The organism is Pseudomonas lini, assembly GCF_964063345.1.
Taxonomy (GTDB): Bacteria; Pseudomonadota; Gammaproteobacteria; order Pseudomonadales; family Pseudomonadaceae; genus Aquipseudomonas; species Aquipseudomonas lini_B.
In genome coordinates this window covers 5,732,807-5,790,477 of record NZ_OZ061318.1, presented here as the reverse complement: position 1 = coordinate 5,790,477, position 57,671 = coordinate 5,732,807, and the positions used below count along the sequence as shown (strand labels likewise).

45 protein-coding genes, 1 tRNA gene, 2 pseudogenes and 2 riboswitches (2 of these 50 running past the window's edge) are annotated in these 57,671 nt (G+C 60.1%); of the genes and pseudogenes, 21 read left to right on the top strand and 27 right to left on the bottom strand.

Features of this window, described 5'->3' with window-relative positions; translation table 11 throughout:
* The 4 genes from AB3226_RS26470 to cobW all read right to left on the bottom strand — a co-directional run.
* Nucleotides 1–198, bottom strand: partial view of a VWA domain-containing protein gene (locus AB3226_RS26470; RefSeq protein ID WP_367375269.1) — the start only. Its footprint begins 348 nt before the window's first position; 198 of the gene's 546 nt are visible here — the first part of the coding sequence; the start codon lies at nt 196–198; its stop codon lies beyond the left edge, outside the window.
* A gap of 119 nt (nt 199–317) precedes the next feature.
* On the bottom strand, nt 318–1,325 hold the full coding sequence (locus AB3226_RS26465) for an ATP-binding protein (protein WP_367375268.1): 1,008 nt from the start codon (nt 1,323–1,325) through the stop codon (nt 318–320).
* A 154-nt stretch (nt 1,326–1,479) separates the two neighbouring features.
* Nucleotides 1,480–5,346, bottom strand: coding sequence for a cobaltochelatase subunit CobN (gene cobN / locus AB3226_RS26460; protein ID WP_367375267.1), 3,867 nt, complete (start codon nt 5,344–5,346; stop codon nt 1,480–1,482).
* A gap of 3 nt (nt 5,347–5,349) precedes the next feature.
* The gene (gene cobW / locus AB3226_RS26455; RefSeq protein ID WP_367375266.1) at nt 5,350–6,411 is read right to left on the bottom strand and encodes a cobalamin biosynthesis protein CobW; all 1,062 of its coding nucleotides are present in this window, start codon (nt 6,409–6,411) and stop codon (nt 5,350–5,352) included.
* Nucleotides 6,412–6,510: 99 nt separating this feature from the next.
* A riboswitch (cobalamin riboswitch) is annotated at nt 6,511–6,725 on the bottom strand.
* A 257-nt stretch (nt 6,726–6,982) separates the two neighbouring features.
* A riboswitch (cobalamin riboswitch) is annotated at nt 6,983–7,210 on the top strand.
* Between the two features lie 119 nt (nt 7,211–7,329).
* Here cobW and AB3226_RS26450 point away from each other — a divergent pair.
* From AB3226_RS26450 to cobM, 4 genes are all read left to right on the top strand, one after another.
* Entirely contained in the window at nt 7,330–7,521 is a 192-nt protein-coding gene (locus tag AB3226_RS26450; protein ID WP_367375265.1) for a CbtB-domain containing protein, read from the top strand.
* A gap of 11 nt (nt 7,522–7,532) precedes the next feature.
* Entirely contained in the window at nt 7,533–8,240 is a 708-nt protein-coding gene (locus AB3226_RS26445) for a CbtA family protein (protein ID WP_367375264.1), read from the top strand.
* Nucleotides 8,237–8,650 carry a cobalamin biosynthesis protein gene (locus tag AB3226_RS26440; protein ID WP_367375263.1) on the top strand — a complete coding sequence of 138 codons (414 nt, stop codon included), beginning with the start codon at nt 8,237–8,239 and terminating at the stop codon, nt 8,648–8,650. The genes AB3226_RS26445 and AB3226_RS26440 overlap by 4 nt, the downstream gene beginning before the upstream one ends.
* An 82-nt stretch (nt 8,651–8,732) precedes the next feature.
* A complete protein-coding gene (gene cobM, locus AB3226_RS26435) occupies nt 8,733–9,479 on the top strand; it encodes a precorrin-4 C(11)-methyltransferase (RefSeq protein ID WP_367375262.1) in 747 nt (248 codons plus the stop codon).
* A 165-nt stretch (nt 9,480–9,644) separates the two neighbouring features.
* Here the strand turns inward: cobM and nfuA are convergent, their stop codons facing one another.
* Together nfuA and AB3226_RS26425 are read right to left on the bottom strand one after the other, a co-directional pair.
* A complete protein-coding gene (gene nfuA, locus AB3226_RS26430; RefSeq protein ID WP_028621370.1) occupies nt 9,645–10,229 on the bottom strand; it encodes a Fe-S biogenesis protein NfuA in 585 nt (194 codons plus the stop codon).
* Between the two features lie 245 nt (nt 10,230–10,474).
* Nucleotides 10,475–12,760, bottom strand: a complete 2,286-nt coding sequence (locus AB3226_RS26425; RefSeq protein WP_367375261.1) for a fatty acid cis/trans isomerase — start codon at nt 12,758–12,760, stop codon at nt 10,475–10,477.
* 155 nt (nt 12,761–12,915) lie between these two features.
* Here AB3226_RS26425 and metH point away from each other — a divergent pair, with 155 nt between their 5' ends.
* Together metH and AB3226_RS26415 are read left to right on the top strand one after the other, a co-directional pair.
* A complete protein-coding gene (gene metH / locus AB3226_RS26420; RefSeq protein ID WP_367375260.1) occupies nt 12,916–16,626 on the top strand; it encodes a methionine synthase in 3,711 nt (1,236 codons plus the stop codon).
* Nucleotides 16,627–16,712: 86 nt separating this feature from the next.
* The gene (locus AB3226_RS26415) at nt 16,713–16,934 is read left to right on the top strand and encodes a DUF2970 domain-containing protein (RefSeq protein WP_367375259.1); all 222 of its coding nucleotides are present in this window, start codon (nt 16,713–16,715) and stop codon (nt 16,932–16,934) included.
* A gap of 6 nt (nt 16,935–16,940) precedes the next feature.
* Here the strand turns inward: AB3226_RS26415 and AB3226_RS26410 are convergent, their stop codons facing one another.
* Nucleotides 16,941–18,026, bottom strand: coding sequence for an ABC transporter substrate-binding protein (locus AB3226_RS26410; RefSeq protein ID WP_367375258.1), 1,086 nt, complete (start codon nt 18,024–18,026; stop codon nt 16,941–16,943).
* 524 nt (nt 18,027–18,550) lie between these two features.
* Between AB3226_RS26410 and AB3226_RS26405 the strand changes: the two genes are divergently transcribed.
* Nucleotides 18,551–20,209 carry a nitrite/sulfite reductase gene (locus AB3226_RS26405; protein WP_367375257.1) on the top strand — a complete coding sequence of 553 codons (1,659 nt, stop codon included), beginning with the start codon at nt 18,551–18,553 and terminating at the stop codon, nt 20,207–20,209.
* Nucleotides 20,193–20,687, top strand: a complete 495-nt coding sequence (locus AB3226_RS26400) for a DUF934 domain-containing protein (RefSeq protein ID WP_367375256.1) — start codon at nt 20,193–20,195, stop codon at nt 20,685–20,687. Before AB3226_RS26405 ends, AB3226_RS26400 begins: the two co-directional genes overlap by 17 nt.
* Nucleotides 20,688–20,753: 66 nt before the next feature.
* Here the strand turns inward: AB3226_RS26400 and AB3226_RS26395 are convergent, their stop codons facing one another.
* Both AB3226_RS26395 and sohB read right to left on the bottom strand, forming a co-directional pair.
* The gene (locus AB3226_RS26395; protein ID WP_367375255.1) at nt 20,754–24,638 is read right to left on the bottom strand and encodes a dermonecrotic toxin domain-containing protein; all 3,885 of its coding nucleotides are present in this window, start codon (nt 24,636–24,638) and stop codon (nt 20,754–20,756) included.
* Nucleotides 24,639–24,835: 197 nt separating this feature from the next.
* Nucleotides 24,836–25,858: a protease SohB gene (sohB, locus tag AB3226_RS26390; protein ID WP_367375254.1), complete on the bottom strand. Its 1,023-nt coding sequence runs from the start codon at nt 25,856–25,858 to the stop codon at nt 24,836–24,838.
* 202 nt (nt 25,859–26,060) lie between these two features.
* On the opposite strand from sohB, the gene AB3226_RS26385 reads away from it, so the two are divergent.
* From AB3226_RS26385 to AB3226_RS26360, 6 genes are all read left to right on the top strand, one after another.
* Nucleotides 26,061–26,771 (top strand): histidine phosphatase family protein, encoded by a 711-nt coding sequence (locus tag AB3226_RS26385; RefSeq protein ID WP_367375253.1) that lies wholly within the window; start codon nt 26,061–26,063, stop codon nt 26,769–26,771.
* 64 nt (nt 26,772–26,835) lie between these two features.
* Nucleotides 26,836–27,150, top strand: a complete 315-nt coding sequence (locus AB3226_RS26380) for an SCP2 sterol-binding domain-containing protein (protein WP_123356684.1) — start codon at nt 26,836–26,838, stop codon at nt 27,148–27,150.
* Nucleotides 27,151–27,454: 304 nt separating this feature from the next.
* Entirely contained in the window at nt 27,455–29,302 is a 1,848-nt protein-coding gene (locus AB3226_RS26375; RefSeq protein ID WP_367375856.1) for an amidohydrolase, read from the top strand.
* Between the two features lie 287 nt (nt 29,303–29,589).
* Nucleotides 29,590–30,453, top strand: coding sequence for a LysR family transcriptional regulator (locus AB3226_RS26370; protein ID WP_007898206.1), 864 nt, complete (start codon nt 29,590–29,592; stop codon nt 30,451–30,453).
* Between the two features lie 131 nt (nt 30,454–30,584).
* A complete protein-coding gene (locus AB3226_RS26365) occupies nt 30,585–31,727 on the top strand; it encodes an SRPBCC family protein (RefSeq protein ID WP_367375252.1) in 1,143 nt (380 codons plus the stop codon).
* Nucleotides 31,724–32,812 carry an SMP-30/gluconolactonase/LRE family protein gene (locus tag AB3226_RS26360; protein WP_367375251.1) on the top strand — a complete coding sequence of 363 codons (1,089 nt, stop codon included), beginning with the start codon at nt 31,724–31,726 and terminating at the stop codon, nt 32,810–32,812. Before AB3226_RS26365 ends, AB3226_RS26360 begins: the two co-directional genes overlap by 4 nt.
* 150 nt (nt 32,813–32,962) lie before the next feature.
* Here AB3226_RS26360 and AB3226_RS26355 read toward each other — a convergent pair whose 3' ends face one another.
* Nucleotides 32,963–33,223 (bottom strand): hypothetical protein, encoded by a 261-nt coding sequence (locus AB3226_RS26355; RefSeq protein WP_367375250.1) that lies wholly within the window; start codon nt 33,221–33,223, stop codon nt 32,963–32,965.
* Between the two features lie 108 nt (nt 33,224–33,331).
* Nucleotides 33,332–33,574: a hypothetical protein gene (locus AB3226_RS26350; protein WP_123722362.1), complete on the bottom strand. Its 243-nt coding sequence runs from the start codon at nt 33,572–33,574 to the stop codon at nt 33,332–33,334.
* A 218-nt stretch (nt 33,575–33,792) separates the two neighbouring features.
* Between AB3226_RS26350 and AB3226_RS26345 the strand changes: the two genes are divergently transcribed.
* Both AB3226_RS26345 and AB3226_RS26340 read left to right on the top strand, forming a co-directional pair.
* Nucleotides 33,793–34,314, top strand: coding sequence for a DUF4142 domain-containing protein (locus AB3226_RS26345; protein ID WP_367375249.1), 522 nt, complete (start codon nt 33,793–33,795; stop codon nt 34,312–34,314).
* Between the two features lie 9 nt (nt 34,315–34,323).
* Nucleotides 34,324–34,431, top strand: a pseudogene (locus AB3226_RS26340) (metal ABC transporter ATP-binding protein); the annotation flags it as partial.
* A 25-nt stretch (nt 34,432–34,456) separates the two neighbouring features.
* Here the strand turns inward: AB3226_RS26340 and AB3226_RS26335 are convergent.
* The 6 genes from AB3226_RS26335 to AB3226_RS26310 all read right to left on the bottom strand — a co-directional run bounded on the left by AB3226_RS26335 (nt 34,457) and on the right by AB3226_RS26310 (nt 43,659).
* Nucleotides 34,457–36,568: an ATP-binding protein gene (locus AB3226_RS26335; RefSeq protein ID WP_367375248.1), complete on the bottom strand. Its 2,112-nt coding sequence runs from the start codon at nt 36,566–36,568 to the stop codon at nt 34,457–34,459.
* A 131-nt stretch (nt 36,569–36,699) separates the two neighbouring features.
* Entirely contained in the window at nt 36,700–39,777 is a 3,078-nt protein-coding gene (locus tag AB3226_RS26330; protein ID WP_367375247.1) for an error-prone DNA polymerase, read from the bottom strand.
* Nucleotides 39,774–41,189 carry a DNA polymerase Y family protein gene (locus AB3226_RS26325; RefSeq protein ID WP_367375246.1) on the bottom strand — a complete coding sequence of 472 codons (1,416 nt, stop codon included), beginning with the start codon at nt 41,187–41,189 and terminating at the stop codon, nt 39,774–39,776. The genes AB3226_RS26330 and AB3226_RS26325 overlap by 4 nt, the downstream gene beginning before the upstream one ends.
* A gap of 7 nt (nt 41,190–41,196) precedes the next feature.
* On the bottom strand, nt 41,197–41,814 hold the full coding sequence (gene imuA, locus AB3226_RS26320; protein WP_367375245.1) for a translesion DNA synthesis-associated protein ImuA: 618 nt from the start codon (nt 41,812–41,814) through the stop codon (nt 41,197–41,199).
* Nucleotides 41,814–42,431 (bottom strand): transcriptional repressor LexA, encoded by a 618-nt coding sequence (gene lexA / locus AB3226_RS26315; RefSeq protein WP_367375244.1) that lies wholly within the window; start codon nt 42,429–42,431, stop codon nt 41,814–41,816. Before lexA ends, imuA begins: the two co-directional genes overlap by 1 nt.
* Nucleotides 42,432–42,771: 340 nt before the next feature.
* Entirely contained in the window at nt 42,772–43,659 is an 888-nt protein-coding gene (locus AB3226_RS26310) for a Dyp-type peroxidase (RefSeq protein WP_367375243.1), read from the bottom strand.
* Between the two features lie 215 nt (nt 43,660–43,874).
* Between AB3226_RS26310 and AB3226_RS26305 the strand changes: the two genes are divergently transcribed.
* Nucleotides 43,875–45,500 carry an NADP-dependent glyceraldehyde-3-phosphate dehydrogenase gene (locus AB3226_RS26305; RefSeq protein ID WP_367375242.1) on the top strand — a complete coding sequence of 542 codons (1,626 nt, stop codon included), beginning with the start codon at nt 43,875–43,877 and terminating at the stop codon, nt 45,498–45,500.
* A gap of 44 nt (nt 45,501–45,544) precedes the next feature.
* Nucleotides 45,545–46,588 (top strand): FUSC family protein, encoded by a 1,044-nt coding sequence (locus AB3226_RS26300; RefSeq protein WP_367375855.1) that lies wholly within the window; start codon nt 45,545–45,547, stop codon nt 46,586–46,588.
* 8 nt (nt 46,589–46,596) lie between these two features.
* On the opposite strand, the gene AB3226_RS26295 is transcribed toward AB3226_RS26300, so the two are convergent.
* The gene (locus tag AB3226_RS26295) at nt 46,597–47,490 is read right to left on the bottom strand and encodes a DMT family transporter (RefSeq protein WP_367375241.1); all 894 of its coding nucleotides are present in this window, start codon (nt 47,488–47,490) and stop codon (nt 46,597–46,599) included.
* Between the two features lie 135 nt (nt 47,491–47,625).
* Between AB3226_RS26295 and AB3226_RS26290 the strand changes: the two genes are divergently transcribed.
* The gene (locus AB3226_RS26290; RefSeq protein ID WP_008006559.1) at nt 47,626–48,063 is read left to right on the top strand and encodes an Lrp/AsnC family transcriptional regulator; all 438 of its coding nucleotides are present in this window, start codon (nt 47,626–47,628) and stop codon (nt 48,061–48,063) included.
* Nucleotides 48,064–48,171: 108 nt separating this feature from the next.
* Nucleotides 48,172–48,564, top strand: a complete 393-nt coding sequence (locus AB3226_RS26285) for a VOC family protein (RefSeq protein ID WP_367375240.1) — start codon at nt 48,172–48,174, stop codon at nt 48,562–48,564.
* Nucleotides 48,565–48,637: 73 nt separating this feature from the next.
* On the opposite strand, the gene AB3226_RS26280 is transcribed toward AB3226_RS26285, so the two are convergent.
* Nucleotides 48,638–49,309, bottom strand: coding sequence for a Bax inhibitor-1/YccA family protein (locus AB3226_RS26280; RefSeq protein ID WP_007898177.1), 672 nt, complete (start codon nt 49,307–49,309; stop codon nt 48,638–48,640).
* A gap of 124 nt (nt 49,310–49,433) precedes the next feature.
* Between AB3226_RS26280 and AB3226_RS26275 the strand changes: the two genes are divergently transcribed.
* A tRNA-Ser gene (locus AB3226_RS26275) sits at nt 49,434–49,521 on the top strand.
* 384 nt (nt 49,522–49,905) lie between these two features.
* On the opposite strand, the pseudogene AB3226_RS26270 reads toward AB3226_RS26275, so the two are convergent.
* The 8 genes and pseudogenes from AB3226_RS26270 to AB3226_RS26235 form a co-directional block, all read right to left on the bottom strand.
* A pseudogene (locus AB3226_RS26270) lies at nt 49,906–50,016 on the bottom strand (aldo/keto reductase); the annotation flags it as partial.
* 97 nt (nt 50,017–50,113) lie between these two features.
* Complete coding sequence (locus AB3226_RS26265) at nt 50,114–51,931, bottom strand: glycosyl hydrolase family 28 protein (protein WP_367375239.1); 1,818 nt, start codon at nt 51,929–51,931, stop codon at nt 50,114–50,116.
* A gap of 54 nt (nt 51,932–51,985) precedes the next feature.
* Nucleotides 51,986–52,354 carry a 5-carboxymethyl-2-hydroxymuconate Delta-isomerase gene (locus AB3226_RS26260; RefSeq protein WP_367375238.1) on the bottom strand — a complete coding sequence of 123 codons (369 nt, stop codon included), beginning with the start codon at nt 52,352–52,354 and terminating at the stop codon, nt 51,986–51,988.
* A gap of 26 nt (nt 52,355–52,380) precedes the next feature.
* Nucleotides 52,381–53,157 (bottom strand): ABC transporter ATP-binding protein, encoded by a 777-nt coding sequence (locus AB3226_RS26255; RefSeq protein ID WP_367375237.1) that lies wholly within the window; start codon nt 53,155–53,157, stop codon nt 52,381–52,383.
* A gap of 10 nt (nt 53,158–53,167) precedes the next feature.
* Nucleotides 53,168–54,007, bottom strand: a complete 840-nt coding sequence (locus AB3226_RS26250; RefSeq protein WP_367375236.1) for an ABC transporter ATP-binding protein — start codon at nt 54,005–54,007, stop codon at nt 53,168–53,170.
* Between the two features lie 11 nt (nt 54,008–54,018).
* Nucleotides 54,019–54,936 (bottom strand): ABC transporter permease, encoded by a 918-nt coding sequence (locus AB3226_RS26245; RefSeq protein WP_305426582.1) that lies wholly within the window; start codon nt 54,934–54,936, stop codon nt 54,019–54,021.
* 62 nt (nt 54,937–54,998) lie between these two features.
* On the bottom strand, nt 54,999–56,609 hold the full coding sequence (locus AB3226_RS26240) for an ABC transporter substrate-binding protein (protein ID WP_367375235.1): 1,611 nt from the start codon (nt 56,607–56,609) through the stop codon (nt 54,999–55,001).
* 45 nt (nt 56,610–56,654) lie between these two features.
* Nucleotides 56,655–57,671 carry the 3' portion of an ABC transporter permease gene (locus AB3226_RS26235; RefSeq protein ID WP_367375234.1) on the bottom strand. It continues 21 nt past the right edge of the window, so the window shows 1,017 of its 1,038 coding nt (coding positions 22–1,038); the start codon falls outside the window, past its right edge; its stop codon occupies nt 56,655–56,657.

Here is a 57,671-nt window from a genome sequence, read left to right as displayed (position 1 = left end):
GGTCAGCAAAGCCAAGCGCGCACGCTGTCGATAGGCATCGTCGAACAGTTGCGCCAGCAAACCCTTGGCATCGCTCAACGCGTGATGGCGCCGGGTCGAGGCCGAGGCGTCGACAATCACCAGCCATAATTCATGAGGACTGCGGGTGCGCAGGTGAAACAGCACATCGTCGCGTTGACGCGGTCGGCCATTAAGCAAGGTGCCGGGCCAATTGATCGATCCGCTCAGGGCTGCGTGACGCTTGCCCTGTTTACCGTGATCCAGTCGTCCTGCGCGGGGTCTGGCATTCGCCCCCGCGTCTGATCGAGGGCGAATGCCTAGGGCTTTTTTGGCCAGCTCGGCACTTCACGTCGAGCGCCGACCGGCAGCGCCTGGGCGGGCATTTCGCCCCACTGGCCCTGACCTTCGCTGGGGTTGGGATTCTGGTTAGAGGGCGGCTGTGGGGCCTGGGATTGTTGCGGCATTGGAGGCGAGTGTTCGCGACGACGATGACGCAAGGCAAACTCGGCGACCGCGTCGATATCTTCTTCGCCAATGGCATTCGCTCCGCGCCAGGCCGCATGAGCCCGAGCAGCACGCAACCAGACCAGATCGGCCCGCAGACCATCGACGCCAGCAGCAAAGCAACGCTCGGTGATTTGCGCCAGCGCGGCATCGTCGAGGGGAATGTTCGCCAGTGCCGAGCGCCCCTTTTGACAACGCTCGCGCAGTGCGTGTTGCTGGCTTTCCCACTCGGCGCAGAACCCTTGCGGGTCGCTGTCGAAATCCAGTCGACGACGGATGATCTGACCACGCTCGGCAGGTGCGGTGTGGCCACTGAGGGCGACGTTCAGGCCAAAGCGGTCGAGCAATTGCGGACGCAATTCGCCCTCTTCCGGGTTCATGGTGCCGATCAGCACAAACTTCGCCGAATGCCGATGGGAAATCCCGTCGCGCTCGATCAGGTTGGTGCCACTGGCGGCCACGTCGAGCAGCAAGTCCACGAGGTGATCGGGCAGCAGATTGACTTCATCGACATACAACACGCCGCCGTCGGCCTTGGCCAGTACGCCGGGGGAAAACTGTGCGCGCCCCTCGCTCAGGGCCGCGTCTAGGTCGAGGGTGCCGACCAGCCGTTCTTCGGTGGCGCCTAGCGGTAAGGTGACGAATTGACCGCTGGCCAACAAGTCCGCCAAGCCTCGGGCCAGGGTGGATTTGGCCATGCCGCGCGGGCCCTCGATCAGCACGCCACCGATTTTCGGGTCGATGGCGGTCAGGTACAGCGCGAGCTTCAAGTCATCGGCGCCGACCACGGCGGAGAGCGGGAAATGGGGGGTGTCGGTCATTTACATATCTCAGTCATGGTCGGTGGCAGGCACACCTTGTACCTGTGGGAGCGTGGCTTGCCTGCGAAGGCGCCCGCTCAGTCGAAATCAATGTTGATTGTTAGGGCCTCTTCGCGGGCAAGCCACGCTCCCACAGGTTAGCGGTGCCACAGATTTAGCCGTCTTCTTCTATATCCAGCAACAAATTCTCCAGCGCCTCGCGGTACTCGCCCGGTTCTTTCCACATCCCCCGCTGCTGCGCCTCGAGCATGCGCTCGGTCATGTCGCGCAGGGCATGGGGATTGTGTTCGCGGACAAACTCCCGGGTCGCCGGATCAAGCAAATAGGCGTCCGCCAGCAACGCATACTGGTGGTCGTCGATCAACTGCGTGGTGGCGTCGAACGCAAACAGGTTATCGACCGTTGCCGCCAGTTCGAACGCGCCTTTGTAGCCATGACGCTTGACCCCGTCGATCCATTTCGGATTGGCCGCCCGGGAACGAATCACCCGGTTCAGCTCTTCCTTCAAGGTGCGAATCTTGGGCAAGTCTGGTTGACTGTGGTCGCCGTGATAACTGGCCGCCGCTTCACCACTGAGGCTTTCGACAGCCGCCAGCATGCCACCCTGGAACTGGTAATAATCGTTGGAATCGAGCAAGTCGTGCTCGCGGTTGTCCTGGTTTTGCAGCACTGCCTGCACCTGGCTCAGACGCTGGGCGAATTGTTCGCGGGCGGCGGTGCCTTCGTCGGAGCCACCATAAGCATAGCCACCCCAATTCAGGTAAATCTCGGCCAGGTCTTCGCGGCTTTGCCACAAGCGACCGTCGATGGCGCCCTGCACGCCCGCGCCGTAAGCACCCGGTTTGGCCCCGAAGATGCGCCAGCCGGCCTGCCGCCGAGCCGCTTCTTCATCGAGACCGGATTCCAGCAGCGCTTTGCGCTCGGCACGAACCTTGGCCGCCAACGGGTTGAGATCGTCCGGTTCATCCAGCGCGGCAACCGCTTGCACGGCGGCGTCGAACAGCCGGATCAGGTTGGCAAAGGCATCGCGGAAAAATCCGGAAACGCGCAAGGTCACATCCACCCGTGGGCGGTCCAGCAGGCTCAACGGCAGAATCTCGAAGTCGTCGACACGCTGGCTGCCAGTGGCCCAAACCGGGCGCACGCCCATCAGCGCCATGGCCTGGGCAATGTCGTCGCCACCGGTGCGCATGGTCGCGGTGCCCCAGACCGACAGGCCGAGCTGCCGCAGGTGATCGCCGTGGTCCTGCAAGTGCCGCTCAAGAATCAGGTTCGCGGACTGGAAGCCGATGCGCCACGCGGTGGTGGTCGGCAGGTTGCGCACGTCCACCGAATAGAAATTGCGCCCGGTGGGCAGCACGTCCAGCCGGCCGCGACTCGGTGCGCCGCTAGGCCCCGCCGGGACGAATCGACCGCTGAGGGCGTCGAGCAAGCCGCGCATTTCTGCCGGGCCGCAGGCGTCCAGGCGTGGTGCGACCACTTCGCGCAGGCTCTCAAGGATGGCGCTGACGTCAGCCCACGCAAGACCCTGTGGGAGCGCGCTTGCCCGCGATAGCGGTGGGTCAGATAAATCAATGTCGACTGACACGCCGCCTTCGCGGGCAAGCCCGCTCCCACAGGGGTCGTGGTGGGCTTGAGATGGGTTCAGTGTCAGCAAGATCAGTTCAGCGGCAAATAGCTCCAGTCGCTCGCGGGTATCGCCCGCTGTGCGCCATAGATCATCGCTGACCGACAACAGGGCATCCGGACGCAGCCCGACCCAAGGCTCAACCAACGCGCAATCCAGCGGATCGAAGCCCAATTCAAACGCCTTGGCCAATGCCCGCAACAAGCTCGATTGCGCCCCACGGCCATCGCCGCGAGGAATGCGCAGCAAAGCCAATAAGGTGTCGATGCGCAACCGCCCGACCGGCGATTCGCCAAACACGTGCAGGCCATCGCGGATCTGCGACTCCTTCAAGTCGCACAGGTACGTGTCCAGACGCGGCAACCAGATCGCCGCATCGGCATCGCTGTCGAGCTTTTCGTCCAGTTGCAGTTCACGGTCGATGTGCGTGTCGCGCACTAATTGCAGAATGTCGCGTTGCAGTTCCCGGGCGCGGCGCGGATCGAGCAATTGCGCTTCGTAATATTCGTCGGCCAACAATTCGAGATTGCGCAGCGGACCGTAGGTTTCGGCGCGGGTCAGTGGCGGCATCAGGTGATCGATAATCACCGCTTGGGTGCGACGCTTGGCTTGGGCGCCCTCGCCCGGGTCGTTGACGATGAATGGATAGATGTTCGGCAGCGGTCCGAGCAATGCGTCCGGCCAGCAGTTTTCCGACAGCCCGACGCCCTTGCCCGGCAGCCATTCGAGGTTGCCGTGCTTGCCGACGTGGATCACGCCGTGGGCGCCGTAGGTGTTGCGCAACCAGAAGTAGAAAGCGAGATAGCCGTGGGGCGGCACCAGGTCCGGATCGTGATACACCGCGCTCGGGTCCACCTGATAACCCCGGGCCGGTTGGATGCCGACGAAAGTCAGGCCGAAGCGCAGACCGGCAATCATCATTCGTCCGCCACGGAACATTGGATCGTTTTCGGGGGCGCCCCAGCGCTCCAGCACGGCTTGGCGATTGGCCTCTGGCAGCGCGTTGAACATCAGGTTGTAATCGTCCAGCGCGAGGCTTTGATGACAGGGACGCTGGTCGAGGGTATCGAGGTCGTTGCTGACGCCGCCGAGCAATTGCTGGATCAACGCGGTGCCGCTGTCCGGCAACTCGGCCGGCAGCGGATAACCTTCGGCGTGCAGGGCACGAAGGATATTCAGTGCGGCGGCCGGTGTATCGAGACCCACGCCATTACCGATACGCCCATCGCGAGTCGGGTAATTGGCGAGGATCAGGGCGATGCGTTTTTCGCCATTGGGCACTCGCGCCAGATCGATCCAGCGCCGCGCCAGTTCAGCGACAAAATCCATGCGCTCAGGTGCAGGCCGGTAGCAAACCACATCGGACTGACTGCGCTCGCTGCGCCAGGCCAGGTCCTTGAAACTGATCGGCCGGCTGATGATTCGCCCGTCCAGCTCCGGCAATGCAATGTGCATTGCCAGATCGCGGGGACCGAGGCCCTGTTCGCTGGCGCGCCAGCCGGGTTCGTTGTCTTGGGCGCAGATCGCCTGAATCACCGGAATGTTGCGGCGAAACGGCCGCAGGTGCGGTGCTTCGGGGCTGGACTGGGCGAAACCGGTGGTGTTGAGAATCACCCCCGCCTCGACTTCATCCAGCAAGTCCTCGACCACCGTCAGGCAGCCGGGTTCTTTCAAACTGGCCAGCGCAATCGGCAACGGATTCAACCCCGCCGCCTGCAAACGCTGGCAGAAAATATCGATGAAACCAGTGTTCGCCGCCTGCAAGTGCGAGCGATAAAACAGCACCGCCGCCACCGGCCGATCAGCTTGCCAGTCGGCTTGCCAATCCTTCAGTTCAGCGGGGCTTTTTTGCGGATGGTAAATCGCCGTGCGTGGCAGGGTTTGCGGCTCGGACCAGGGGTAGTCGCGGCCCAGCCAACGACTGGCGAGGCAGCGAAACAGGTCGAGCGCGTTGGCCATGCCGCCCTGACGCAGGAAGTGCCAGAGCCGATCGCGCTCTTGCGCGGTTACGGTGCTCAGGTCACTGAGTTCCGGGTCCGGGCGATCATCCCCCGGCACCAGAATCAGCTGCACGCCGCGCTCGGACAATTCCACCAGACGCTCGATGCCGTAACGCCAATAGGCGATGCCGCCGTGCAGCGAGATCAGAATCACCTTGGCGTGGCGCAGCACTTCGTCGACGTAGAGATCGACCGAGGCGTGATTCTGCACCTGCATCGGGTTGGCCAGGCGCACGCTCGGGTAATCGTCGGGTAACTGCTGCGCCGCTTCGGCGAGCAACGCCAGGCTGGAATCGCCGCTGCACAGGATCACCAGCTCGGCGGGGGTTTGTCCAAGGTCGGCAATGTTGTCATCCGACACGAAACCGCCGGGCTGGGTCCTGAGCAGGTGCATGGGTTAAACGCTGAGCGCAGCGCGCAATTGCGCTTCGAGCGCTGCGGCATCCAGATCCTGACCGATCAACACCAGACGGGTGGTGCGCGCTTCTTCAGCGCCCCACTGACGGTCGAAGTGCTTGTCGAAGCGCGTGCCCACGCCTTGGATCAGCAGGCGCATCGGCTTGTTCGGCACCGCGGCAAAACCTTTCACCCGAAGGATGCCGTGCTGGACCACCAATTGAGTCAGTGCATCCATCAGCAGGCTTTCGTCAGCTTGTGGCAGCTCGATCGAGATGGAATCGAACGCGTCGTGGTCGTGATCATCTTCACCTTCATGGTGATGATCGTGATGGCTGTGGCGGCTGTCGATGTGTTCTTCGGAGCCGGCGCCGAGGCCGATCAGCACGTCCAGTGGCAGACGACCGCTGCTGGCTTCGATGACTTTTACCGCTGGCGGCAGTTCTTCGGCGACTTCCAGGCGCACGCGGGCCAGGTCTTCAGCGCTGATCAGATCGGCCTTGTTGAGGATCACCAGGTCGGCGCTGGCCAGTTGGTCGGCAAACAGCTCGTGCAGCGGCGATTCGTGGTCCAGGTTCGGGTCGAGTTTGCGCATGGCATCGACCTGATCCGGGAACGCAGCGAAGGTGCCAGCAGCGACGGCCGGGCTGTCGACCACGGTGATCACCGCGTCAACCGTGCAGGCGCTGCGGATTTCTGGCCATTGGAAGGCTTGAACCAAAGGTTTTGGCAGGGCCAGGCCCGAAGTTTCGATGAGGATGTGGTCGAGGTCGCCGCGACGCGCGACCAGTTCGCGCATCACCGGGAAGAATTCTTCCTGAACCGTGCAGCACAGGCAGCCGTTGGCCAGTTCATAGACGCGACCGTTGGCTTCTTCTTCGGTGCAACCGATCGAGCACTGCTTAAGGATTTCGCCGTCGATGCCCAGCTCGCCAAACTCATTGACGATCACCGCGATGCGACGGCCCTGGGCGTTGTCGAGCATGTGGCGCAGCAAGGTGGTTTTGCCCGAGCCGAGGAAGCCGGTAACGATGGTGACGGGGAGTTTGGCCAGTGTTTTCATCGGATGCCCTTTGGCAAGGTGGCGGGCATACGGGACGACAATCGCTGCGGCAGGTGCGCACGCAAGAGTTCCGCCACCGGATCACCCCGCCCGGTTGAAAGTGAGAATCTGTGTCGAGGCAGGTCTCCTGGCTGACGGTGTGCCAATCGCTCGACTGGCGTTTGCTGCGCCTTCCCGCGAACCTGATGGATCAGGGCTTGCAGTGGCGTGGCAGCGAACATCACCGTTCACAGTTGCGGGGGCAGCCGCGGCATTGACCGCGTTCCCTTCTTAGCTTCGGCAGACGCCGAAGAACCTCGAAAGCGCAAGGCTACGCATCGTGTGGGGGCGGGTCAATGTCCTATAGGAGAATGCGATCATCTGTGGCAAAGGAGCCTGCCTGTGGCGAGGGAGCTTGCTCCCGTTCGGCTGCGAAGCAGTCGTGAAACCATGCGATGCGTATCTAATGGACAGACCGCATGAATTTGATGCGACCGCTACGCGCTCGAACGGGAGCAAGCTCCCTCGCCACAGGTATTTGGTGTCAGTTGAGAACCCTTGCCAATTGACGCCCAACCCCCGCCCATGCTCTCCTACACACCTTGTTACGGGTGCCCTTCACAGGGTGAAACGGGAAACCGGTGAATCATGTGCTTTACTCAAAGCCATGTCAGTCCGGTGCTGCCCCCGCAACGGTAAGCGAGTGAAGCGTCAGATCCACTGTGCCCGTCACACGGCATGGGAAGGTGATGCTTGCAGGTTTCGGCGTTAGCCCTGCCCCTCGCGAGCCCGGAGACCGGCCCGCAACACAAAGTGACTTTACGTTCACTGAATAACAAACCCGCGGTGGGCGGGCGCTGTTTGAAATCTCTGCGTGCCCCGACGTGCGGAGGTTTTCATGCGCTCTATTCACCCGCTGACAGACCAGAGGGAAGCGCCATGTCGATCATCAGCAGTACCGCCAGCACCACCGCCAGCACCACTTCAACCTTGAGCCAACGCCTGACCGCCGCTTTTTGTGCGTCGATCCTTGGCGCGTGCCTGGTGTACTTCGCCGGTTTCTCGCACATCGAAGCGGTACACAACGCCGCGCACGACACCCGTCACAGCTCCGCCTTTCCGTGCCATTGAGACCTGCTGACATGATCAAGCGTATTGCGCAAACCGCAGGTTTCACCGGGTTGCTGGCCGCCCTGCTGCTGACCCTGCTGCAAAGTTTTTGGGTTGCCCCGCTGATTTTGCAGGCCGAGACCTACGAAAAATCCGAACCGGCTGCTGTCGAAGTCCACGAGCACGACGCTGGCGCTGTCGCCGCTCACACCCACGACGCCGAAGCATGGGAGCCGGAAGACGGCTGGCAGCGCGTGCTGTCGACCACCGGCGGCAATCTGGTGGTAGCGGTCGGTTTCGCCCTGATGCTCGCGGGCCTCTACACCTTGCGTGCTCCACGCCGTACCTCTCAAGGCCTGCTCTGGGGTCTGGCCGGTTATGCGACGTTCGTGCTGGCGCCAACCCTCGGCCTGCCACCTGAGCTACCGGGCACTGCCGCAGCAGATCTGGCGCAACGGCAGATCTGGTGGATTGGCACTGCCGCATCCACCGCTGTCGGCATCGCGCTCATCGTATTCAGCCGCCACTGGCTGATGAAGATCCTCGGCGTGGCGATTCTCGCCGTGCCTCATGTGATCGGTGCACCGCAACCGGAAGTGCATTCGATGCTGGCGCCGGAAGCCCTGGAAGCGCAATTCAAAATCGCCTCGCAGCTGACCAACATGGCGTTCTGGCTGGCCCTTGGCCTGATCAGCGCCTGGTTGTTCCGCCGCAAAAGCGATGGCCAATACTCCGCATGACTGACGTCAGCACAGCGCCGACCCTGGTGGTCGGCCTGGGCTGCCAGCGCGGCTGCCCCGTCAGCACGCTGCGGGCGCTACTTGATCAGGCGTTACAGGCCCATCAAATCGAGCTTCGTGAGATCAAGGCCTTGGCCAGTATCGACCTCAAGCGCGAAGAGCCGGCCCTGATGGAACTGGCCGAACAACTGGCATTGCCGTTGATGTATTTCAGCAGCGAACAATTGGCCGGTTATGAACCACAACTCAGCCACCACTCGGATATCGCGTTCGAACGCACCGGCTGTTACGGCGTAGCGGAAAGTGCCGCGCTGGCACTGGCCGAACAATTGGCTCAGGCACCGGCAAAGTTGCTGATTCCACGACAAAAATACGCCCAGGCCACCCTGGCATTGGCCAGCGCCGCGTAAAATCCCCGATAATCCCCGCCTTCGATCATGAGCAATCTTCATCTGAAGCGTGCCCATACCCTTTTTCTGACAGGAAACGACGATGACCGTCTACTTCATTGGCGCAGGCCCCGGCGACCCGGAACTGATCACCGTCAAAGGCCAGCGGCTGATTCGTAGCTGCCCGGTCATCATCTATGCAGGCTCCCTGGTGCCCACCGCCGTGCTGGAGGGTCACCAGGCCGAACAAGTGGTCAACAGCGCCGAATTGCACCTGGAGCAGATCATTGAACTGATCAAGGCCGCACATGCCAATGGCCAGGACGTGGCCCGGGTGCATTCCGGCGATCCGAGCCTGTACGGCGCGATTGGCGAGCAGATTCGCTACTTGCGTGAGCTCGACATCCCTTTCGAAATCATTCCCGGCGTCACCGCCACTGCCGCCTGCGCGGCGCTTTTGGGCGCGGAACTGACCTTGCCGGACGTGTCACAGAGCGTGATTCTGACCCGCTACGCCGACAAGACCGCGATGCCGGCCGGTGAAGAGCTCGGTAGTCTGGCGCAGCATGGGGCGACCATGGCGATCCACTTGGGGGTCAATCATCTGGAGAAGATCCTCGCCGAATTGCTGCCGCACTACGGCGCCGATTGCCCGATCGCGGTGATTCATCGGGCGACCTGGCCGGATCAGGATTGGGTGGTGGGGACGCTGGCGGATATTGCCGGGAAGGTTGAAGCCAAGGGGTTTCGCCGCACGGCGCTGATTCTGGTGGGCCGGGTGTTGGGTAGCGATCACTTCAGTGAGTCGTCGTTGTATCGCGCGGGACATGCGCATTTGTATCGCCCATAGGACGCCATCGCGGGCAAGCCCGCTCCCACAGGTTTTGAGTCGGTCATAGTATTGCGGTCAACACAAAATCTTGTGGGAGCGGGCTTGCCCGCGAAGGGGCCATTGAATTCGACCCACAAAAAACGGTGCTCACGGGCACCGTTTTTTTATGTCGCAGCGAACACCTTAGTAGTAGGCGTTTTCTTTCTGCGTGTGGTCGGTCACGTCACGAACACCCTTGAGCTCGGGAATACGCTCGAGCAAGGTGCGCTCGATGCCTTCGCGCAGGGTGACGTCTGCCTGGCCGCAGCCTTGGCAACCGCCGCCGAATTTCAGTACGGCGATGCCGTCGTCGACCACATCAATCAGGCTGACCTGACCGCCGTGGCTGGCCAGCCCCGGGTTGATTTCGGTTTGCAGGTAGTAGTTGATGCGCTCGTTGACCGGGCTGTCGGCGTTGACCATCGGTACTTTGGCGTTTGGCGCCTTGATGGTCAGCTGGCCGCCCATGCGGTCGGTGGCGTAGTCGACTACCGCATCGTCCAGGAATGCTTCGCTGAACGAATCGATGTAAGCGGTGAAGCTTTTAAGCCCCAGCGCCGTGTCTTCAGGTTTTTCTTCGCCCGGCTTGCAATAGGCAATGCAGGTTTCGGCGTACTGGGTGCCAGGCTGGGTGATAAAGACGCGGATGCCGATACCCGGGGTGTTCTGCTTGGAGAGCAGATCAGCCAGGTAATCGTGGGCGGCGTCGGTAATGGTAATAGCGGTCATGGAAACTCCTCGCAGGCTTGGACGCAGTTTACGCCAATCATCGCGCCACACAAAGTCCCAGTATTTTTGTCGGGAAAGATGCACTGATCATTGTGGGAGCGACCCGTGGCGAGGGGGCTTGCCCCCGTTTGAGTGCGCAGCACTCACAAGATCTTCGGTATGTCAGAAATTTTGGGGCTGCTGCGCAACCCAACGGGGGCAAGCCCTCTCGCCACAGGTCGTTCCTACAGGGGATAAACGGTGTTTCAGAGGTTTTCGTAGCGGTTCATGTCCAGCACGCCCTCTTCCACCGGGTCGGTGTCGTGGATGTAGCGGCTCAGTTCATGGAAATACTGCCAGAACTGCGGATGGCTGCGGCGAATGCCCCAGCGTTCGACGATTTTTTCGAAACTGGCGGCATCCCTGGCATTTTCCATCGCGTCGACGAACGCGGGCACTTGCCCGGCCGGGATGTTGAAGATGAAATTCGGATAGCTGCTGAGAACACCCGGATAAATCGTCAACGTGTCGAGCCCTGGCTGATAGCGCATCGACTCACCGAGCAGGAACGCCACGTTGCTGTGGGCCCGGTTGCGCAACAGGCTGTAGATCTCACGCTTGCCACTTTGGGTCTCGATGCGCAACATCGTGGCTTCTGGCAACTGATCGATGACTTTCAGCCCGGCAGCCGGTCGCGAAGTCAGGCGGCTCAAGGCCTGCTCAGCGTTCTGCAACGCCAGGTCGATGTTCGGCCGCGAGCAGTACGCGCCGTCGCAGCGGTTGATCGGGTCGGGCCTGGCATTGAGTTCGCCGTACCGAGCCAGCAATTGCAGGGCGAAATCGCGTTTCGGGTCCTTTTCGTCCAGCGTCAGCGCCGTTGGTTTGTCGTTGTCGATGTACTCATAATCCAGCCACATCTTGAACTTGCCGCCGTTCTGATACCAATCGTCGAGGTAGCCGTCCCGTGAGTCGGCCGGCATCAGACGCAAGAAGTTCTGTTCGGCACCGTTGCGAATCAGGTCGAAGTACAACCGGGTCTGGGCCTGATGGGATACGTTGCCGAATACATCGAAGTTGACCGCCAACTGGTAATACGTGCGCTCCAGCAACGGGTAATCGAACAGCCAAATGGTTTGCGGGACGTCACCGATCAGGCCTTTGTTCACCGAGGCGCTGTCGAAATGCCGGAAGATGCTCAGCAGCGCGTTGTCATTGCCGGCCCACAGGGTCGACCAGCTCGGTGCCGGCAGGTCGGCGTAGCTGTCGCGGCGCAAGGCTTCGTACTCGTTGCGTTTGTTGCGGTAGTCGTGCCACAGGCTCAGGACACTGCCGACGTCATCGTTCTGCCCCGGCATCGCCAGCAACGGCGTGGCCTGGCCGCGATAGTTCGGGTCGGTGATGTAGAGGTCATGCTCCGGGGCCTGGAACAGCGCCCAGAAGTTGTCGCGGATCACGTCAGTGGCGATCTGGCCGCGGCAGACCGGGCCACGAATAAAGGTGCGCACGAAGTATTCGGCGTTATCGAGCATGAACTGGTAACGCGCCTGAGCCGGAATGGCCTCAAAGGTCGTGAACGGATTGGCCCGTCGCTCCGGCCCATAACCCGGCAGTGCATTGACCTGCCAATTGCCGCTGTAAAACAGGCTTTTGATCCGCGCCATCTTCGCCGCGCTGAGCGGATAGGTGATGTGGGTCTTGTGCACGATCACGCCTTGCACCGGCCATAGGCGGTAATAGACCTGAGTGCCCGGATCGTCATTCGGACGGCGGGTGTTGATCAGATCGATCGGCTGCCCCGTTGGCGTGCGCGAACGTACCCACTGAAAGAAATGCCCCGGCTCGCCGTCCTTGAAATAGAGGTGCGCCAAAAACCAGTGTTCGAACAACCAGCGCCCGACCAGACTTTCCCGCGCGCCCGGCGCATTGAGCAGGTTTTCCCACTGCACCACCTGCAAGGCTTCCTTGGCGCTGGGCACCAGGCCCTGTTCATCGATTGGCGCACCGGAGGCCAGCCAGCGTTGCAACGTCTGGTATTGCTGATCGGTCAGGCCGGTGACCGCCAGCGGCATGCCTTCTTTCGGGTGGGAGCTGGCGTAGCCGTCGAACTCCGCCGGCATGGCGCACATGTTCTCCCGGTTCAGGCCCAGGACGATGTCTTCCGGCAATTTGGCGTTAGGTTGCAACGAGGTTTTGTGGCCCAGTTCGAGCATCTGCGCCATCAGCGCCGCTTGGCTGCCTTGGGCGTCGAGCACCGAATAAAAGCCTTTTTGCTGCCAGGCACGTTTGCCAAAGGCGTCATAAAACAGCCGGGTCGGTGCTGCGGCCTGACGGCGTTCGCCATCATAGACAGGCGCTTTGGTCGCGCCTCGGGCCGCCCCTTCGCCACTGCCCAGATTGAGCTGACAGGCGGAGTCGTAGCAGGCATGGCAGGCCACGCACTTTTCGGTGAAGATCGGTTGAACGTCGCGGACGTAGGAAATATCCGGACCTTGTGCAGCGGCGCCCTCGCTTAAAAACAGCATCAATAGGCTGGTGACGACGCGATACGACATATCCCTGGTCCTGATCATGAGAAAACGCCGCGATTCTACCGGTCTGGCCAGCGCACCAACATGAACGATATTCATGCAAAACCCGCACATGCTCCAAAAGCGCACAGGTTTGTTATTATCCCGCCCCTTCGTCATGGCCTTACCGAGTAGTCCAAATGTCCGATCGCAGCGTTCGCCTTCAAGCTCTCAAGCACGCCCTCAAAGAGCGCATCCTGATTCTCGATGGCGGCATGGGTACGATGATCCAGAGCTACAAGCTCGAGGAGCAGGACTACCGTGGCAAACGCTTCGCCGACTGGCCGAGCGATGTCAAAGGCAACAACGACCTGTTGGTGCTGACGCGCCCGGACGTGATTGGTGCTATTGAAAAAGCCTACCTGGATGCCGGTGCCGACATTCTGGAAACCAACACCTTCAACGCCACCCAAGTGTCCCAGGCTGACTACGGCATGCAGGGCCTGGCGTACGAACTCAACGTAGAGGGCGCACGCCTGGCGCGCAAGGTGGCAGACGCCAAGACCCTGGAAACCCCGGACCGACCACGCTTCGTCGCCGGCGTGCTCGGCCCTACAAGTCGCACTTGCTCGCTGTCGCCTGACGTGAACAACCCCGGCTACCGCAACGTGACCTTCGATGAACTGGTGGAGAACTACACCGAGGCCACCAAAGGCCTGATCGAAGGCGGCGCCGACCTGATCCTGATCGAAACCATTTTCGACACCCTCAACGCCAAGGCTGCGATCTTCGCTGTGCAGGGTGTTTACGAAGAGCTGGGCGTCGAACTGCCGATCATGATTTCCGGCACCATCACCGACGCCTCTGGCCGCACCCTCTCCGGCCAGACCACCGAAGCGTTCTGGAACTCCGTGGCCCACGCCAAGCCGATTTCCGTCGGCCTGAACTGCGCCCTGGGCGCCAGTGAACTGCGCCCGTACCTGGAAGAACTGTCAAACAAGGCCAGCACCTACGTGTCGGCGCACCCGAACGCAGGCCTGCCGAACGAATTCGGCGAGTACGACGAACTGCCATCGGAAACCGCCAAGGTCATCGAGGAGTTCGCCCAAAGCGGCTTCCTGAACATCGTCGGCGGCTGCTGCGGCACCACGCCGGGCCACATCGAAGCCATCGCCAACGCGGTGGCCGGTTATGCGCCGCGTGAAATCCCGGATATTCCCAAGGCTTGCCGCTTGTCGGGCCTGGAACCGTTCACCATTGATCGCAGCTCGTTGTTCGTCAACGTCGGCGAGCGGACCAACATCACCGGTTCCGCCAAATTCGCCCGGCTGATCCGTGAAGACAACTACACCGAAGCCCTGGAAGTCGCCCTGCAACAGGTCGAAGCCGGCGCCCAGGTGATCGACATCAACATGGACGAAGGGATGCTCGATTCGAAGAAGGCGATGGTGACCTTCCTCAATCTGATTGCCGGTGAACCGGACATCTCCCGCGTCCCGATCATGATCGACTCCTCCAAGTGGGAAGTGATCGAAGCCGGCCTCAAGTGCATCCAGGGCAAGGGCATCGTCAACTCGATCAGCATGAAAGAAGGCGTCGAGCAGTTCATTCATCACGCCAAACTGTGCAAGCGCTACGGCGCCGCCGTGGTGGTGATGGCCTTCGACGAAGCCGGCCAGGCCGACACCGAAGCGCGCAAGAAAGAAATCTGCAAACGCTCCTACGACATTCTGGTCAACGACGTCGGCTTCCCGCCGGAAGACATCATCTTCGACCCGAACATCTTCGCCGTGGCCACCGGTATCGAAGAACACAACAACTACGCTGTGGACTTCATCAACGCCTGTGCCTACATCCGCGACGAACTGCCGTACGCGCTGACCTCCGGCGGCGTGTCGAACGTGTCGTTCTCGTTCCGGGGCAACAACCCGGTGCGCGAGGCGATTCACTCGGTGTTCCTGCTGTATGCGATCCGTAATGGCCTGACCATGGGTATCGTCAACGCCGGCCAACTGGAGATCTACGACCAGATCCCGGCCGAGCTGCGCGACGCCGTCGAAGACGTGATCCTCAACCGCACCCCGGAAGGCACCGACGCCCTCCTCGCCATTGCCGACAAGTACAAGGGCGACGGCAGCGTCAAGGAAGCCGAGACCGAAGAGTGGCGCAACTGGGACGTCAACAAGCGCCTGGAACATGCGCTGGTCAAGGGCATCACCACGCACATTGTCGAGGACACCGAAGAATCCCGTCAGTCCTTCGCCCGCCCGATCGAAGTGATCGAAGGCCCGCTGATGTCCGGCATGAACATCGTCGGCGACCTGTTCGGCGCCGGCAAAATGTTCCTGCCGCAAGTGGTGAAATCCGCCCGCGTGATGAAGCAGGCCGTGGCCCACTTGATCCCGTTCATCGAACTGGAAAAAGGCGACAAGCCGGAAGCCAAGGGCAAGATCCTCATGGCTACCGTGAAAGGCGACGTGCATGACATCGGCAAGAACATCGTCGGCGTGGTGCTGGGTTGTAACGGCTATGACATCGTCGACCTCGGCGTGATGGTGCCGGCGGAGAAGATCCTGCAAGTCGCCAAGGAACAGAAATGCGACATCATCGGCCTGTCCGGTTTGATCACGCCTTCGCTGGACGAAATGGTTCACGTGGCCCGCGAGATGCAGCGTCAGGACTTCCATTTGCCGCTGATGATCGGTGGCGCGACCACGTCCAAGGCGCACACGGCGGTGAAGATCGAGCCGAAGTACAGCAACGACGCGGTGATCTATGTGACCGACGCCTCCCGCGCCGTGGGTGTGGCAACGCAGTTGCTGTCCAAGGAGTTGAAGGCCGGTTTCGTCGAGAAGACTCGCCTGGAATACATCGACGTTCGCGAGCGTACCGCCAACCGCAGCGCCCGTACCGAGCGCCTGAGCTACCCGGTGGCCATCGCCAAGAAGCCGCAGTTTGACTGGGGCAGCTACGAACCGGTCAAACCGACGTTCACCGGCGCCAAGGTGCTGGACAACATCGACCTGAAGGTTCTGGCCGAATACATCGACTGGACACCGTTTTTCATCTCCTGGGACCTGGCCGGTAAGTTCCCGCGCATCCTCAAGGACGAAGTGGTCGGTGAAGCCGCCACCGCGCTGTACGCCGATGCCCAGGAAATGCTCGCCAAGCTGATCGACGAAAAACTCATCAGCGCCCGTGCGGTGTTCGGTTTCTGGCCGGCCAATCAGGTGCGCGACGATGACATCGAAGTCTACGGCGATGACGGCAAGCCATTGGCCAAGCTGCATCACTTGCGCCAGCAGATCATCAAGACCGATGGCAAACCGAACTTCTCCCTGGCCGACTTCGTCGCGCCCAAAGACAGCGGCGTGACCGACTACGTGGGTGGTTTCATTACCACCGCCGGGATCGGTGCCGAAGAAGTGGCCAAGGCTTATCAGGATGCGGGCGACGACTACAACTCGATCATGGTCAAGGCCCTGGCCGACCGCTTGGCCGAGGCCTGTGCCGAATGGCTGCACCAACAGGTGCGTAAAGACTACTGGGGCTATGCCAAGGACGAGACGCTGGACAACGAGGCGTTGATCAAAGAGCAATACACCGGCATCCGCCCTGCTCCAGGTTACCCGGCGTGCCCGGATCACACCGAGAAAGCCACGCTGTTCAAACTGCTGGACCCGGAAGCGGAAGAACTCAAGGCCGGCCGCAGCGGCGTGTTCCTCACCGAGCACTACGCCATGTTCCCGGCGGCTGCGGTCAGCGGCTGGTACTTCGCTCACCCGCAGGCGCAGTATTTTGCCGTGGGCAAGATCGACAAGGACCAGGTGCAGAGCTACACCTCGCGTAAAGGCCAGGAGTTGAGCGTGACCGAGCGCTGGCTGGCGCCTAACCTGGGTTACGACAACTAACCCCAGGCCTGCCTTTGCCGTTGCCTCCTACAGGTTTCGGGGGGATTGTCTATGCTTAGCTCTCACACATGCGTGACGGGGGATTTATGGACGATCCAGTCGACAAAAACAAACCGCCGACCTTCTGGCAGATGCTGCACAGCGTCATGGCGGCGGCTTTCGGGGTGCAGAGCGGGAAGAATCGGGCCCGGGATTTCACCCACGGCAAGCCGAGTCATTTCGTGATTTTGGGGATTCTGTTCACGGCAGTGTTCGCGTTGACGCTGTTTGGCATCGTCAAACTGGTGGTGCACCTGGCGGGTATCTGAACTGGCTCAGTGCATCAGGGCTTGCAAGCTGAACGGGTAGCGATACGACGTCGGTCGCCCCTTGGCCGAGAGCTTCTGGAAGTCCACGCCGTAATCCTGAGTAGCACTCAACGCCAGCAACCGCTTGGCTTGTGCGTGATCGATCAGCTGCAACAATGGAATCTGCCGGTCGCGCCCGCCGTACTGGCTGACATCCACCCCCCTGTCGTAGTCATGCAGCTGCACCAAGGCCCAACCACCCAGAGTGAAGTGCCCGCCCAACAGCACACTCAATCGCCCTTCCAACAGCGCCCGTAACGCAGTCGGTGAATTGTTGATGGCGCTGAACAGCACGTCCTTGCCGGGCTGGCCGCCCGTTTCGGCATAGGCCTGCATGGCGCCAAAGGCCATTTCATCATTGGCCGACCAGACCAGCGACGTTTGCGGATAACGCTTGAATAACAACCTGGCCTGTTCATAGGCGCGCTCGCGGGTCCAGCCGCCGTAGACCAACTGGCGCAATCGCACTTCAGGGTGTTCGGCCAATGCCCGCATCATGCCCTTCTCACGCTGTTGCGCGGCTGGCGTGATTTTCAGGCCGGAAAAGGCCACGAGATCAATGACCTGACCGGGCGTGACCGGGCGATGCAGGCGAATCAGCTCCTTGAGCATCAAGTAGCCGCCCTCCTCATTGTTGGGCACCAGGCTGCCCAACCAGCCGGGATACTTGTCCGGCTGGGCGCCGAGGAGGCGCATCTGGTCTGCGGTCAGGCCGTTGTTGACCAAAAACAGTTTCACACCGCTGCCTTGAGCCAGGCGCAGGATTTCGGGCGCAACGTACAGTTCGTTGACGAACACCAGATAGTCCGGTCGATTCGGTCCTTGCAGGACTTCTCGGGCTTGCTGGAGCGTGGTCTCGGCGTTTCGTTCGGAATAGCGGATACGCAAATCCATGCCCAGGTCCCTGGCTGCGGCCTGCATGAACAGCGAATAGCTGACCCAGAACGTTTCTTGGCTCGTTCCCGGATTCAGGAATACGACGGACGCCGCCTGAGCACACGGTCCCAAGACCGTACCAAGCGCCAGCACCACACCACAAAAGAACTTCAACATCAAACGTCCGAGCCCCCGAAAATCCGCTGCGCATTATAGCCAGCGAACTCCCTTGGAACGGTGCTTATTCCGGCTTTTGTCCGACAATCGTCGGCGCCGGGCCCGGACGGGGTCGTTTATTGATGGCTGACCCAGAACACCGCTGTGCCCACGACCAGGATAATCAGGAACAAAATCGCCCAGGCATCGACCGTGCTATCGCTTTTCCCTGCTTTGGTTGGGTTGCTCATTGCATCGCCTCTTGTCGGTTTTATCGGTGATTGCATAAAGACTCGAGCACAGTTAAGACGATGATTGCCCGCACCACAAATGTGGGTTTTACCCCCATGAACTTCATTAGTCGTTTTGGTTCTTTACATATACTCAAACATCACTTTTGCGCATAACTGCAAACTGGTATCTTGCCTCCGCTCCGTTGGGAGTGCGCGGCCGTGCGCGCAGAATTGCCGAGGCAGTATCGGAGACTTCAGCAAGCGAAAAACGCAACTGGATCCGACCGGCCCAAGCCTGAGAACAGGACTTATATGTACGTATACGACGAGTACGATCAGCGGATCATCGAGGACCGCGTCAAGCAGTTCCGTGATCAGACCCGACGCTATCTGGCAGGCGAGCTGAGCGAAGAAGAATTCCGCCCCCTGCGCCTGCAAAATGGCCTTTATATCCAGCGCTTCGCGCCGATGCTGCGGGTGGCCGTGCCTTATGGCCAACTGACTTCGCGCCAGACGCGAATGATGGCCAAAGTTGCCCGCGACTATGACAAGGGCTACGCCCACATCAGTACCCGGCAGAACGTGCAGTTCAACTGGCCGGCCCTGGAAGACATCCCGGACATCCTGGCTGAACTGGCGACCGTGCAGATGCATGCGATCCAGACCAGCGGCAACTGCCTGCGCAACGTCACCACCGACCAGTTCGCCGGTGTCGCGGCCGATGAGTTGATCGACCCGCGTCCGTGGTGCGAAATCGTCCGTCAGTGGACCACGTTCCACCCGGAATTCGCTTACTTGCCGCGCAAATTCAAAATCGCCATCAACGGTTCGACATCCGACCGTGCGGCCATCGAAGTCCATGACATCGGCCTTGAGCCGGTGCACAACGCCGCGGGCGAACTGGGCTTCCGTGTGCTGGTCGGTGGCGGCCTGGGCCGTACGCCGGTGGTGGGCGCGTTCATCAACGAGTTCCTGCCATGGCAGGATCTGTTGAGCTACCTCGACGCCATCCTGCGGGTCTACAACCGCTACGGCCGTCGCGACAACAAATACAAGGCGCGGATCAAGATTCTGGTCAAGGCCCTGACACCTGAAGTGTTCGCGCAGAAAGTCGACGCGGAAATGGAACACCTTCGCGGTGGCCAGACCACCTTGACCGACGCCGAAGTGCATCGCGTGGCCAAACACTTCGTCGATCCGGACTACAAGGCTCTGGACAACCAGACGGCCGAACTGACCGAGCTCGACAAACAGCACCCAGGATTCGCCCGCTGGCGCACCCGCAACACCCTCGCGCACAAAAAGCCGGGTTATGTGGCCGTGACGCTGTCCCTGAAGCCGACTGGCGTTGCGCCGGGCGACATCACCGACAAGCAGCTCGATGCCGTGGCCGATCTCGCCGACCGTTACAGCTTCGGCCAGCTGCGCACCTCCCACGAACAGAACATCATTCTGGCCGATGTCGAGCAGAGCCAATTGTTCGCCCTGTGGGGCGAGTTGCGCGAGCAAGGCTTCGCCACACCGAACATCGGTTTGCTGACCGACATCATCTGCTGCCCGGGCGGCGACTTCTGCTCACTGGCCAACGCCAAATCGATCCCGATCGCCGAATCGATCCAGCGCCGTTTCGACGACCTGGACTACCTGTTCGACATTGGCGAGCTGGACCTGAACATCTCTGGCTGCATGAACGCCTGTGGTCACCACCACGTCGGCCACATCGGCATCCTCGGGGTGGACAAGAAAGGCGAAGAGTTCTACCAGGTGTCCCTGGGTGGCAGCGCCAGTCGCGATGCGAGCCTGGGCAAGATCCTCGGCCCGTCTTTCGCACAGGAAGCCATGCCTGACGTGATCGAGAAGCTGATCAACGTGTACATCGAACAACGTACCGAAGACGAGCGCTTCATCGACACCTATCAGCGTATCGGCATCGACCTCTTCAAGGAGCGCGTCTATGCAGCGAATAATTAAGAACAACGAAGTCGTCGACGAAACCTGGCACTTGTTGCCCAAGGATTTCAACATCGACGAGATCAGCAACTGCGACGACCTTATCGTCCCGTTGCAGCTGTGGCGCGAACACAGCCGTATGCTCAAGGCTCGCGATGGCGGCCTGGGTGTGTGGCTGGACGCCGATGAAGAAGCGGAAGAAATCGGTGACGACGTGGAAAACTTCCAGGTGATCGCCCTGAATTTCCCAGCCTTCACTGATGGTCGCAACTACTCCAACGCCCGCCTGCTGCGTGACCGTTATGGTTTCAAAGGCGAATTGCGGGCGATCGGCGATGTGCTGCGCGACCAGCTGTTCTATATGCATCGCTGCGGTTTCGACGCCTTCGCGATCCGCGCCGATAAAGACCCGTACGAAGCCCTTGAAGGTCTCAAGGACTTCTCGGTGACCTATCAGGCCGCCACCGACGAACCGCTGCCGCTGTTCCGTCGTCGCTAACAACATGAAGCCCTGATCCCAGCGGGATCAGGGCTTTATCGGCTCCGTCGTGCTCCCCCAAAACTGCTATCGCTGGATCGGTATGGGTTGCTCCAGGGCCAATAGCTGCGCACGGTTTTCCAGTGCCGTGAACACTGCAAAAGGGTTATCGAAAGCGCCCGCCGGCATTGGTGGATTCAGGGTCAATCGCCCCCACAATTCGTCCGAAGCATCCACGTCAATCAACAGTCGCCAGACCCTCGCCTGAAGATCCAGATAATTGACCTGGAAATCCGCGGTGAGGCTCAACGCGTTCATGCTCCCTAAAAATCGCCCGCCACCCGGCCTGAGAGCCAGCCGCTGCCAGACCTCAAGCCGAACGTTTCGCTGCGTGGCTTCAACTCCGTTCAACCAGGTCGCCGGATCCGAATAACCGGGGCCCGGCGCACTCAGCCACAAGTTGATGCCCGTTTGCTCCCGATGCGTGACCAGCCGCTGCAAGGTGTCCTCATCGGTCAGCGGGTTGTTCCACAGCAGCACGCGGTCCCTGGCGATGGCCTGGTTCAGTACCGCCTGTGGAACGCGACGAATCTGGTTATTGCTCAAATCCAGCGTGGTCATGTATGGCTGCTCCATGATCCCGACCGGGCACGTGGCGATGCCCGTGTCGTTCAGCTTCAGCGATCGCAATTGGTCCATTCCCAGCACCACGGGAGGTACACCCAACGGGTTATCGCTCAGATCCAGCGATTGCAGGTTAACCAACTGACTGAGCTGCGCCGCTGTGTTTTGCTCGAATGTCAGCTGAGTGGAACGCAGGTTTAACGAAGTGAGATGCTGAAGCTGCGCGATTGTGGATGGCAATACGCTTTCCAGATCCCCGTCAGCATCGGCCAGCCGAAGGTCAACGCCTTGCATATCGAGGATTCGCAGATTCGGAAAAGACTCAAGAAAGCCATTCAGGCTTTCACGTTCGGTCAGATGAAAACTACGCATCGATAACTCGGTCACGTCGTTGAGTCGAACATTCAGCAGGGGCAGTCGATGGTAATCCTCATACGCCATGTCCAACCGAAAGCCAGACAAGTGATGACCTGAATAGGAACTGTCCTCCTGCGGGGAACGCTTTCTCCAGATGGCAATCAGTTCATCCACCAGTTCAGACCGGCTGGTGCGCTCATAGAGAATCGCATCATTGAGCAATTGCACGTTACGGGCGGCGATCTGCATAGGGTTCATACCCTGGACTCGAACATCGCCGGCCACCAGAAATTCAATGTCCATCTCCTCGACATCGTCCGCCGCCTGATCGATCCAGCCGCTCAAGTCGGTGTGCAACTGCTGAAACTGCTGCTTCAACCCATCGATGTGGGCCTGGGCCCCGCCGCCCACGCGGTGTAACAGATCATCAGTCTCGACATTGGAGAACTCGGGATAGAGCTCCTTGAGCTGTAGCCTCATCATCTCGTGCGTCAACGCTTCGGCTTGCGGTGTTCCGGGGAAACCGCCACCTCGCAGGCCCTGAGCTTCAAAGGGTAGCCCCGAGTCCATCCTGCCCAACCCAAGCATGAGTTCCGAGCGGGACAATGCGTGATCACCGATGCTGAGCCGCAACTCATTGGCCGGATCAAGTGAGGTCAGGTGTAACGCCGTGCGCTCCTCATCGGTCAATACCCCGAGAAGCGCCTGATAAAAATCCGTTTGCAGCACCTGATGCTGATAGCGATTACCCACTTTGATCAGGCGCCTGACATCAGCGGCATCAAGCGCGCCACTGCGATCCAGTACCTGTCCAGTGGCTGACTGATCGAGCACCTCAATACGGATGCCCTGCGGCCAACCCGGAAGATTCTTGAGGGAGTGCAAAGCCAGCACCTCCGATTCCGTGCTGTCCACCGAGCGAAGGTATAAGCCTTCATAGGCCCGGTTGAGCCGTACATGCTGCCGGTATTGACCGGCCTTGCCATCCAGTCGCCTGAACACTTGCATGGCTTCGGTTGCATCGGGCGGTGCCTGGATGTCTACGCCATAGCGGTCGAGCATTTGCTCGATGGTGCTTTTGGGCAGGCCTGGGTATTCCTGTTGAAACAGCCGTACCCATTCGCGTTCCGAGTGCTGAAGTGCTTCGTATCGGGTGTTGAAAAGTTCGCTGCGCCGAGGCTGTGCCGTATCAACGTGAGCGAGCTGCTGGTCGATCTCGAAACGGCTGATCGTATCGGCCATCAGTGGCGACGGTGGCCGTCCGTTCTGTATCAGTCGCAACATGTCGTCATCGACTGCGACAACCTTGCCAATCTGCGCCAACACTTCATCACTGAAACCCGCTACCGGAGCGCCGATTCCACGCAGCAGCGCCAGCCGGCCAGGCTTGGGCAACCCTCCTTGCACTGTCGGTACAGAAACGAGCGGATCGGGCGAAGGCGCAGTGCTTGGCGTCGGCGACGATTCGCCAGGTTCATTATCGACATTGAGGGACGCGCCAATATCAGACGCCTCACTTTTCGCCGTGGCTGTGACCCCGATCAAGGGCAACGCATTGAGCACGCCAAAGACGGTACGCGTTAAGCCCTGGGCACGCTCACTCGACGTTTCCCCGTTAATGGCTTGATTCAACCCGTAGCCCGCATCGATGAGCCCGGCTAACGCCAGCAAGCCCTCTGCGCCCGGAACGAACAACGCCAGCGGACCAAACCGATTGACCCACTGCACAACCGGCTCGACGACGGCGCTCAGGTTGTCACGGTTGACTTGCGCGTTGTCCCGTATGGTTTTAATGCTGGCGCGCTCAGCCTGCTTCATCGTTGACACCAATTGCGCAAAGGGATCCATCCCGTCGACCGGATCATCGAAGCCGATAAAATGCGCAGGGTCCCAAAAGCCGTCATCGTTGAAGAAACCTGCCTCTTTCGTCAGTCGGTGCTTTTGCGGGTAAATCGCCATGCCATCCAGCGCCGTCAGTACTCCCGCATGAAAAGTACCGTCGTCGCGGTCGTCTTCGGCAAAATGGGATGCCAACGCCTGCTTCGTCTCGGCAACCTTGCCTTGCGCCACAATCCATTGACGTAGCTGGCTGATGTCGGTGAATTCGTGCACCGGCGACGAGTTGCCGGGGACGTATAACAAAATCCTCGTGCTGAAACGGTCGCGAAAGGCCCAGATATCCTTCGCCACGTATCGATACAACTTCAGCCGACTGGCCTCAATCCCCGGGGCAATCCGGGTTGGCGCTTGCAGTGGCTCGATGGTCAAGGCTTCCCACGCCTGATCCGACGGCAGTCCGGCAGCCTGCATGGCCAGTTCCAGCCCCTTTTGAGTCAAGCACCGCTCACGGCTCTGCAACCACGTCGACATGACAAACGCCGCTTTGACCGAGGTCCTCAACGCGTAGGGTTCAGCAGCAAAAAGTACCTCGTCGGTCGGCCAGGCCTGATCCAGATAAGCCTTGTACAAGTCCTGTAAATCCAGCTCCCAAATCCATTTTTTGTAGTCTGCGGAATTCAAAGTGATCTGCGTCAGCGGCCCATAGGTCTGCGGTACCGTTTGGCGGTAGATGCCTTCATACGTCTGGTGATTGCCGCTGCCGTGGTCAGCGAACTCATCGACGTTCTGCACAATTCGAATGGATGGGCCGATGTCCGGCGGTGTGTACAGACCGAACGCGGTTTCCGCGAAACGTCCGTCACCCACGGTTTGATAATTGGCCAGTAGCGCCTGCAGCAGAGATTGCGAATTGGCCACTTGCCCTTGGTGAATACCGTCCTGTGCAGGGCGGCCCTTGTAGTTGTAATCGAGCGTGACCAGCATGGTGGTCTGCGGATCGATGTCCGTCCCCCACTTTTCCTTGAACAGGCGTGCGCCAAATTGGCCGGGCGTTTGCGGCAGCGCAATGTCCACGGCGGCTTTCAGCTCGTCGCGCATGCGCAACGTGGGTGGCGTCAGACCGGAATCGACATCGTTTGGGTGGTTAGTCATGGTGCATTCCATTGCAAGCTTTGAGGAACACCAACATAACCAGCTGCGCCTCAATCGGAAGCGGGAACAATAGGCAGTGAAGTCAGGAAAAGTCGGAAACCGTGCAGGGAAAGTGGAGGTGCGGAAAAATTCGCAAAAAAAATGAAGCCGGGGATCGACCCACGGCTTCATTTTTCATCACGATGTTGCGTCGAGCTTTACCAGAAGCGTTGCTGGGTCAACCGGCTCCACCAGCTCAGCAACACGCGATCCACCGAACCGCTGGCCGCGATACCGATGCGCTCCTGCAGGCTTTTGCGTTCGGCGTAATGCAAGTGATAGAGCTCGGACTGCTTGGCGCGTTCGGCGAGGTATTCATCGCTGGTCTTGAGTTCATCCACCAATTGCTTGTCCAGAGCCGCGATACCCAACCAGATTTCACCGGTGGCCACTTCGTCGATGGCCAGTTGCGGGCGATAGCGGGAAACAAAGTTTTTGAACAGCTGATGAGTGATGTCCAGCTCTTCCTGAAATTTCTCCCGGCCCTTCTCGGTGTTTTCACCAAACACCGTCAGGGTGCGTTTGTACTCGCCGGCCGTCAGCACTTCGAAGTCGATGTCGTGTTTTTTCAGCAGACGATTGACGTTAGGCAACTGCGCCACCACGCCGATCGAGCCGAGGATCGCGAACGGTGCACTGATAATCTTCTCGCCGATGCACGCCATCATGTAGCCGCCGCTGGCCGCGACCTTGTCGATGCACACGGTCAACGGCACACCGGCTTCACGAATCCGCGCCAGTTGCGAAGACGCCAGACCATAGCTGTGAACCATGCCGCCGCCGCTTTCCAGGCGCAGCACCACTTCATCCTTTGGCGTGGCGAGGGTCAGCAGCGCGGTGATTTCGTGGCGCAGGCTCTCTGTGGCCGACGCCTTGATATCACCGTCGAAATCCAGCACGAACACCCGCGGTTTGGCCTCGGGCGTCTTCTTTTGCTTTTTCTCGGTTTTGGCCTGGGACTTGCGCAAGGCCTTGAGCTGTTCCTTGTCGAGCAAGGTTTGCTCCAGGCGTTCGCGCAGCCCTTTGTAGAAATCATTGAGCTTGCTGACTTGCAGCTGCCCGGCCGACTTGCGCCGACCTTTACTGCGCAACGCCGCAAAACTGGCCAGGACCACCAGAATGGCGATCACCAGAGTCACGGTCTTGGCCAGAAAAATGGCGTACTCGAACAAAAGCTCCACAGGGACTCCTTCAATCAATGCGCGGGGTAAACACGCGCGGGATACCTCCAGCATACCCATCCGCCGGCCCCACGACCAGCCGTGAAACCTCTGGCAACAGGCCTGTAACGGGCATTTCAAACAAGCGTATGTTTTTTCATTGACAGCTCATCGTCATCCTCATAACCTCGCCAAACCTTCAACGTACCGGGATGACGCGGACGTGGGCAGCATCTACTTGATTCGACATGGCCAAGCCTCCTTTGGTGCAGACGACTATGACGTCCTGTCGCCGACCGGTATTCGCCAGGCAGAACTCCTCGGCCAGCATCTGGCCGAACTCGGTGTCAGCTTCGATCGCTGCCTGTCGGGCGACCTGCGCCGCCAGCAACACACCGCCAATAGCGCGCTGGAACAATTCGCCGCGGTCGGGGTCCCGGTGCCGGTGCTGGAAATCGATTCCGCCTTCAACGAATTCGATGCCGACGCAGTGATCCGTGCCCTGCTGCCGGCCATGTTGGAGGACGAGCCCCAAGCGCTGGACATCCTGCGCAACGCCGCACAACACCGTGCCGAGTTCCAACGCATTTTTGCCTTGATCATCGAGCGCTGGCTTGCCGGCACCTATGACACACCGGGCCTTGAGAGCTGGCTGGGTTTCGTCGAACGCGTGCAGGCCGGCCTGTATCGATTGCTCGAGCAAGCCGACAACACACAGAAAATAGCCGTGTTCACTTCCGGCGGCACCATCACTGCCCTGCTCCACCTCATTACGCAAATGCCTGCAAAACAGGCCTTTGAACTGAACTGGCAAATCGTCAACACCTCGCTCAACCTGCTTAAGTTTCGCGGTCGCGAGGTGGCCCTGGCTTCCTTCAACAGTCATGCGCATCTGCAACTGCTGAAGGCCCCGGAACTCATCACGTTTCGCTGAGTCCGGATTATTGTGACCCTGGCTGTAATCACCCAGCTCTAATTACCCAAGAAAGGATCGAACCATGACCTCCGTAGCTGATGCCGTACAAGCAATGAAAGCCAAGTTCAACCCAGCCGCTGCTGCCGGTCTGGACCTGGTATTCGGTTTTCGCATCGACGACACCAAGAACTTCTCGCTGATCGTCAAAGACGGCACCTGCGAACTGCAAGAAGGCGAGAACCCGGACGCCCAGGTCACTCTGGTGATGGACGGCGAAACCCTGGAAGGCATCGTCGACGGTTCGACCGACGGCATGCAAGCGTTCATGGGCGGCAAACTGCGCGCTGAAGGCGACATGATGCTGGCCATGAAACTGTCCGAGCTGTTCCCGGCCTAAGCGCGCCGCTCCCGTCTCTCGGGAGCACGTATGGCTGCAAACGAATCCCGCCCCTTGTGGCGGGATTTGTCGTTTTCGCCCTCGGAAAACGGCTATCTGCGGATTTGCCGACTATATTCCTTCTGGCCGCATGCGTCAGACATCGGCTGTTTGCCCTCGCTTCTTTTTTGAAGACTTTGTGGAGAGCACTGCCATGAGTCCACCTGACGAGCACAACGACTTCAGTCGTCGCCGTGTATTGCAAGGCCTTTCGGCAGGCGCCGTCGGTGCCTGGGTCAGCCCACTATTCGCAGGGAGTAAAACCATGCCCGATGCCCCGGCCGATCTGATTCTTTATAACGGACGCCTGCACACCGTCGACCGCAAGAAACCCCAGGCCAGCGCCGTCGCGATCAAGGACGGACGCTTCGTGGTGGTTGGCAGCGATGCCCAGGCCATGGCGCTGCAAGGCCCCGGCAGCCAAATCATCGACTTGCATGGGCGCACGGTGATTCCAGGGCTCAATGACTCCCACCTGCACTTGATCCGTGGCGGCCTGAATTACAACCTCGAACTGCGCTGGGAAGGTGTGCCGTCCCTGGCCGATGCCTTACGCATGCTCAAGGAGCAGGCCGATCGCACGCCTACGCCGCAATGGGTGCGAGTGGTCGGAGGCTGGAACGAATTCCAGTTTGCCGAGAAGCGTCTGCCGACGATTGAAGAATTGAACAAGGCCGCGCCGGACACCCCGGTGTTCGTCCTGCACCTCTACGACCGCGCCCTGCTCAATCGGGCGGCGTTGAAAGTGGTCGGTTATACCCGCGACACACCGAACCCGCCGGGCGGTGAGATCCAGCGCGATGCCAATGGCGACCCCACCGGCATGCTGATCGCCCGCCCTAACGCGATGATCCTTTACTCGACCCTGGCCAAGGGGCCGAAATTACCGTTGGAATACCAGGTCAACTCGACCCGTCAGTTCATGCGCGAACTCAATCGACTCGGCGTCACCAGCGCCATCGATGCCGGCGGCGGTTATCAGAATTACCCGGACGACTATCAAGTCATCCAGCAACTGGCCAAAGACCAACAGCTCACGGTGCGCATTGCTTACAACCTGTTCACCCAAAAACCCAAGGAGGAGCTGACCGATTTCAAAAACTGGACCAGCACTTCCCATTACGGCCAAGGCGATGACTTCCTGCGGCACAACGGTGCCGGGGAAATGTTGGTGTTCTCCGCAGCGGATTTCGAAGACTTCCTCGAACCCCGTCCCGACCTGCCGAAAACCATGGAGCAGGAGCTGGAACCGGTGGTGCGGCATCTGGTGGAACAGCGCTGGCCGTTCCGCCTGCACGCCACCTACAACGAATCCATCAGCCGCATGCTCGACGTGTTCGAGAAGGTCAATCGGGATATTCCGTTCGACGGCTTGCCATGGTTCTTCGATCACGCCGAAACCATCACCCCACGAAACATTGAACGGGTTAAAGCCCTCGGTGGCGGCATCGCCATCCAGGACCGCATGGCGTTTCAGGGCGAATACTTTGTCGACCGTTACGGCGCGAAGGCGGCCGAAGCGACACCACCGATCGCGCGCATGCTGGCCGAGGGTGTGCCGGTGGGCGCCGGCACCGATGCTACACGCGTGTCCAGCTACAACCCATGGACCTCGATGTACTGGCTGGTCAGCGGCCGCACCGTCGGCGGGCTGACGCTGTACCCGCAAGGCTTGAGCCGCGATACGGCGCTGGAACTGTTCACCCACGGCAGCGCCTGGTTTTCCTCTGAACAAGGCAAGAAAGGCCAGATCAAGGTCGGGCAACTGGCGGACCTGATTGCGTTGTCGGCGGACTACTTTCACATCGAAGACGAAGCCATCAAATGGATCGAGTCGGTGCTGAGCATTGTCGACGGCAAGATTGTCTACGGCAGCGTCGAGTTCGAAAAACTGGGACCGCCACCCATTCCGGTGGTCCCTGAGTGGTCACCCGTGGTGAATGTACCGGGACACTGGAAACCACTGGCGCCGCTGACCGCGCAAATACACCAGTGCGTGGGCGCTTGCGCGGTGCATGCCCATAGCCATGAGCGGGCGCGGTTGTCGTCAGCGCCGGTCAGTGACTTTCAAGGGTTCTGGGGGGCGTTTGGCTGTTCGTGCTTCGCGTTCTGAACAAAATATTTCCAAACATTATCCATCCAAGGTGGGAGCGCCGCACCGCCGCTCCTACATTGAATCCGAAGTAATTAGTTCGGGCAGTGAAATCTGTGGCGAGGGAGCTTGCTCCCGTCCGGCTGCGCAGCAGTCGTAAACCATCCGATGAGGTGCCTCTGAAGAACTGCAGTGGCAGGTTTTGGGGCCGCTTCGCGCCCCAGCGGGAGCAAGCTCCCTCGCCACAGACGGTATCCGCTGGCGGCGCCTGCTCTTACAATGCCCGCACCTCCCCTATCGGCCAGCCCATGGACATCGACCTCGCCCGCACCTTTCTGGAAATCGTCCGCCACGGCAGCCTGGCCGCGGCGGCTGAAAAGCTGCACGTCACTCAGACTGCGATCACCGCCCGTGTGCAGAAGCTCGAAAGTCAGCTCGGCAGCACGCTGTTCGTGCGCAACCGCGCGGGTGCGCGCCTGACACCGAATGGTGAGGCCTTTGTGGTTTACGCCAATCAACTGGTACAGACCTGGGAAGCGGCGCGTCGGGACTTGCCGCTGCCCGAGGGCTACCGCGACGTACTGCACATCGGTGGCGAGGTCAGTCTGTGCAACCCATTGATGCTCAGCTGGGCCGGCGAACTGCGCGAGAAAATCCCCAGCCATGCCTTGCGCATGGAAATCCGCGACGGCGAAAACCTCCTGCGCCAACTGGAGCTGGGGGTGCTGGATGCGGCGCTGGTCTATCAGCCCGAGTACTGGCCACGTCTGCAAGTCGAGCAAGTGCTGGAAGAAAAACTCATCCTGGTACGCCTGGCCGGACAGCCTGATCCTTATGTGTATATCGACTGGGGCCCGGACTTCCGTCGTCAGCACGATGCCGCACTGCCAGAAAAAGCCAAGGCGGCCTTGAGCTTCAACCTCGGACCGCTGGCCTTGCAGTACATTTTGGAAAACGGTGGCAGCGGCTATTTCCGCACCCGTGTGGTCCAGAGCTACCTGGAAAGCGGCGTGCTGGAGCCAGTGCCCAAAGCCCCGGAGTTCAGCTATCCGACCTATCTGGTTTACTCACGGGACCGTGACTCAGCGACCCTGCAACGAGCCTTCGATTTACTGCGTGAAGTGATCAAGACGGACGACGACTGGTCCCAGCGCTGGAACCCATTGACCTGACGCCAGGCGCCTTGCACCGGAGCATGGCGCATGGCGCATGGCGCATGGCGCATGCGGCCTCAAGGTTGGGCCAGCCTCTGTGGCGGGATCGACTAATCTGCTGGTTATAACAATAACCACAGGTGAACGCAGTGAGGCAGACCACCGAAGCATTCCGCGCGCGCTACCGTGCCGACATTCATCCGCTCTACAACCCCTGGCTGCATGGCGCCTTTGTGTTGCTGTTCGGGTTGCTGGCCATCGGCGCGTTCTGGAGCACCGTGCATCAGGTACACCCCCTGGAATGGCTGGCGGTGCCGCTGACTCTGTTGTTCTTCAACTTCGGCGTCTACGTCGTGCATCGGCATCTGGGGCACCACAAAAAGCGCCTGGCGCGAATGTTCTACGCCCGTCATGCCGGTGACCATCACAGCTTTTTCACCCCCAGCCATATGACCTACGACAGCGCCCGCGACTGGCGGGTGATTCTGTTTCCGGCCTGGCTGATCGTGTTGCATACCCTCGTCATCACCGCGCCCGCTTGGTGGCTGTTGGCTCAGATCAATGGCAACGTCGCGGGACTGTTCGGCGGCTGCATGGTCCTCGGCTACCTGACTTATGAAGTGTTCCATACCTGCGAACATCTACCACCCGGTAACCCGCTGACACGTCTGCCGTGGATTCGCCAGATGCGCCGCTTGCACGCACTGCACCATCGCCGTGAGCTGATGCAGGAGCGCAATTTCAATATCGTGTTTCCATTGATGGATTACCTGTTCGGCACCCTGTACTGGGAACCGGAACAAGCGCCCCCACACCTGACGAGAACGCCCACCCGCCTGCAGCATGTAATCGACATCGCTGGAAATCCGCTCGCCGTGCTCGCCTACGCCAGTACCGCGACACGTTGGCCGGAGTGGCATCCCTCCTCCCTCAAGGTCGATGGCCAGAGCGGCCCGCTGTATGCGGGGGCGCGGTTCGAGGAAGACATTCGGGCCGGCGGGCGTGAGGGGCATTTGCGCTGGGAGGTCGATGAATACCTGCCCGGTCGCCGCTGGAGCGCTCAGGCTTGGGGCGATCATGGATTGTCGTTGAGGGTGACTTACGAGTGCGAGGCTTTTGGCGACGGCACGCGGTTTGTCCGCACCCTGGAATATTGCTTCAGCGGTGTGGTGATGCGCATTGCCAATCGACTGCTGCTCAAGCGGCGCATTGAGCGTGAATCAGCGCAATCGATGCTGGCATTACGCGAGATGGCGCAAAAACATCTGGCCTCGACAGGAGTCACCGCGTGAAAAGAGCCCTCAAGGTTCGGCATTTATTGTTGCTGTTAATCATGGTGATTGGCGGCTTTCTGTTGTTATTACCCACCAAGGTCCAGCCGATCGCCTGGACACCGTCACCGGCGCCCTCCCTCATTGATGGCATTTACACAGACAATCAGCGCCTCAAAGGCGTGGAACGTGTCGGCGCCGCTGACATCGACGGCCCGGAGGCGTTGCTGCTGGAGGAAGACGTCCTCATCACCGGTCTGCATGACGGCCGGTTGATTCGCACCAGCCTCGACGGCAAAACCACCAAGGTGCTGGCCGATACCGGTGGCAGGCCATTGGGCCTGGCGCGGCACCCCAATGGTTTGCTGGTGATCGCCGACGGGGTCAAGGGTTTGCTGTCGCTCGATGCTCAGGGCCGGTTGATTGCATTGAGCACCACGGCCAACAACGTGCCCTTCGGTTTTACCGATGACGTGGCCATCGACAAGCCCGGGCATTACGCCTATTTCAGCGATGCTTCCAGCCGTTGGGGTTATGGTAAGGATGGCGAGGCGATCATCGAGCACGGCGGCGACGGTCGATTGCTGCGTTATGACTTCCAGACCGGTACCACCACGGTCTTGCTGGATAAGCTGGAGTTCGCCAACGGTGTGACCCTTGGGCCTGACGATGCGTTTGTGCTGGTCAACGAAACCGGCGCCTATCGCATCAGCCGCTATTGGCTGACCGGGCCGAAAGCTGGAACCCACGATTTGTTCATCGACAATTTGCCAGGGCTGCCGGACAACCTGGCATTCAATGGTCGCGACCGTTTCTGGGTGGCGCTGTATGCACCGCGCAATGCACTGCTCGACGCCACGGCGCCCTACCCTCTGGTACGCAAAATGATCGTGCGCGCGATGACGGTCCTGCCCATACCGGTGGAGAACCGCGCCTTTGCCCTCGGCCTGGACCTCGACGGTAAAGTGATTGCCAATCTGCAGGACGCCAGCAGCGGCAACTACTCACCCATCACCACCGTGCGCGAGTATGGCGACTGGTTGTACCTGGGGTCGCTGAAAGCACGGCACATGGCGCGGTTGCCGTTGAGCACGGCATTGCAGTAGTAACGGAAATCAACCTGTGGGAGCGGGGTTGCTCGCGAAGGCGGACTGACATTCAACATTGATGTTGACTGGCATGGCCTCATTCGCGAGCAAGCCCACTCCCACAGTTGATTGGGGTTGCCGCGAGGTTTGTGATCAACCCTCGTGGAATCAACGCGAATCCATCTCACCATCGCGTACCGAATTGTCTGTCTCTTCGCGCACTCGCTCCGGGTCGATGCCAGTGACGTCATCCTGCTCCAGAGGCGTTATGTCCTCATTGTCCGGCAATTCATCGATGCCCGGTTCATCCTCGGGGTTGACGGTGGTGCGTCCTGGGCTCAGGGGTTCGGGATGCGTCGGGATCGGGTCATAGCCGCCCTGTTCTTCGCTGGGGTACTTTTCTTTAGGGGGAAAGGCTGAATGGGGCATGGGGCACCTCGCATGGGCCGCAAAGTCGGGCTCTGATCATTCGAGGTGCCGGTATTTATCCCCGTTCCAATTTTTCAGCCGCCGGTCGTCAGTGGCTTGATACAGAGGTCAGGACGGCGTCTGGAGTCGTTCAACGATCTTATTCTTGACCAGCACGCGCTTCTCCTTGAGTTTCTTCAGTTCGTCATCGCTGAGCGCGTCCGATTGGGCGGTCTCAGCCTTTACCACCTCGGCGTCCGCCTGAGAATACTTGTTGATCAGTGAATCCAGTAACGGATCCTTGGTGCGTTTTTGCTGGATCTCTTCCTTTGAAAGTTTCAGATCCTGATACAGATCATGAGTCACCGGCATGGAACACCTCCGTTTGTTGATCGGTAGCAAACGCGATCGATTGCGTTCACCAGCTATCAGAATGGCCTTGCTTACCCTGTTCTGTCGACCGTCTATCAGACCAGCGGTGTCCGTTCGTCGTCCTGTCGCAAACACGATAAAACCTTTGCATCAGCGCCCGCCTCCATTGATTAACGATCACCTGGATCGCCCATAAAAACCTGTGTGGAGAATGTCCGATGGACGGATTCAATCTACGTCACCTCGCTCTGGCCGTAGCCTTGAGCACCAGCATGGGCACGGCTTTTGCCGCCGCCTCCAATGACTTCGTCGATGACGCAGTGGAGGGTGGCATCGCGGAAGTCGAGACTAGCAAACTGGCTCTGGAAAAAAGCTCATCGGCCGACGTCAAGGCGTTCGCCAAGATGATGGTCACCGATCATTCCAAAGCCAATGATGAACTGGCGGCACTGGCTAAAAAGCATGACATCGAGGTGCCGGACACAACGACAGTAGTCAAACAGGCCAAGGAAAAAATTCTCGACCTGCGCGATGAATCCTTCGACACGGCCTATGCCAACAATCAGGTGAAGGCTCATGAAGAAACCATTGAACGGTTCAAAAAAGAAGCCAACACAGTGACGGACGACAAGACCAAGGGCGCCACCGAACTCAAGGCATTCGCGCAAAAAATGTTGCCGGCGCTGGAAAAACACCTGGATATGGCGAAAAAACTCCAGGCGGCTCATCCCGATAAATAAGCCCAAGCCTTGAGGCCAAGTGCGGAACCTGTGGGAGCGGGCTTGCTCGCGAAAGCGGCGTCACAGTCAACATCAATGTTGCCTGACACACCGCTTTCGCGAGCAAGCCCGCTCCCACATGCGCAGTCAATGAAATTGGGAATCAACCACCCAGCACGCTGCGGACCATGCTCAACAGCGCTTCAGGGCCATAAGGTTTGCTCAGCAGATAAGTGTCGGGGCTGAGTTGGTGATTGCGCGAAATAATGTCCCGGGTGTGGCCGGAGGTAAACAGCACCGCCACCGGCGGATTCTGTACCTTGGCCCAGGCGGCCAGGTCGGAGCTTTTGATCAGACCGGGCATGACCACGTCGGTGAAGATCAGGTCCACCGTCACACCATCGAGCAACATCTGCATGGCCAGGTCACCGTTGGCCGCGGTCAAAACCTGATAGCCCTCTTCACCCAACAAGTCCACCGCCGAGCCCCGCACCGCTTCGTTGTCCTCGACCACCAGAATGGTTTCGTGCCCGCCCCGGTGCTGCGGATCATGGCGCGTTGTTTCACCGAGCAACGGGCGCAAGCTGCGCGGGAAATACAACTGCACCCGAGTGCCCTGCCCGACGACGCTGGAGATCTCGATATGCCCGTCGCTCTGTTTGACGAAACCGAACACCATGCTCAAACCCAGGCCGGTGCCCTGGCCGTCGGCCTTGGTGGTGAAAAACGGTTCGAAGGCCTGTGCGAGCACTTGAGGCGGCATGCCGACACCCGTATCAGCCACCGCGACGCAAACATAGTCGCCGGCGACGATGCCCTTGCCCGCGCAAAATTTGCGGTCGAGGGCAATGTTCTCGGCGCTCAGGGCAATGGTCCCCTCGCCGTTCATGGCGTCCCGGGCGTTGATCGCGAGATTGAGAATGGCGTTTTCCAGTTGATTGCAGTCCACGTACAGATGCCATGGATCGTCAGGCGCCGTCACCTTGATCTGGATAGTTTCCCCCAACGCCCGCTGCAACAATTCCCCCAGCCCTTCAAATATCTGCCGTGGATCGCAGACCGCCGGTGACAAAGGCTGACGACGGGCGAATGCGAGCAACTGTGACGACAGTTTGGCACCGCGCTCCACCGCGGCAATCGACGCACTGACCCGACGTTGCACATTGGCGTTGTCTGGCTCGTGACGTGCCAGCAAATGCAGGTTGCCGGCGATTACCTGCAACAGATTGTTGAAGTCATGGGCCACGCCGCCGGTGAGACCACCGATGGCTTCGAGTTTTTGTGACTGACGCAACTGCTCTTCGGCTGCCAGCCGCGCTTCGACTTCGTCGGCGACTCGCTGCTCCAGGTTGCGGGTGAATTTGAGCAACGACTCTTCGGCGGTCTTGCGTTCGTGGATGTCAATCAACACCCCGGGAAAGCGGAACGCCTCGCCTTGTTCATCGAACTCGCAACACCCACTGGCCAGCACCCACAGGTAACTGCCATCGGGACGCAGAACCCGGTATTCGGCGTTATAGGGGACGCCGGTTTCCACCGACTGATTGAACCGCTCCTGAACCCAGCTACGGTCGTCGGGATGAATCTGCATTTCGGCGATGAGCGGTGGCAGGTTGGCCAGGTCCTGGTCGGGCGGATAGGAAAACGTGCGGGCGAAGCGTTCGTCGGCAGACAGCACATTAGCCTTGATGTCCCAGACGAATGAGCCGAGCAAAGCCCCGGCATTAAGAGCCAGGCGAACTCTTTCGTTGTCGGCGCGATAGGCGCTTTCGGCTTCCTGGCGGCGGCGCTCGGTAATCACATGATCAGTGGTGTCGACCACCATCGCCATGACCCCGGCGGGGTGCCCGTCATCATCGGCGACAGGACTGTAGTAAAGATCCATCCAGACGTCTTCGGGTACACCATCACGCAACAGCACCAAGGCTTTGTTGTGATAGGACAAGGTACCGCCCGCAAGGCAGATATCCACCACATGCCGATTGAATTCGGCGACCTCTGGCCAGCCCAATTCCACCGGGGAGCCCAACAGGTAAGGATGGCGCCCACCGGCAAACCTCGAGTAGGCATCGTTATAGATCATGTAACCGGGCCGGCCCCACAGCATCACCATCGGCAGGGGTGAGGCGAGTAATAATTGCACCACGCTGCACAGGCTCCCGGGCCAGGTATCGATACTCCCAAGCTCGGTCAGGCTCCAGTCGAACGCGCGAATGCGTCCGGCCATTTCGCCGCTCCAGCCGGTACATCCGTGGCTATTGTCTAGAAACTGCATCGACTGGCCTATGTCCTGTAAATGACATGTTTTCAGGCAGTGCAACGGCGTGAGGAGACGGTGCGTGCCCGTTTGTTTCGAGCACCGCCGACGCCAATGGTTTCATAGAGGTATAGCTGAATGTCGCCGGTTCAGCGGAAATCCCGGCTGCGCACATGGATGCCGTCGAGCAATGAACTCAGGTCGCTCAAGCGTCCGGCAATCAGGTGCCGCACCTCGCCTTCCTTTTCCCAGCGCCCATCGACCTTGAGCAATTGCGAGCCGACCAGTACCTGTCGTTGCCGTTCGGCCAAGTCGCGCCAGACCACCACGTTGACGTTGCCGAACTCGTCTTCAAGCGTCACGAAGGTCACGCCGCTGGCGGTCCCCGGACGCTGCCGACCGGTGACCAGCCCGGCGACACTGACCGGTCGGCCGTGCTCGACATCCATAAGTTCTTTCGAACTGCGGCAACGTCGGGCTTTCAATTCACCCCGCAGCAATGCCAGCGGATGCGGGCCGAGGGTGGTGCCGACACTGTTGTAATCGGCTTGCAGGTCTTCGCCCACGGTGGGTTTGGGCAGAGACACCGCTGGCTCTTCCTGACTTGGCAAACCGGCAAACAAGCCGAGCTGTTTCTGCACCCCCGCCACTTCCCAACGCGCCCGATGCCGGTCACCGGCCAGCCCGCGCAGTGCACCGGCATCGGCCAGTTGCTCCTGGGCGCGAACATCGAGTCGCGCCCGTTCGCCAAGGTCGGCGATGTCGGCAAACGCCCCTTTCGATCGTGCGATTTCAATGCGCCGGGCATCGTCCTCGCGAAAGCCCTTGATCATCCGCAGTCCCATGCGAATGGCCGGTTGCGCGCCGGTGATCGGTTCCAGGCTGCAATCCCAGTCACTCGCCCGCACGTCCACCGGGCGAATCTGCAAATCATGTCGGCGAGCGTCCTGAAGAATCTGGTCCGGACTGTAGAACCCCATGGGCCAGCTGTTGATCAGCGCACAGGCGAAGGCCGCCGGCTCGTGGCATTTCAACCAGCAACTGGCATAGGTCAGCAAGGCGAAACTGGCGGCGTGGGATTCGGGAAAACCGTAATTGCCGAAGCCTTTGATCTGCTCGAAGATCTGCGCGGCAAACTCCGCCGTGTAGCCGTTTTTCTTCATTCCGTTCGCCAGACGTTCCTTGTGCGGTTCCAGTCCGCCGTGACGTTTCCAGGCAGCCATGGAGCGGCGCAATTGATCGGCCTCGCCGGGGCTGTAGTCGGCGGCGACAATCGCAATCTGCATCACCTGCTCCTGGAACAGCGGCACGCCCAAGGTGCGTTTGAGCACCACTTCGAGTTCTTTCGATGGGTAGATCACCTCTTCTTCGCCCTTACGCCGCCGCAGATAGGGATGCACCATTCCGCCCTGAATCGGCCCAGGACGAACGATCGCCACCTCGATCACCAGATCGTAGAAATTCTTGGGCTTGAGCCTCGGCAACATCGACATCTGTGCCCGGGATTCAATCTGGAACACCCCAATGGTGTCCGCATGGCCAATCATTTCGTAGGTTTGCGGGTCTTCGGCCGGCACCGTCGCCAGGCTAAGGTCACGGCCACGGTGCCGACGCAGCAGATCGAAACAACGACGAATCGCGCTGAGCATGCCCAGCGCGAGGATATCGACTTTGAGCAACCCGACCGCGTCCAGATCGTCCTTGTCCCACTGGATGATGGTGCGCTCGGCCATGGCGGCGTTTTCCACCGGCACCAGGCTGTCCAGGGGCTGTTCGGAAATCACAAAGCCGCCAGGGTGCTGGGACAGGTGCCGGGGGAAACCGATCAACTGCCCCGTCAGGCTCAGCACCCGGCGCAATACCGGGCTGTCTGGATCGAAACCACCTTCACGCAGACGCTCGACGGGCGGCGCCTGATCACTCCAGTGACCGCAACAGTCGGCCAGGGCGTTGACCTGATCCGGCGGCAAACCCAATGCCTTGGCCACATCGCGGATTGCGCCAGCACCGTGGTAGGTACTGACCACCGCCGTCAGCGCCGCACGGGTGCGGCCATAACGCTGGAATACATACTGCAGGACTTCTTCACGCCGCTCGTGCTCGAAGTCCACGTCGATGTCTGGCGGCTCGTTGCGCTCTTTGGAGAGGAAACGCTCGAACAGCAACGTGCTCCGCTCCGGGTCAATCTCCGTGATCCCCAGCACGTAGCACACCGCCGAGTTCGCCGCAGAACCGCGCCCCTGACAGAGAATGTGTTGCTGGCGGGCGAAATTCACAATGTCGTGAACCGTCAGGAAATAGCTTTCGTACCCCAACTCGGCAATCAGCTCCAGCTCCTTGTCGATCTGCGCCAACACCTCGGCTTTAGGGCCTTTTTCCCAGCGCCACCGAACACCCTTTCCTGCCAACTCCCGCAACCAGGACGTGGCCGTGTGACCTTCAGGCACCAGCTCCCGGGGATATTGATAGCGCAACTGACCGAGGTCGAACGTGCAGCGCCGGGCGATGTTCAGCGTTTCGTCGAGCAGTGCCTGCGGATAGAGATCGTGCAAGGCGTCGAGGCTGCGCAGATGCCGTTCGCCATTGGGGTGCAGACGCAATCCGGCCTCGGCCACCGGCAGGTGATGGCGGATCGCGGTCATGGTGTCCTGCAAGGCACGTCGGCCGCGCGCGTGCATGTGTACATCGCCGCTGGCCACCGCCGGGATCCGCAGTTCCCGCGCCAGGGTCAGCAACGCCGCCAGTCGCCGGGTGTCGTCCTGCCCGCGATGTAACTGAACGCTCAGCCACAAGCGCTCGGCGAAGGTCTGCTTCAGCCAGTGGCCCTGCTCAACGTCATCGACGGCGTCCGGCACCCACAACGCCAACAGCCCCGGCAACGGCTCGCCGAAATCCTCGCGCAGCACCTGATACTGGCCTTTCTGCGTACGGCGTCTGGCGCGTGTAATCAGTCGGCACAGGGTTTGGTAACCCTCGAGGTTTTCCACCAGCAGCACCAGTTTCGGGCCGTCTTCGATGCGTATTTCACTGCCGATGATCAGCGGCAATTCCACGGCCTTGGCCGCCTGCCAGGCGCGAACGATACCCGCCAGGGTGCATTCGTCGGTGATCGCCAACGCCTGATAGCCCTGTTTTTTCGCCCGTTGAAAAAGCTCAAGCGCACTGGAAGCACCGCGCTGGAAACTGAAGTTCGACAGGCAGTGCAGTTCGGCATAGTCGACACTCATGCGAACCAGCCTTGCAGCCACAATGGACCGTCTTCACCCACCGCCCGATAGGCCCAGCCCTGCTGACCCGAGCGGGTTTCGATCAGGTAGTAATCGCGACGCACGTCGTCGCCATCCCACCAGCCCGACTCGATGCGTTCCGGCCCCATGAGGATGCGCGTCGAACCTTCGTGTACCGCCTGCGGTTCAGTCAGTAGCCAGCCCGGGCGTTGCACGGCAGGCAGCACCCCGCAGGCCTGGCTGTCGACACTGGCCTGCCACGCGCATTCCGGGCGGTGATCGGCCTGGAACCGCAAGCCTTGCACCGCGTCATCCCCCAATCGCGCGCGCAAGCGTTCGCGCAGTTGCTCCCAAGGCAAGGATTGCTGCGGACGATCATCGAACAGTTCCTGGTACTGGGGCACAAAGGCCGGTAGCTCTTCGGCACGCAGCCGAAAACCGCGCACCGGCGCCTCGACCTGAACCTGTTCCAGACGCCCCCGGGCCAGTTCGAACAGCATCGCCGGATCGCGCTCGGCACTGAGCAGGCCGACCTTGATCAGCGTGTCTGGCAATCCGGCGTGCTCCAGGTGCAAATCAAAACGCTGCACACCGCTGTCTCGCCCGCAGAGGAACGCCGCCAGATCGCCGGTCAGCCTGCGCAACGGAAACAGCAATGCCTGATGGGATTGCACATCGAAGTTGAGTTCGATGCGCGCATCGAAACGGTCCGGCGGCAGGTAAAACGCCAGCGCCAGCCGTCGCTCGCCGAACAGGGTATCCAGATGCTTGAGCACCTGAGCCTCGAAACGCCGGGCCAGGCTATGTCGTGGCAGCGCCTGCACCTGATTCAAGGTGCGCAGCCCCATGCGTGACAAAGCTGTGGCAACGCTTGGCTCCAGAGCGATCCGGTCGACGGGCAACTGCCCCAGGTGATGCTGCAAGGCGTCATTGTCCGGCACCACCAGACCGTCATAAACGTTGGCCAGCACCCGCGCCGCCACCGGATTGGGCGCGGCGACAATCCGGTGACGAAACCCCAACTCGCCGAGTTCTGCTCGCAACCGCGCCTCGAACTGCGGCCAGGGCCCGAACAAGCCCAGGCTGGATTCGATTTCAAACACCACGGCGCGCGGGTAATGCACGCTGACCTGGGAGCTGAAGCGATAGGCCCAGGCAGCCAGAAACTGCTGCCAGTGTTCGATCTCGGCGGCATCGTATTCGGCGGTGACAAAACCTTTGCTCAAGGCCTGAGCGGCGGTCATCGACTGGCCGGGTCGCAAGCCCAGCGCCCGCGCCGAACCGTTGACCGCTTGCAGCACCCGACGTTGGGCCGGACCGGTCAGCAGCGCCAGCGGTTCGTCGGGGTCGGGGCGCTGACGCAGTACCGCGTCCAGCGCCAATTGCGGGAAAAGAATGCAAACCCAGCGCATGGCAACCTCAATGCCCGACGGCAAAGGCAATCGGCGCCGAGCGGGCCAGCCCGCCCCGGCACTTGAGCACCCGCAACTGCGCAGGTTTGACGTCGATGGCGATGCGCAGGGCCGCTGGCGACGGGTTGATGGCTTCACTGATCGAGCGATAGGCGAACGCCAGGGTCTGACCGGTTTCCGCCGCCACCTGCAAACGGCGCAACGCCCGATCGTCGGCCTTGTGCGGCCAGCACAACACCGCCCCGCAACTGCCCGAACGCAGGCATTGTTCCGCCGCCCACAGCGCATCGCGCTCACTGGCCTGGATGATCGACAGTTGCCGCAGATCGACCCCGGCGTTCTGCCAGGCCTGGGGATACGGCACGTAAGGTGGCGCCACCAGCACAATGCGCTCCCCCGCCGCCGACAGCCGCGCCAATGCCGGCCACACCAGTTGCAACTCACCTACGCCCTGCCCGGCCAGCAGAATTTCAGTCAGCGCCGCTTCCGGCCAGCCGCCCGTGGGCAATGCCGCATCCAGCGCCGCATGCCCGGTGGGTTGCGGGCTGACGGCCGGTGGCGCAGGCCGGCCCTTCCAGACCTGGCCGCCATTGAACAGCGTATCCAACGCAACGACAGCGCCCATCACCCTTGCCTCACCAGACCGCAAAACACCCCTTCGATGGCCAGATCCTGATCGGCTCGAACAATGATTGGCTGGTAAGCCGGATTGCGTGGCAACAGCCGAACAGAATCGCCGACCCGTTCGAAACGCTTGATGGTGACTTCGCCGTCGAGCCGTGCCACGACGATCTGGCCGTTGACCGCTTCGGGATTGCGCCGCACGCCCACCAGATCACCGTCGAGAATACCGTCCTCGATCATCGAATCGCCCTGCACCCGCAGCATGTAATCCGGCACCCGCGAGAAGATCGACGGATCAAGCAGCAAACGGCTGTGGACCTCGGCATCGGCACCGATCGGCGCACCGGCCGCCACTCGACCGAGTACCGGAACGTCCAGCAACTCGGGGCGCGGCGGTTGATTCAACAGCCGGATACCCCGCGCCTGATGCGCATTGACCTCGATAAAACCGGCCTCGGTCAGCGCCAGCACGTGCTTGCGCGCCACGCTACGGGAGGCGAAGCCAAAGGCCTCGCTGATTTCAGCGAGGCTCGGGGGCTGACCGTGTTCGGCGATTCGATCGCGGATAAAGGTCAGGATGGCGGTACGGCGGGGAGTTAAAGTCGTCATGGAGTACATTTGTACTCTTTTGGGTTTTTCCTGACAAGGACCGCCAGTCAGCTGATGGGAGGATCAGTCACAAAACCCATGCTAAACATCAAGCAAATGTGGGAGCGAGCCTGCTCGCGATGAGGCCATTACAGTCAACATCGATGTTGAATGTCAGACCGCTATCGCGAGCAGGCTCGCTCCCACATTAGGTTTCTGTGGTTTCAAGTTGAGCCAGATAAGGCCATGGGTAGATGGTGGTGGCGGCATCTTCGCGTACTCGCCAGGCTTGGTCCTGCAACGCCTGACACAAGGCTGGCGAAGCCTGCGATCTTTTCTTTCAGGTTCGCTTGAGGATCTGGCCCTCTGTTCAACCGATACGCAATGCACGCAGGTCGAGGCGACCGTCCTTGAGCGGTGGGCACCAGTAGTAGCCGCCGGTGATCGGTCGGCTGATGCGATACAAACCATCGGTGATGCCGTCTTCCAGACCGCTCATGCGCCGCAGCTGGGATTCGAACGCATCGAGAGAAAAACCGAAAGCCAGGAACATCAGGCCGGCGCGATCGCCTTCGATCCACGGCATCGAACGGCGGACCACGAAGGCTTCGGGCGTGAAGCTTTCCTGAGCGGTGCGTTTGACATGCGCAGAGATCGGCGCGTCGTCGAGTTCTTCGTTGTCGCTCAGGCGACGACCCATGATGTTGTCTTTCTCATGGGACGGCATCGCATGAAAGCCTTTCAAGTCATGCTGCCACTGCTGGATCGCGGCGAAGCTGCCACCGACCAGACCGTCCGCGCCTTCGCTCAGCAAAGCGGCGGCCACAGCGGCTTCGTCGTGAGGGTTTTCGGTGCCGTCTTCGTAACCGGTCAGGTCGTGGCCGGTCATGTGGCGGAAGGTTTCGTTCATCTGCACCAGACGCAGGGCCGGTGCCAGCGCGGCTTCAATCGCATGACTGCGATTGAGCAGTTCGCCACGGTCAATGCCATGCAGCCAGCACCAGAGCGCGTGTTGGGTCGACGGGTTGTCGACGCCAACACCGACCAGCGCAGGAAAGGCGCGCAACCCGTCGATCTGCGCGTGCAGCGCCTTGACCAGGGATTCACCGAAACCGACGACCGCCGACTTTCCGTCCACCAGGCGCATCAGGTTATCCAGCGCAGCCGGCAGTGCCTCGGCGGATTCGAGGGCGAAGAACATATGACGAGCTTGAGGCGGAACAGGGGTGGCGAGAATGCCCGGCTGGTAATAACTCATATGAACTCCTTCAGAAAGAGCGTGAAGTTTAACCGGGGGATCGTTACTTGTGTGTTTTCAGGGCAAAAGATCGCAGCTTTCATGACCGGGATGAGCCGCAGATTCCCGATCCACAACGCCAAGCCAAAAAATCATAAGATGAGCCATGACAAGCGAGTCCGAGGTCTGCTAAAACGATTCATCAGCGCATTACTGAATCCAGACGGGGTAGCGACATGACCACAGCACAAATCCTTGGCAACCTGTTTCCCACCGCCGACAACGTCCCGGAAAAGTACCGCCTCAACGGCCAGACCGAACAGCGCGAATACCTGGTCGACGGTGAACTGAAAACCTGGTCCGGGCCCCTCGCCCAAGTCCGCAGCCCGGTGTACCTGAGCGGCGCGAATGGCGACGAACAAGTGATCCTCGGCAGCACGCCGCTGCTCGATGCCGAGACCGCACTGACCGCGCTCGACGCCGCCGTCCGCGCCTATGATCGGGGCCAGGGCCTGTGGCCGACCATGCGCGTGGCCGAGCGTATCCAGCACGTCGAGACCTTCCTGACTCGCATGCGCGAACAGCGCGAGGCGGTGGTCAAGTTGCTGATGTGGGAGATCGGCAAAAACCTCAAGGACTCGGAGAAAGAGTTCGATCGCACCTGCGACTACATCGTCGACACCATCAACGCCCTCAAGGAACTCGACCGCCGCTCCAGCCGCTTCGAACTGGAACAGGACACCCTCGGCCAGATCCGCCGCGTTCCGTTGGGCGTGGCGTTGTGCATGGGGCCTTACAACTACCCGCTGAACGAAACCTTCACCACGCTGATTCCGGCGCTGATCATGGGCAACACTGTGGTGTTCAAACCGGCCAAGCTTGGCGTGCTGTTGATTCGCCCGCTGCTCGAAGCGTTCCGCGACAGCTTCCCGGCCGGGGTGATCAACGTCATTTACGGCAGCGGCCGCGAGACCGTCAGCGCGCTGATGGCCAGCGGCAAGATCGATATCTTTGCGTTCATCGGCACCAACAAGGCCGCCAGCGACCTGAAAAAACTCCACCCAAGGCCTCACCGCTTGCGCGCGGCGCTGGGCCTGGATGCGAAGAACCCAGGCATTGTTTTGCCGGAGGTCGATCTGGACAATGCTGTGAACGAAGCCGTCACCGGTTCCCTGTCGTTCAACGGCCAGCGCTGCACCGCGCTGAAAATCCTCTTCGTCCATGAAGAGGTGGTCGAGGCGTTCATCGAGAAATTCAACGCCAAACTCGCCAGCCTCAAACCCGGCATGCCGTGGGACAGTGGCGTGGCCCTGACGCCATTGCCGGAGTCAGGCAAGGTCGACTATCTGCACACGCTGGTGGCAGACGCGGTCAGCAAAGGTGCAGCCGTGGTCAATCCTAATGGCGGTGAGTCCCGCGCATCGTTCTTCTACCCGGCCGTGTTGTACCCGGTGACCCCGCAAATGCGCGTCTACCAGGAAGAACAGTTCGGCCCGGTCGTGCCGATCGTGCCTTACCGTCATCTGGACACCGTGATCGATTACGTCCTGGAATCCGACTTCGGCCAGCAACTGAGCATCTTCGGCACCAACCCGGTGGCGGTCGGCAGACTGGTGGACACCTTCGCCAACCAGGTCGGCCGGATCAACCTCAACGCCCAGTGCCAGCGCGGCCCGGACACCTATCCGTTCAACGGCCGCAAGAACTCCGCCGAAGGCACGCTGTCGGTACATGATGCTTTGCGAGTGTTTTCGATTCGGACCCTGGTGGCGACCAAGTTCCAGGAGAGCAGCAAAGAGCTTCTCAGCGAGATCATCAGCGGACGAAACTCGAGCTTCCTGACCACCGACTACATCTTCTGAGGACACCGAGCCTGAGCATCATCAGAGGCCTTCGACTGCCACCGCTGTTGCGCCGGATACTGCGTCCGTTGCTGGACCCGTACCGGCGCTACCGCCACGCCAAACTGATCCATGCGGTGCGGGTTTCGTTGGGGTTGCTGGCGACGATCCTGCTGACCACCGGTATCAACCTGCCCCATGGTGAATGGGCGTCGGTGACCATGCTGGTGGTGATCGGTGGTTTGCAACACCACGGTAATATCGGCAAGAAAGCCGCCGAGCGGGCCATCGGCACCTTGATCGGCGCCGGAGTCGGCTTGTTGCTGGTAGCGCAACAGGCCTGGCTCGGGATGCCGTGGCTGACCTATTTCGCAATGTCGGTGGTGTGCGGATTCTTCTCGTACCACGCCATCGGCAAGGGCGGTTACACGGCGCTGCTGTCGGCAATCACCGTATTTATCGTCGCAGGGCACGGTGACAACCCGGTCACCGATGGCCTGTGGCGAGGGGTGGATATTCTGATTGGCATCGCCTTGGCACTGGCCTTTTCCTTCGCCTTGCCGCTCTATGCGGTGTACTCCTGGCGCTACAACCTGGCCGATGCGTTGCGCGACTGCGCGGCAATCTACGGCCGCATCATCAAGGGTGAGTCCGTCACCGCTGACGATCACCTGAAACTGATGAATCGCTTGAACACGGTGATGATACAACTGCGCTCATTGATGCCCTCGGTGTCCAAGGAAGTGCGGGTTTCCATGACCGAACTCGATGCAATTCAGCGCAATCTGCGGATGTGCGTCAGCATTCTGGAAATCCTCGGCAATAGCCGGCCGAATGCCGATGACTCCGAGGCAATGGCCCATCTGCAATCGGCATTGAAAGCCGAACACCGACAGATCCGGGTGCAACTGATCGGTATGGCTCGAGCATTGAAATCGGGCGCTTCGCAACGGCTCAGCCGGCCAGCCGAATTGCCATCGGACTCAACGCTCGATGCTCCGGTCTACAGTCCGCTGGATGGCTATCGATTGCTGACACGGCAATTGACCGTGAACATCAGCGAGATGCGCCAGCGCCTGGCGAAGACCGCACCGCGCTGGAACATCTGAGAGGCTGTTTATTGTGTAGCCACCCGCCGAAGCTTCAGGCCCCAACCCTGTTGCATCCCGGCGGCGGCCAAAAGAATCGCGGCAACACCGATCCATTGCAGCGGCTCCAGGCGATGGCCGAAGGCGAACCAGTCAACGAAAATCGCCGCAATCGGGTAGATGAACGACAGCGCGCCGGTCAGCGCTGTCGGCAGCTTTTGAATTGCGCCGTAGAGCAACACATACATCAGACCGGTATGCACGATGCCCAGGGTCACCAGACTGGCCCAGGCATCGGGCGTTTGCGGCATCGCCGAAAAATGCGCAAAGGGCGCGAGCAACAGCACGCCGGTGCAGACCTGGATCAACGCGATCAGATGCGGTGGCGTGCCAGTCAGGCGTTTGATGATCAGCGCAGCAATCGCATACAGAAAGGCAGCCCCCAGCGCCAGACCAATCCCCATCAGGTAATCGTTGCCGCCCTCACCCTGCTCACCATGTGCGCTGACAATCGCCAGCATCCCGAGAAACGAAATGCCCAGCCAGAACAGTTTCTGCAGGGTGATCTTCTCTCCCAGGAACAGCGCGGCCAGCCCCACCAGCATGAATGGCTGGACGTTATAAACCGCCGTGCCAATGGCAATCGAGGCGCGGGAGTAGGACGCGAATAACAGCACCCAGTTGCCGACAATCGCCACACCGCTCAGTACAGCCAGCAAGAAAGTGGTGGACGTCAAAATGCCAGGACGCAGAAAGCCGAATGCCGCGCAGATCAGCAATAAGGTGGCGGCACCGAACACGCAGCGCCAGAACACCACGTCCAGCACCGGTTGCCCGGACACCAGCACGAACCAGCCAATGGTCCCGGAAATCAGCATGGCGGCGGTCATCTCGAATGACCCGCGACGTAGTGTTTTGTCCATCATCAACCTCCTGTGTTTGAGCCCAAAGTATGCCAATCCACCGGGGGGCTTCTCCAGCGCAAAAATCAGGCTAAACTCGGCTTCTGCCTTTTTTATCAAGGCTTATTCAGCCGATCGCCTAACAGGGGTTTCACCATGACCGACGACATCGACCAAGTGCTGATCAGCGCGTTGATGGAAGACTCACGCCGCTCGCTCAAGGCCCTGGCACAGATCAGCGGCCTGTCCTCGCCCAGCGTCGCCGAGCGCCTGCGCCGCCTCGAAGAACGTGGCGTACTCAAGGGCTATACCGTCGAGATCGACCCCAAATGCTTCGGCTATCAGCTCCAGGCCATCGTCCGCATCCGCCCGTTGCCGGGCCAGTTGCAGGAAGTGGAGCGACAGATTCAGGCCATACCCGAATTCACCGAATGCGACAAAGTCACCGGCGACGACTGCTTCATCGCCCGCCTGCATGTGCGCTCGATGGAGCAACTGGACACCCTCCTCGATCGCCTTAACAGCCACGCCGAAACCAACACCGCCATCGTCAAGAAGACCCCGGTCAAGCGCCGACTGCCGCCGATGGCTTGAGTGCTGTTTTGTTCGCAAAGGGGTAGATTGGATTTTTTCCGGCGAAGGATTGGCGGCATGAAAACTCAAGTCATGTTACTGGCGGCCGGCCGAATAAGGAGCAGGTGAATGTTGTCTCACGTTTTTATCGGCATCACTGACTTCGATCGTGCATTAGCGTTCTACCAACCGATCATGGATGCACTGCAGCTGCAGATGAAATTTTGCGATCCCGGCAAACCCTGGGCTGCGTGGATGAGCAAGGATGCGCCGCGTCCGCTGTTCGCCATTGGCTCTGCGTTCGACGAACAGCCGGCTACACCAGGGAATGGGCAGATGATCGCCCTGCTTGCGCCGAGTCGCGAGATCGTCAGCCGCTGTCACGCACTGGCCATAGCTCATGGTGGATCCTGCGAAGGTCCGCCCGGCTTGCGTGCGCACTATCATCCCGACTACTTCGGCGCCTACATGCGCGACCCGGACGGCAACAAACTCTGCGTGTGTTGCCACGAACCCGATTGAACCCCCGCGTCCCGAGCCAAACCCCAGACAATAAAAAACCCGCCGAAGCGGGTTTTTTACTCAAGGCTGGCGATCAATCATCGCGGCTCATGATGCCAAACAGCTGCAGCAAGCTGACGAACAGGTTGTAGATCGATACATACAGGCTGATGGTCGCCATGATGTAGTTGCGCTCACCACCGTGAATGATGGCGCTGGTCTGGAACAGAATGCACACCGACGAGAACAGCACGAAACCTGCGCTGATTGCCAGTTGCAGACCGCTGATCTGGAAGAACAAGCTCGCCAGCGTTGCGCCCAGCAGCACGAAGAAGCCCGCCGTGATGAAACCGCCGAGGAAGCTCATGTCCTTACGGGTAATCAGCACGTAAGCCGACAGGCCGCCGAACACCAGCGCGGTCATCGCGAACGCCGAACTGACCACTTCCGCGCCGCCCTGCATACCCAGGTAACGGTTGAGGATCGGGCCGAGCAGGAAACCCATGAAACCGGTCAGCGCGAACGCAGACACCAGGCCCCACGCCGAGTCACGGAGTTTGTTGGTAAGAAAGAAAAGGCCGTAGAAGCCGATCAGCACCACGAAGATATTCGGGTAGCCGACACGCATCTGCTGCGCGACAAACGCCATCACGCCGCTGAATGCGAGGGTGAGAGCGAGTAAGCCGTAAGTGTTGCGCAGGACGCGGCTAACCTCTAGCTGCTCAGCCTGCACGCTGTTATTAACTGCGTAATCCTGTTCGCGCATGGCGACACTCCTGTTGGGTTTGAAACGTTCAGTCGCAAAGATCATAACAGACGCTCTGTAACAAGCTATGCAGAGAGTTTGACAGTGTGTTTCATTCAGGTATTATGGCGCCCGCAACGCAAACGGAGGTGTGGCCGAGTGGTTTAAGGCAACGGTCTTGAAAACCGTCGACTGTAACAGGTCCATGAGTTCGAATCCCATCGCCTCCGCCATATTTGTACCGACAAAGCCCTGATTATTCAGGGCTTTGTCGTTTCTGGGGTTTGGAAAAATTTGCCAGCCCACACTTCAGCCCACACCCTGGATCAAGTATTGCTTCTCGACCAGCGGCCAATTTTTCGGGCGCTAAATTGTCGCTGCACCCCTGCAGTACCGATAAAGACATAGAGGCAGCAGGAGATCCGGGTCAAAAGTAACGATCTTGATCTTGCCTTCAACAAGCCCAACAAATTACGCACAAACAAAAACGCCGCTCAGAGCGGCGTTTTTGCGTATGAAGCGGGAAACTAGTCTCGCATCTAGCGTCCGACCCATTGAAATCCAAGGGGTTTCTTTTCTTGCCGAAGCAGGAAAAGACCAATCTCTGCTCAATAGTGTCAGGCAGCCCCCGGGACATTTCCCATGCCCGACGGCAGGAACGGCCGAATTTCGTCGATTTCCGCGGCGCTAAGGCGCAACTCCGAGGCTGCAATCAGCCCGTCTACTTGACCGCCAATTATTGGTCGCTGGTAATCCCTGCCGCCCACGAAGCAGAAAGAAGCCGCATCCGTTCACCAGTGGGTGGCTGACTCGATCACCAACGACCTACAAGGGTGATGGTTGAACATCCTTGAAACTCAGTCCCACCCCTCCCGTCACCTGCCATGGATTAGCACCAGCATTTTCGCTGAATACGACACTGTCAAAGCGAGAATCCTTCAACCCATCGATCTGCACCTTGGCCGGGCCACTGAAGCGTACGCGTTCGAACACCAAGCCTTGATGCCAGGCGTTGCTCTGGCTATCGCCCTTGACCTCGATCGCCTTGCCTTGCGCATTCTCGACGCTCACATCGCTGACTCGAATATCCCTGAACTGACCGGAGACTGTTGAGCGCTGGTAATCCAGCTTGGCGTTTGGATCGTTGTAGTCGAGGGCAAAAATGAAAGCCTGTTTGACAGTATTGCGAATCGCCGAATCGCGGAAGGTGACGTTTCGTGCCCCGCCGCCCATGAAGTTGGTACTCTTCATTCGCAAACCGGCATCGGTGCCGTCAGAGACGTTGTCCTCGGCCAGGATGTTCTGAATCCAGGCACCTGTGTGGCTACCGGCAACCACCATGCCATGACCTTTGCGAAAGTAGTTGTTGAAGATCCACGCATCCTCCTGCGGCTTTTGATGCGCCGCATCGGCACCGGTGCCAGCCGCGAAATTGACGCAGTCATCGCCGGTGTCGAAGAAGTTGTTGAAGACCATCGCGCCTTTGCTGTTGGCGAACTCGATGCCGTCGCCGTTGTTGGCGTCATAGGTCTTGTGCGTGGTATTGGCCAGCACCACGTTTTCGGTCTCCAGATTCATGATCCCGTGGAACGCCGGGTTCAACACAGTGAAACCGCCGTAGAACACGTTTTTCACATTGCGCAGGGTGATCAGCGAAGAACGCATCTGCCCGTAGGCATCCTTGACATTCATGCCACGCGCCACCGCTTGCTCGACTTGAGCCTTGGCGAGAATGCCGTCTTGCTGGTAGCGCGTGTTATCGCTGGGCAGGTAGAACGGTAATGGCTGACCACGCTCGTCGACGATATCGGTGCGCCGCTTCCAGCCATTACCGTCAAGGGTGCCCTTGCCAACGATACGGATATTTTCGAACGACTGGTGTTGACGCGGATCACGCGGCAAGGCGTTGATCAGCGAGGCCGGGCGCACCGTGCTCGAATACGGGTACTGAATGTAACCCTCCAGCGGATAGTCTTCGGCGCGCTCGGAACCCAGCAGTGTCGCGCCCTCGGCGATTTCCAAGGTCATGTTGCTTTTGAGATAAAGCGCCCCGCTTTTGTAGACGCCCTTGGGCAACAACACTTTGCAGCCCACGGTACAGGCCTCGATAGCATTCTGGATGGCCAGGGTATCGAGGCTGCTACCGTCGCCCTTGGCGCCGTACTTCTTCACGTCGAACACCGGCGCAACCTTCGTCGTACGTTGCACTAGGGCCGGACTGTCAGCCGATTCCTTGCCATCGGCACCCACTGCACGCACGGTGAAACGGTATGAGGTGTCGGGTTTGAGACCTTGGGCGGTGTAGCTGTGAATGCCGATGCGGTAGTGGAAGCTCGCGGTGTCCTGCTCGTAGAAGCGGTCGATATAGGGCTTGGCTGGCGATACCCGGTCATTGTTGGTGTTGCTGCTGCCCAGCAGGACGCCGTTGGCATAGACCCGGTAGTCCTTGATGTCGGCGTGATCGGCAGGTTTCTCCCAGACCAAAATGATTTGCTGATCATCAAAGGCCAGGGTCGGCACTTGCAGTTTCGACGGTGCTTGCAGCGCCCACGATGACAGACTGCAACTTACGGCCAGGGCGGCGATCAGTGACCGCGCCAGAAAGTGTTTGGGCAGAGCAACAGCGGGAGGTTGATACGGCATGTCGTTTTCCTTGTCTTTGCCAGTCATCACGCCAGGGGGCCTGAACCCAGAAGGTCAGGCCGACAGCCCGGCTTCTTCGAGGTATTGACTACGATTGACGAACGTCTCCCGTGGCATTTCCCGTACATCCATGGACAAGGCTTCGACGTCCGGCAGCAGGCCCACCAATGCGGCCAACACCGCCGAAGCCAAGCTGCGTTGCTGCTCGGCACTGCGCCCGGCGAACAGATAAAGGGCCACATGGACGAAATCATCCTGGGTGGCACCACAGCGGTAATGGACAAAACCGTTGAGTCGAACCTTGATATCCCCCGGTTTGAATACGCCAAAGGCGTCGAGGGCATCGTGCACGGCGGCCAGCAGGGTCTGCTCGCCGACGCGCTGGGCCAGGGTTACGGGGCAATCGATGAGGCAATGGGGCATGGTTGTTTCTCCGCAAATCGGTCTGTTCAAACTGCCATTTGGCGCTCGGACTCTTGGCTGAAATCACGGCTGGCTTGCACCAGCATTCTTGTATAGGCGTGGGTCGCCAGGTCCTGACTGAGTGCCTTACTGTCGAGCAGCTCAACGATCTTGCCTTGCTGCATCACCGCTACTCGGTCGCACAGGTGCGTCACCACGCCCAGGTCGTGGGTCACCATCAGGTACGTGAGTTTCTCGCGCTGGCGCAGATCCGCCAGCAAGTTGAGGATTTCCGCCTGCACCGAAACATCCAGTGCCGACGTCGGCTCATCCAGCAGCAAGACCCTGGGTTCAAGAATCAACGCACGGGCAATCGCCACTCGCTGGCGCTGACCGCCGGACAACTGATGCGGATAGCGATAGCGGTAACTGTCGTTCAAACCCACCTTGAGCAGGATCTCGCTGATCCGGTCGTCCTTGTCCGCTACCCCGTGAATAATCAGCGGCTCGCGTAGCGCAGTGTCGACCGTATGGCGTGGATGCAAGGAACCATAGGGGTCCTGAAAAACCATCTGCACTTGCCGGAAATGCGCCTTGGGAATCTTGTGCTGCAACGGCACACCGGCAATGCTCAGCTCGCCGCTCCAGTGCCGATACTGCCCGGCCAGGCAGCGCAGCACGGTGGTTTTGCCCGAACCGGACTCCCCCACCAAACCAAAGGACTCACCATCGGCAACGCTGAGGCTGACGTCGTGCAGCACTTGATTGAGGGCCGGGCCAACGCCGAAACTCAGGTTCAGCGCGTGTGCTTGGATCATGGGCATGGTCAATTCCTCAGCAAGTCAGCCAGAGCGGGTCGCGTTGCAACACGGGCAATCGTTCGCGACGATTGTCCATGCTCGGCAATGCCGCCAGCAGGCCACGGGTATAGGGATGTTGGGCGTTTTGCAGGTCGCAGGCAGCCAGTGATTCCACCACCCGCCCGGCATACATCACCAACACCCGGTCACAGTAGTTGCGCACGAGATTGAGGTCGTGACTGACAAAAATCAGCCCCATCTCCTGCTGCTCAACCAATTCTTCGAGCACGCTGAGCACTTGCTGGCGCACCGAGACGTCGAGGGCCGAAGTCGGCTCATCGGCGATGATCACTTGCGGACGGGTGATGACCATCATCGCGATCATGATGCGCTGGCCCATACCGCCGGAGACCTCATGGGGATACAGGTTGTAGACCCGCTGCGGATCGCGGATATGCACCTTTTCCAGCATTTCCATCACCCGCTCGCGGGCTTCGCTGCGGCTGGCCTTGTGGTGGGCCAGGTACGCCTCGGCAATCTGGTCACCGACCTTGACCACCGGGTTCAGCGAGTACTTGGGGTCTTGCATGATCATCGAGATACGTTGCCCGCGAATCTTTTGCATGACTTTTTCACTGGCCGACAGCAAGTCGACTTCACCGAACTGCATGGCCTTGGCGGTGATTCGGGTACTGGCTGGGTGCAACTTGAGCAGGCTGCGTCCCACCGTTGATTTGCCCGAACCGGACTCGCCAACGATGGCCAGTTTTTCGCGCCCCAGGGTGAAGGACACATCCCGTACCGCGTGGGTTTCTTTCTGACCATTGACGAAGCGCACATTGAGCCCTTCGACGTTCAATTTGATTGCAGACATACAGCCTCCGGTTACTCGCTGCGTGGATCAAGAATGTCCCGCAGGCCGTCGCCCAACAGGTTGAAGGCCAGGCTGACCAGCATGATCGCGGCGCCTGGAACAGCCACCAGCCACCAGCACTCAAGCATGTAGCGGCGACCCGTGGAAATCATCGCGCCCCACTCCGGTGACGGTGCCTGGGCGCCCAGGCCGAGAAAGCCCAACGCCGCGGCGGTGAGGATGATCCCGGCCATGTTCATGGTCAGGCGGATAATCACCGACGACATACACATCGGGACGATGTGCCGCAGAATAATTCGCGATGTCGAAGCACCTTGCAGCTCGACCGCCACGACGAAATCCGCCTTGCGCAACGACAGGGTTTCAGCCCGTGCCAGCCGCGCAATCGGCGGCCAGGAGGTCAAGGCAATCGCCACCACCGCGTGTTCCAGGCCAGGGCCAAGGGCCGCGATAAACGCCAGCGCCAATACCAGGCTGGGAAAGGAAATGAAGATGTCGGTCAAGCGCATGAAGACCGTGTCCACCAGGCCGCCGTAATAGCCGGAGACCGTGCCGATAAACAAGCCGATAGGACCAACAATCACCGTGACCAGCGTGATGATGTACAGGGTGATGCGTGAGCCATAGACCAGCCGGCTAAAGATATCCCGGCCGTATTCATCGGTGCCGAACCAGTGAGCGGCGCCGGGCGCCTGTAGCGCGTTGGCGAGGTTCTGCGCCACCGGATCATGAGTGGCTATCCAGGGGGCAAATGCCGCGACCACAACCAACAGCATCGCGACCAATAGCCCGGCCAGGGTCATTGGGTTACGCAACAGGTGGTGCAGCACTTTCAGGCCGCTCTTGCACAAGGCATCGAAGCTGGACCCGGGGGTACGATCCACCTGCCGCTTGGCGTTGGAATCGGTAGAAGACATGTTGGCAATCATTGGCATGTTCTCGGGTTGAATTCAGGATCACCCGGCGCGTCCGCAGACACGCCCGGCCGCATTCAGCGTTGCTTGTAGACGCCCAGGTAACGCGTCGCCTCGGCATCATCGCCAGCGAAACCCTTGACGTCGGCAGCGCTGACCACGGTGTCGGTCATCTGCGAAATCATCAGGATCGGCCCGACCTGTTGGTCGTAGATTTCCTGCGCCTGGTGATACAGGCTGAGCCGCTGCGCTCCGTCGCGTTCGACCCCAGCCTGGTCGATCAGGCTGTTGAGCTGCGGGTTAAAGAACGAGGCACGCCAACCCTGGAAGTTCGGCAAACCGGCGTCGTCGCTGTTGTTGGGGTTGTAGGCGAACGTGCGCAGGCTGAAATACGGATGCGGATAACGCTCGGCGCCCCGGGCGACGATGATCTCGAAGTTGCGCGCACGCATCGCGCCGTACACTTGATTGCCGGTGCCGGTGACAATGCTGGCCTTGATCCCGCCTTCGGCCAGCGTCGCTTGCAGGCGCGCAGCGATGTCGATGAAGGGTGGCTCCGACAACGTACGAATAGTGGTGCTGAAACCCTCGGGGTAACCGGCTTCGGTGAGCAGTTTTTTTGCCTTGGGCACGTCCATGTGATAGCCCGGATCCGGCAGGCGCGCTTCCAGGCTCAGTTGCATCGGTTGCTGATTGAGCTTGCCGTAATACGGCATCACTTGTTCGTCCAGGCCCTTGTAGTCGATCAGGTTGCGCACCGCTTCGCGCACCTTGGGCTTGGCGAATTCAGGCTGCTTCATGCTCATCGCCACGTAGTACATCGTGCCGCGCGGCAACGACTGCACCTGGATTTTTTCCGAGCCGTCGATGGCGCGAATATCCGGTGCCGCCATGCCGTAAGCCAAGTCGAGGTCACCGCGTTCAAGCATCAGGCGCAGCGACTGGGATTCGGTCATGTGCCGCACCACCACGCGTTTGAGCTTGGCCGCGCCGCCCCAGTAGCCGTCGAAACGGGTCAGCAGCAGCGAGTCATTGGCGGTCCATTTGGTCAGTACGAATGGACCGCTTCCTGCTTCGTTGGTCACCAGCCAGCCGGCACCCAGATCGCCATTTTTCTCATGCGCCAGCGCCGCCTTGCGGTCCACCACTACGGCACTCGGCGAGATCGCCAGCGAGTCGACCAACAGCAGCGGGTCCATGGTTTGCGGCAATTCGATAACCAGGGTATGGGCATCACTGGCACGGATCAGCGATTGAATGTTATCGACGTTGTAGCCGTAGGCTTTCCAGGTCGTCGCCAGACCGAAGTTGAGTTTCATCACCCGGTACAGCGACCAAGCCACATCCTCGGCGGTCAGCGGATTGCCGGAATGAAATTTCACGTCCTGACGCAGATGAAACGTCACCTGCTTGCCGTCCTCGCTGATCTCCCAGCGTTCGGCCAATTGCGGCAGGTGTTTTTCCGGGTTGCCCTGATCTCGCTTGATCAGCGTGTCGTAAAGGTTGGCGTTGACGCCGGACGCATCCAGCCCGGGCGCATTGGCCGGATCGATGGAGAACAGATTGACCATGCTCATGCCGACGATCAACTGATCGGCCGGCGTCTTGGCGTTGGCCAGCGTCATCGGCCCGAGAGCCAGGACCGCCGCCATCAGGCCAGCGTGCAGTTTGGTAAATGCAGTCGTCATTAAAGAATCCTTCTTTTTATAGTTTTAGTGCTGCTGCGTTGCGCGTTAACGGGTACGAGGATCGAAGACCTTGTACAAGGCATCGCTGATCAGGTTGAGCGCGACAAAGATCAGACCAATCACCAACACACAGCCCATCACCGCGTTCATATCGCCGAGCATCAAACTGCTGGTGAGGTACTGGCCGAAGCCGGGCCAGGCGAACACCGTCTCGATCAGCACCGCGCCTTCGAGCAGCGAGCCATAGGCCAGCGCCACGACCGTCAGCAACTGCACGAGGATGTTGCGAAAGGCATGCCCCCACACCACTTGACGGCGTGACAACCCCTTGACCCGTGCGGTGACGATGTATTCCTGGGACAACTGTTCGAGCATGAAACTGCGCGTCATCCGGCTGATGTAGGCCACCGAGTTCAGGCCGAGAATCAGCGCCGGCAACACGATGTGGCGCAAGGCGCTGGCAAAGGCTTCCCAGTCCCGCGCCAGGGTCGAATCGATCAGCAACAGGCCGGTAACCTCGGGCACCATGCCGTCATACGCCAGATCGATTCGCCCGGCACCACCGGCCCAACCCAGCCAGGCGTAGAACACCAGCAAGCCCATCATGCCCAGCCAGAAAATCGGCGTGGAATAGCCGAACAACGTGATCACCCGCGCCACATGATCGCCGAGACGTCCCTGGTTACTGGCCGCGCACACGCCCAACGGCAAACCGATCAGAACGCCGAACAGGATGGCCAGCGTTGCCAGTTCGATGGTCGCCGGGAACACCCGCCGGATATCGTCGAGCACCGGGTGACCGGTCAACAGCGCGTTACCAAAATTGCCATGGAGCAAGTCGTTGAGGTACAGACCGAACTGAGTCCAGATCGGTTTATCCAGCCCCATCGCCCGGTACACCTGGTCGTAAGTGGAACTGTCCGCGTCCGGCCCGACCACTGCCAGTACAGGATCGAGCGGCATGACCCGGCCGATGACAAAGGTCAGTGCCAACAGGCCGAGCAACGTCACCAGCACCGTGCTGGCGCGCCGGGCAGTATTGGAAGCACGGGCTCCCAAGGC

Excerpts from the sequence above, each read along its gene's own strand:
- AB3226_RS26305 (WP_367375242.1), top strand. The coding sequence starts at position 43,875 with ATGACCACAGCACAAATCCTTGGCAACCTGTTTCCCACCGCCGACAAC.
- AB3226_RS26400 (WP_367375256.1), top strand. The coding sequence starts at position 20,193 with ATGCAGCGAATAATTAAGAACAACGAAGTCGTCGACGAAACCTGGCAC.
- AB3226_RS26280 (WP_007898177.1), bottom strand. The coding sequence starts at position 49,309 with ATGCGCGAACAGGATTACGCAGTTAATAACAGCGTGCAGGCTGAGCAG.
- metH (WP_367375260.1), top strand. The coding sequence starts at position 12,916 with ATGTCCGATCGCAGCGTTCGCCTTCAAGCTCTCAAGCACGCCCTCAAA.
- AB3226_RS26265 (WP_367375239.1), bottom strand. The coding sequence starts at position 51,931 with ATGCCGTATCAACCTCCCGCTGTTGCTCTGCCCAAACACTTTCTGGCG.
- AB3226_RS26335 (WP_367375248.1), bottom strand. The coding sequence starts at position 36,568 with ATGCAGTTTCTAGACAATAGCCACGGATGTACCGGCTGGAGCGGCGAA.
- AB3226_RS26410 (WP_367375258.1), bottom strand. The coding sequence starts at position 18,026 with ATGTTGAAGTTCTTTTGTGGTGTGGTGCTGGCGCTTGGTACGGTCTTG.
- AB3226_RS26290 (WP_008006559.1), top strand. The coding sequence starts at position 47,626 with ATGACCGACGACATCGACCAAGTGCTGATCAGCGCGTTGATGGAAGAC.
- AB3226_RS26345 (WP_367375249.1), top strand. The coding sequence starts at position 33,793 with ATGGACGGATTCAATCTACGTCACCTCGCTCTGGCCGTAGCCTTGAGC.
- cobM (WP_367375262.1), top strand. The coding sequence starts at position 8,733 with ATGACCGTCTACTTCATTGGCGCAGGCCCCGGCGACCCGGAACTGATC.
- AB3226_RS26325 (WP_367375246.1), bottom strand. The coding sequence starts at position 41,189 with ATGCGCTGGGTTTGCATTCTTTTCCCGCAATTGGCGCTGGACGCGGTA.
- AB3226_RS26330 (WP_367375247.1), bottom strand. The coding sequence starts at position 39,777 with ATGAGTGTCGACTATGCCGAACTGCACTGCCTGTCGAACTTCAGTTTC.
- AB3226_RS26245 (WP_305426582.1), bottom strand. The coding sequence starts at position 54,936 with ATGATTGCCAACATGTCTTCTACCGATTCCAACGCCAAGCGGCAGGTG.
- lexA (WP_367375244.1), bottom strand. The coding sequence starts at position 42,431 with ATGTACTCCATGACGACTTTAACTCCCCGCCGTACCGCCATCCTGACC.
- AB3226_RS26255 (WP_367375237.1), bottom strand. The coding sequence starts at position 53,157 with ATGCCCATGATCCAAGCACACGCGCTGAACCTGAGTTTCGGCGTTGGC.
- AB3226_RS26260 (WP_367375238.1), bottom strand. The coding sequence starts at position 52,354 with ATGCCCCATTGCCTCATCGATTGCCCCGTAACCCTGGCCCAGCGCGTC.
- AB3226_RS26350 (WP_123722362.1), bottom strand. The coding sequence starts at position 33,574 with ATGCCGGTGACTCATGATCTGTATCAGGATCTGAAACTTTCAAAGGAA.
- AB3226_RS26395 (WP_367375255.1), bottom strand. The coding sequence starts at position 24,638 with ATGACTAACCACCCAAACGATGTCGATTCCGGTCTGACGCCACCCACG.
- AB3226_RS26440 (WP_367375263.1), top strand. The coding sequence starts at position 8,237 with ATGACTGACGTCAGCACAGCGCCGACCCTGGTGGTCGGCCTGGGCTGC.
- AB3226_RS26380 (WP_123356684.1), top strand. The coding sequence starts at position 26,836 with ATGACCTCCGTAGCTGATGCCGTACAAGCAATGAAAGCCAAGTTCAAC.
- AB3226_RS26250 (WP_367375236.1), bottom strand. The coding sequence starts at position 54,007 with ATGTCTGCAATCAAATTGAACGTCGAAGGGCTCAATGTGCGCTTCGTC.
- AB3226_RS26465 (WP_367375268.1), bottom strand. The coding sequence starts at position 1,325 with ATGACCGACACCCCCCATTTCCCGCTCTCCGCCGTGGTCGGCGCCGAT.
- AB3226_RS26355 (WP_367375250.1), bottom strand. The coding sequence starts at position 33,223 with ATGCCCCATTCAGCCTTTCCCCCTAAAGAAAAGTACCCCAGCGAAGAA.
- AB3226_RS26240 (WP_367375235.1), bottom strand. The coding sequence starts at position 56,609 with ATGACGACTGCATTTACCAAACTGCACGCTGGCCTGATGGCGGCGGTC.
- AB3226_RS26445 (WP_367375264.1), top strand. The coding sequence starts at position 7,533 with ATGATCAAGCGTATTGCGCAAACCGCAGGTTTCACCGGGTTGCTGGCC.
- AB3226_RS26450 (WP_367375265.1), top strand. The coding sequence starts at position 7,330 with ATGTCGATCATCAGCAGTACCGCCAGCACCACCGCCAGCACCACTTCA.
- AB3226_RS26295 (WP_367375241.1), bottom strand. The coding sequence starts at position 47,490 with ATGGACAAAACACTACGTCGCGGGTCATTCGAGATGACCGCCGCCATG.
- cobW (WP_367375266.1), bottom strand. The coding sequence starts at position 6,411 with ATGAAAACACTGGCCAAACTCCCCGTCACCATCGTTACCGGCTTCCTC.
- imuA (WP_367375245.1), bottom strand. The coding sequence starts at position 41,814 with ATGGGCGCTGTCGTTGCGTTGGATACGCTGTTCAATGGCGGCCAGGTC.
- AB3226_RS26310 (WP_367375243.1), bottom strand. The coding sequence starts at position 43,659 with ATGAGTTATTACCAGCCGGGCATTCTCGCCACCCCTGTTCCGCCTCAA.
- AB3226_RS26285 (WP_367375240.1), top strand. The coding sequence starts at position 48,172 with ATGTTGTCTCACGTTTTTATCGGCATCACTGACTTCGATCGTGCATTA.
- AB3226_RS26425 (WP_367375261.1), bottom strand. The coding sequence starts at position 12,760 with ATGTCGTATCGCGTCGTCACCAGCCTATTGATGCTGTTTTTAAGCGAG.
- cobN (WP_367375267.1), bottom strand. The coding sequence starts at position 5,346 with ATGCACCTGCTCAGGACCCAGCCCGGCGGTTTCGTGTCGGATGACAAC.
- AB3226_RS26375 (WP_367375856.1), top strand. The coding sequence starts at position 27,455 with ATGCCCGATGCCCCGGCCGATCTGATTCTTTATAACGGACGCCTGCAC.
- AB3226_RS26370 (WP_007898206.1), top strand. The coding sequence starts at position 29,590 with ATGGACATCGACCTCGCCCGCACCTTTCTGGAAATCGTCCGCCACGGC.
- AB3226_RS26415 (WP_367375259.1), top strand. The coding sequence starts at position 16,713 with ATGGACGATCCAGTCGACAAAAACAAACCGCCGACCTTCTGGCAGATG.
- nfuA (WP_028621370.1), bottom strand. The coding sequence starts at position 10,229 with ATGACCGCTATTACCATTACCGACGCCGCCCACGATTACCTGGCTGAT.
- AB3226_RS26405 (WP_367375257.1), top strand. The coding sequence starts at position 18,551 with ATGTACGTATACGACGAGTACGATCAGCGGATCATCGAGGACCGCGTC.